This window comes from Parabacteroides sp. CAG:2 (genome assembly GCF_000436315.1).
GTDB lineage: Bacteria > Bacteroidota > Bacteroidia > Bacteroidales > Tannerellaceae > Parabacteroides > Parabacteroides distasonis.
On sequence record NZ_FR885319.1, the window covers coordinates 1 to 40,400 of the forward strand.

Here is a 40,400-nt window from a genome sequence, read left to right on the forward strand (position 1 = left end):
ACCTGCTATAATTCACGCTATGTTACTAATGATAGGTAACTTATATGCTAATAGAGAGCCTGTAGCATTTGGTACAGTAGTTAAACCGCCTTATAGTTATGAATACCTTATAGGACTTTATAAACACTATGAAATAAAATGAGGGCAGGACTATTAAATTATCCAATTACCATACAAGAACCTATAACACTAAAAGATGTATATGGGGCTAATGGTATAGACTGGAAGGATGCTATAAGTACCAGAGCGCAGGTTACTTATAATTCTGGAAACAGACAGAACCAGAATAATGAAATAATCCACTGCTATAGCAGGATTACTAAATTATCCGATTACCATACAAGAGCCTGTAACAGTTAAAGATGTATATGGGGCTAATGGTATAGATTGGAGAGACATTATAAGTACCAGAGCGCAGGTTACATATAATACTGGAAACAGACAGAACCAGAATAATGAAATAATCCACTGCTATACAGTTACCTTTACCATAAGGTTATATCACAAGGTTAATGAACAAATGCGAATTATTTGGAATGGTAATAAGTATAGGATTCTTAGTATTAACCGAGAATTATATAAGCAATCAATAACCATAGTAACTGAATTGATAAATGAATAATATAGAAGTAGATGCCAGACAGGTTACTTCTATGTTTGCAGATTTGACAAGCAGACAGCAAAGGCAGGTCTATAGGAATGCTTTAAGAAAGGGTGCTGGTATTCTAGCAACGGAAACTAAAAGACAACTAAGACAGACTTTAGGTAGGGAAGCTTCTAGTAGAAACTGGTGGAATGGTAGAACCTTAGTAAGTGGGGTTAAATCTAATGCTGACCGAAACGGGACAGAAGCTAAAGTACATATTATGGGTGACTTTAGATTAAAGTTCTTTGAAATGGGTACTAGAGTTAGAAGAACCACTGGTAATAATAGTGCTTCTGTTAGAGGAAGGAATCCTATTAGAAGGCAGAGAGTAGCAGCTAATAGAGGTAATATCAATGCAGCACATTTCTTTAGAACAGCTAAAGCCAATAAGGAAAGGGAAATCTTTGATAATATGGATAACCTTATAAGCCAATCAATTCAGAGAATAGCAAATAGAAACAGACTATGAGTTTACAAGTAGGCAAAGCAATATATAACCTGCTTAGTAATGATGCTAATGTTACTGGCAGGGTACAAAATAAAATATATCCCTTAATTGCTGATACTGGTACTACATTTCCCTTCATTGTTTATAGAAGAACTGGTATAGAACCATCTGATAGTAAAGATAGGTTTATCTATAAAGAAGATACTTATGTAGAAGTAGTTATAGCTTCTGATAAGTATAATGAAAGCATAGAAATTGCTGACTTTGTTAAAGATGCCTTACAAGGTAAAAAGGGGAACTATTCTGGTATTAACATACAGGATATTAGAATGACAAACGCAGATGAGGATTATATAGAAGATACATTCATTCAGAACCTTACATTCAACATAAAGACAAATGGCAGGACAAGTAATTAATGGCGGTGATTTGATGCTGTTTATAGATGGCAAATCTATAGCATTTGCAACCAGCCATAAACTAAGTATAAATGTGGAAACAGTGGAAACCACTTCTAAGGATAGCGGTGGTAAATGGGTAGCTAAGGCTGCAAGAAAGATTAGCTGGAATTGTAGTACCGAGAACCTTTATTCTAATGATGGTGAAGGTATGACTTTTGACCAGTTATTCGATAAGCTGACAGCCAGAACACCTATCAAGGCTGTATTCTGCTTAGAGAAAGATTATTCAACAAAGAAGGATGAAGTACCAGAAGGGGGATGGTTGCCAGCTACTACTGGAATTTATTCGGGTAATGTTATTATTACAGCACTAGAGGCTAATGCGCCTAATGGAGATAACGCAACATTTACAGCATCTTTTGAAGGTGTGGGAGCACTTACTAAGACTGCCACAGCTTAATTATAAAGCCTTTATATCTCTAGGTTATGGAGGTGTAAAGGCTTTCTTTTTAAATACTTATTGATATGACTATTAAAGGACAAGACTACAAACTGAAATATACTCTTAGGGCCTTATTCATCTATGAACAAATTACTGGTAAGGCTTTTGAGTTAAAGACTATCACAGATGAATATCTATTCTTCTACTGTATCTTAATGGCTAATAATCCAGACAGTTCACTAACCTTTGAAGAACTGATAGAAGCCGTAGATGAAGATATGGGTATTATGGTAGAGTTCCAGAACTTCTTAAAGAAGGAACTGGAGAAGCAACAGCTATTCATTACTAATAATACAGATGCTAAAAAAAAGTCCTAACCACTAAGGAGATATATTCAGCCTTAGTAATAGAAGGTGGACTAGACCCAGAATATGTACTAGATAAGATGCGGATGTATGAGCTAGAACCACTGATTAGCAATCTTCACAAGAAGGACAGGAATAGCTGGGAACAGGCTAGAATGGTGGCTTATGTCATAGCGCAATGTAACAGTACCAAGAAGTTAAAGCCTACAGATATAATGCAGTTTAGTTGGGACGATGATACTACAGGGGAAACATCTATTAGCAATGAGGATATTAAGAGATTACGAGAGAAGGCTAAACAATATATAACACATAATTAAATATGGCTGATTTAGTAACCAGACTACTTCTTAATAGTAGTCAATTCGATAATAACATAAGGCAGTCCACACAACAAGTACAGCAGTTCCAACAGGCAGGCAGGAATATCACAGCTACCATAGGTAAGTTTGCTGGTGCTTTAGGGATAGCTATGACTGCTGGAGAGGCGTTTAACAAGTGGGTACACAGTTCACAGGCTTTAGGGGATGAATGGGATAATACCGTTAATGCCTGCAAGGGTACTATAGATGTATTCTTCCAGTCCCTTAGTAATGGTGATTGGAGTGCCTTCCAAGATGGTTTATTTTCCACTATCAAAGGTTTAAAGGAACTTAGTGCTTTAAGAGATAGTCTAGCCGATGCTAAATTGACTATGGACTTCAATACTAAGAGGTTTGAGGCACAGTTTACAGAACTGGAAGCAATTATTAGGGACAAGACCAAGAGCCTAGAGGAACGAAAGAAGGCTTTCGAGCAGTTACAGACATTAAAGGCTAATTATAAAATAGATATTGTAGATGTGTCCGCTGGTAATGACCAAACACTCATAAAGTCTTTAGAGGCACAATATAAGGGGTATGGTTGGACTACCAAAGATGTAGAAAAATATCTATCCATATATAACAATGACTTTTCAAGCAGACCAGAGAAAGAAGCATTAGATGAATATAAGAAAAGATTGTCTGAGCTAGAGAGTCAACAATATAGTTATACCGCTTATTCTTCTATGTATGGTGGTGGTACTATTAGGACGGAGAACAAAGAGATTACTAAGCAGATAGCATTATTTAAAGCAAGAAACGCCGAGCTAGAGAAGATGAGAATCCTTAATAATGATGATGATAAGGATAGGGTACAAATGCTTAAAGACTATGAATATAGTTACGACCTAAGAAAGAAGGCTGCAGATTTTGATAAGAGGGTATTAGAACTACAGGCTTCTTTACAAGAAGGCTCTGCTAATAAGGCTAATAATACCGCAGTAGTTCCTGTTATTCCTTCTGGTTCTATCATTGAAATGGAGAATAAGATAAAGGTATTAAAGGATAAACTGTCTAATGCTACATCTGATGGTATGAGGGTTGGTTTTATGGCAGCTATTAAAGAGGCAGAAACCGAACTTAGAATGATGCAATTAAGGACAGCTGGAACACCTTTATTAGTCGGTGGAGATATTAGTAAACCTACAGGAAGATCTGTGAAATCTGATCTGGATGCGGGGAATATCGTAGTTAAAGGAATTGATACAAATGCAATCCAAAATAACTTAGACTATGTGGATAGTATCAGTGCCATAGGCTCTGTTATGAGTTCTGTTACCAATTTGACTAGTGAGGGGGCGGCAGCTTGGTTAAGTTATAGTACTAATATCATATCCTCTGTCGCTGCTGCACTTCCAGCATTAACTACACTTACAACAGCATTAACCGCTAAGGCTGCGGCTGAGGCGGCAGGTAGTGCCGCTGTGACACCTGTAGTAGGTTGGATAAATGCTATTGCTGCTATATCTGCTATTATGTCCGCAATGGCTTCTATTCCTAAGTTTGCTGATGGTGGTATTATTGGAGGCAATTCCTTCATTGGTGATAATATGATAGCCAGAGTAAACAGCGGTGAAATGATTCTCAATAACAGGCAACAGAAGAACCTGTTTAACCTTTTAGATGGTAAAGGTGGGACTTCCGTTAATGCTGGTGGAGAGGTTAAATTAAGAATCGAAGGCAGGGATTTAGTAAGCGTTCTTAATTCTCAAACAAGTAAGACAAGTAAATACAAGTAATATGTACAACCTTATATATACAGTGCCATTTACTAATGTGGATGGAGAAGCCTTAACTATACAAATACTAGAAGATGGTGGAACTGGTACACCTGTAGAACTTACAGGTGGCACACCACCATTCATAGTAGATGTAAACGATGAAGATTTTTTATATACACCTACTAGATTTAGTGGAGCTACTTTAAAATTAGTTGGAAGTGATTACTTACAGAAACTATTCAGTACGCAATACCAGAGATTTAAAGTTAATTTGGTAAGGACTGGTTCTGTTATCTGGACTGGCTTCATAACACCAGAACTATATTCACAGGACTATGATAACAGCCTGTTTGAACTGGAAATAGAATGTATATCAGCCCTATCTACTTTAGAGTACATAGACTTCAAACAAGAAGGAGCTACTATTTCCTTACTTGGTATTATTAAAAAGTGTATTACAGAAAATAAAGGAGATTTTAGGGCTGTTTACATACCAAACGCCTATACTTCTTCTTTAGATGGTATAACTGTAAGTACAGCTAATTTCATTGATGAAGATGGTAAAGCTATGACTTTAAAAGAATGCTTAGAAGAGACCTGCAAGTTCCTTAACTGGACTATTACAGAATATGATGGGATAGTGTACTTTATTGATATGGACTATATAAAGGCTGGTAAAACCAGTTATACCAATATACTTACCAGTACAACTACTACCCTATCTTCTACTATAAATCTAAGGGATATACCATCTAAAGGGAACAACAACCAATTATCCATATTAGGTGGATATAATAGGGCTGTGGTGATAGACAGTGATTATGAGGCAGATAAAGACAGTCTCTATCCAGAATCTAATTTTAGATGGCAAGTTCCTATGTACAGTAAATCCAAGGAGTTCAATGGCAAAACATATATAAAGAACTTTGCGGAATCAGAAGCATTCGAACCTGTTTACTATGCTGGTAACAGCACATCTTTCACTAAGGTAGACGATGGGTTTAGCTTGGATAAGCAAAAACAAAGGGCAGGGACTTTCTTAACACAGGTAGCCAGCTATGATACAGGTAACAAACCAGTTAAACTGAACTATGAGGACTTGTTTGAGATAAAGCAATATGATGATTATGGGACTGTTAAATATTTATGGCAGACAGGTGATCTGGAGTTCCCTGTTATAAGGACTAAAACGGCATCACCTACCATAGTATTTGATACAGATACCAAGTTGTGTATAGATTTCAAGTTGATGATACAAGTTACAGATGATTGGGGATTACCTATAGAGGGTGAAAGTATGAAAGGTGGTAGTGACTGGAACAATGATTTTATCTATATACCTGCCAAGCTCAGAATAGGTGATTATTACTATAATGGGACAAGCTGGACTGCCAACAGTGATAACTATTTTAAGTTATATACAGACTGTGACAAGAATAAGATAACCGCTAAATGGCTGAATGCCAGAAATACCAATGACTTCACAACAGGCTATGATGAGCTTACTGGTACATTGATAAATATAGATAAGGTAATGGTTGGGGATCTGGAGCTTACATTATATAGTCCCAAGTTCCCTAATGTTGAAATGGCTATATTGTTCCCGCCTAGCTATATGTTCGTCAAGGATATATCTTTACAGAGCCAACGTAAGGAGGGTAACACATCTGGAGAGAAGAAAGATACCAAGTATGAGAATGTGCTGAATGAATCCTATATCAATGCCCTAGACGATATTACATTCAAGATAACATCCAAGAATAATAGTGAGTTATCATTCAGTAAGGCTATAGTAGGAACGGCCATACTGGATACTCTCACTAATACTATTGATAATACGTCTAATAAGCCAGAAGAATATCTAATAAAAAGGATAATCAACCAATACAAGCAACCGAAGGTCAAACTTCTACAGGTGATTAAGCCAGAAGTACAGCCTTATTCAATTATTACGGATAGCTATCTGTCTGGTAAGAGGTTTGTATTTGCTGGAGGAAGGATCAATTATGAAGATAATAGCATAGAATGTAACCTTATAGAACTTAATTAACTATGGATATAACAAGTAGCAGAATAGCAGCCACGCCTAGAAGTAAGTACCATAAATACGGATATGGAGGTAGTAATATTTCTGTTAGTGGTGGTTCTAATGTAGACCTAAGTAATTATGTAAAGCTGACTGGAGAGGAAAGCCAGACTATAGAAGGTAATGTAGGAGCTACGGGGGATATAGTCGCTTACAGTACCAATGAAATTAAAGAGAAATATCCTATAGCATCCCCAACGGCTTTAGGAACTATAAAAGTTGGTGAGAATCTGACTATAACAGATGATGGCACGTTAAATGCCGAGGCTGGTGGGGCTAGTGGCTGGAATGATATAAAGGATAAGCCTAGCACCTTCACCCCTTCCAAGCATACACATACCAAAGCTGAAATATCGGACTTCTCACATACACATACCAAGTCACAGATCACGGACTTTAGCCATACCCACAAGATGCAGGACATATCAGATTTCAACGGTGTTACATTAGATACAGACCAGACTATAACAGGACAAAAGACCTTTAGTAAGACTATTCTAGGGCAGGCTGATATAATAGCCTATTCCACGGGCATAAGTAAGGAGCTGTTCCCTATAGCCAGTAAGACCGCTATTGGATGTGTAAAGATAGGAGATAATATTAATGTATCTGGGGACGGCACGATTAGCGTTAATATTGATGGTGGTGAGGCTGGTTCTGTGGATTGGGATAATATCAATAACAAACCTTCCTCATTCACACCTTCAACGCATACACACGATGATAGGTATTACACAGAGACAGAGATTAACACCAAGCTAAATTCCAAATCCAATACAGATCACACGCATAGTAATTACGCTTCCACCATTACAACCACTGGGACAGGTAACGCAGTGACCTCTATAAGTCAAAGCGGCAATACAATCACTGTGACCAAGGGTGCTACATATAATAACTATACACATCCAACTAATCACCCTGCCAGTATAATCACGCAGGACGTTACACATAGATTCATTACTGATACGGAAAGAACTAACTGGAATGATGCCAATAGCAAGAAGCACTCACATAGTAATAAAGGCTACCTAGATATTATTAACCAGAACCTAGCCACTACCAATGATGTTAATTTCAAATCGGTTAAGGCTACAGGGGATATAATAGCCTATAGTACTGGTACTACGAGTGAGAAATATCCTATAGCCAGCAAGACAGCACTAGGATGTGTAAAGGTTGGTAGTGGTCTATCCGTATCCTCTGATGGTACTATAAGTGCCACAAGTACTACAGGCGGTGGAAAGTGGGGAGAGATCACAGGTACGCTAAGTAACCAGTCTGATCTACAGACAGCCTTAAATGGCAAGGCTAACAGTTCACATACACATAACTATGCTAGCACAGTTAAGGTTGGGTCAACATCATATAACATAAGTGGGAATACTATCAGTTTACCAGCATATCCTACAGTACCTTCTGCCTTAAAGAATCCTAATGCACTTACTATTAGCTTGAATGGTACTTCACAGGGAGCTTATGATGGATCAGCTGCTAAATCATTTAATATCACAGCCGCAAGTATTGGGGCTGCTGCAAGTTCTCATTCACATAGTTATATACCTTTGAGCGGTGGAACTATGACTGGTGGACAAATAGCTAGGGCAGGATCTTCACAAAGCTGGGTGAACGGTCGTAAGGGCGCAATGATCGTACTTAATAGTGCTGGAGCAAGTCAATATATGCCTATATGGTCTTGCAAGTCACAGGCTGGTAGTTGGGATTGTGGTACATATACCGAGAACAGGTTACATTTCAGCTATATAACTGACACCAATTATAACGCTGGAACCAACACCCAAACTGCAAACATTTATTTCAATACCAATGGAACTATTACCGCTGGTTTAAATGGCAATGCCACTACCGCCACAACATTACAAACCATTAGAACTATCAACGGTACTAATTTTAATGGCTCTGCCAATATCACTACAGCCAATTGGGGTACAGCCAGAAATATAGGTATAGTATCGTCCGATGGTACTGGTGTGGGATCTGTGGTTAGTGTTAATGGCAGTGGTAATGTGAATTTGAAGTTACCTGCTACAATCAAGGCTTCAATAACAGGGAATGTAAGTGGTAACGCTGCAACAGCAACAAAGTTACAAACCGCTAGAACCATTTGGGGGCAATCATTTAATGGTAGTGCTAATATCAGTGGTAATATGACAGGGGTAGGCAGCATTACCGCCAGTGGATTGATAAAGACTACTAACAGCGTACAGGCAGATGGGGATGTTATAGCATATAAGACTAGTACAGGTGGGGCTAGTCCCTTCAAGTATTGGCTACCATCCGTTGATACCAATGGTAATTTAAGCTGGTCTAACAGCACTTCCACTACAACACCAACAACAAGGAATATCAGAGGTCCACAAGGTCCTACAGGTCCCAAAGGAGCTACTGGTGCGACAGGTCCACAAGGTCCAAAAGGTGATAAAGGAGCTACTGGTGCTCAAGGGCCAGCGTGGAACGGTGGTACTATTACCCAATCAGCGATGGTGAAGGCTACGTGGGGCTTCTGGGGTATTGACGCTGGTTCTGGCCTTAACTTCTACCTATCGCAACGGGGGGATAAGAATGTTTACTTCTGTTGGGGTGGAACCGATAAGAATAAGGCGAGCTTATCGCCTACTGGTAATATGTACGTAGCTGGTAATTATTCTAATGGTTCAGATATAAGGTTAAAGGAAAGAAGCATAAATGTCTCTAACGTATTGGATAAGATCAGCGACTTATCCACCTTTTATCATAAGAGACTGGATATTGGAGACGATGTGACACGTATAGGGGTTAGCGCACAGGATGTACAGAAGGTCTTTCCAGAAGTTGTAGGAACAGCCAATATGCCCGAATATGGGGATATATTAACCGTGGATTATGCCACATTAGCCACTACCGTAGCCATTAATGGCTGTAAGGAGCTACATCAACTCATCAAAGAGCAACAAGCGAAGATAGAGGCTTTAGAGGCCAGATTAAGTGACTTAGAAACTAAAACGAATTAACTATGATATTACCGAAGACCAACCTTAGCATAATGGATGTGAGGAACTGCACAGGAAATCCAAGTCTGGACTTAGGTACTTTATGCAGTAAGGGACAATATATTAATAAGTGGAGTAAATATAAGCCTGTTAGGTATAACTTTACTACCAGCCGACCTTCAAACTGGTGGAAAGCTTCAGATGGAAATTGTGGACTGGACGTAAGAGGATATACAACAATTACTCAATTGGTCACAGATCTAAGAAATGATGTCACCTTCTGGGGGTATCTACCACCCACAGGAGGATCAGCGCAGCCTTACAGATTAGGCGACTTCGCTGGGTATAACTCACAGGCTCAACAACCTGTTTACTGCAATGAGCTACCTAACATTGTATATAAGGATGCCTCAGCTACTATTGGAATGGCGTTGGATATGAATGGTGTTGATACATCCTCAAACCTTCAATTAACAGATATACAAGGGAAATACCCCCTATCCAGCTACTATCCTGCTGTAGTTGTAGTAAGGGCAGATCAGAATGTAGGCAATTTGATAACAGCCAGTCAAACATTTGCACAAGGACAAGGAGTGGGCGTTGAAGTTCCAACAAGCCAATTAAGTGCTGGATATGATTATGACTTTATATGTTGTTTCAGCTCGATAAAACAGGCCTCTTACGGCCCTAACTCAACTGCCGCAAACTTTGTACCCGCACCGACTGACAACGTGTTGCAAAGGGTAAGTATAAAGACTGGTGGACTATCCGTATTTGTTACTGGAACTTGGGCTAGTAACAAGTCTACTTATAGGATTGACGCTACAAATAGGGTTAGTACGGCTGGAGCTACTATGACAAATGTAACATTGCAGATCGTTTACCTAGACTTCAAGGAATCTGGAGATTCACAGGAATATGGAGAGACAACGATTAAATTGGCTGATATTGTAGTCCCCTATAATCAGACCAAGACCGTAACTAATGTAGTGGCTAACTCATTGCCAGAGTATAAAACGAGAGGCGGTAAACTTATCCTTACTTATACATATAATAATGTAGTAAATACTATAGTAGGACAATTTGAGGATGAAGCATAATGACTAAAACTAGAGTTAAGACAGAATTAGCAGCCGCAATAGTACTAGTATTAGTAGGATGCTTCTTATTAATTGCTGGTATATTTATTCCACCTATAGGAACTATTCACCCTTCTGTACTGGTAGCATTTGGAGAGATAGCTGTATTTGCTGGTAGCCTATTTGGAATAGATTTACATTATAGACTGGAATTTCATAAGATAAAGGCAGAAGTAGGAGCAGATAAGATAGAAGATAAATAATTAGGAGCCTGTTTGCCTTTATTGGTGGACAGGCTTTTTAATTATCTTTACGGAATGAAATATATAGATTACTATTATAAGGAAATTCAGCTCTATGCCATTATAGATGATGGTAGATACTATTCAGTGAATCCAGATAACTTTACTGCTGTTTGGTGGGCAGGGAAGTATGTGCCAAAAGTGGACTTTGATACATTTAATGAGCAGGTGGAATTTAATGGGGACAAGGAAGAACTGTATATGTTGTGCTGCTATATAATATATGTAATAGAACAGCATTACTTTGTAAAGCTAAGACCTACATTAGAAGAATTAAATGCAGATGGTTTGGAAGGTATCACATTAAAGTATAAGAAGGGTTCAGACATTACTTTAAACAGCGGTAGCATTATTAAAGATGTTGCTAATGCTATTGGTGCTAGTAGGAATGGAGAATACAAGGTAGATAGTATATGTAAGTTAGATGAAGTTGCTAATAGCACCTACATACAAAGTATGTTTGCTGTAGAACTGGCTAACTTTCTACATTACTACTTCCCTGTAAAGAGAAAGAAGGATAGTCTGGTTAGTACAGATGAACAAGATATGATTATAAAGATTCTGCACCTGTTTAAACTAACACCTTATTTAGTTGTACGAAGTAGATACAGGCAGTTATTAATGCTAGCTGATAGATTCAAGGAGAATCTTAGCTGGATAAACTTGCAAGATCAGTTATTACCTATAACATTTATAAAGTGGAAGCAGTGGAACACGAACAACTGGCTAGAGGTTGAATATGATAAACTTAAAGAAGGAGAAACTGTTAGCTTTCCACCTTTAGGAAGTAACAATTAATTCTAGCGTTATGTAAATTAGTTCTGATACTTTTGCCGCCAGTTAAATAACTGGTGTGCTAGATACCTATATAAGCCCACAGGGCAGTGGCATCATTTTATGAGTAACATAGTTACTATTAAAGGTCAAGAAATAGACCTTACAGATCGCAAGGTTCAATGTGAAACCTTCGGTAAACAGTTTAAGGCAGAAGCTACTGCCTATGAGTACATTAAGATGTGTGATGAACGTATCAAAAGCTACGAGGGTTACATTGCTAATCTAAAGGAGCTTAGGGAGGTAAAACAGCGTGAGAAGGCAGAGGAACACAAGGATGAATTAAGAGTCTTGTTAGCTTCTATGGATGACGAAGAGCGAACTAAATTTATTAACAGTTTAAACAGATGAGTATGGACACACAGACTAAAGAATTAGTCCAGCTTTGGAATTTACTGGATTTAGGTTTAGAATTGAATGGTAGATATGCTGATACAGGCATTATTAATGAAGGTGATGAAGGTGTAGTTATTGATGTTACTGCAATAGCTGAAACTGCTGAACAGTGGAATGAACCAATAGAACCAAGGCAGGCAGATTGGTTTGAAGCTGCTGGTATTGTAGGTGTAGCCAGTCTAGTGAATGCCTATATGGAAGATCCGACCAGTTATCAAAGGGGGTCTGTTAATTCATTAGTAAAGCTGGTAGGCGATAAGCTGTTACAGACTTATGTAGGAAAACAAGTTGAAATAGAATTTTAAACTAATAGCCAGTTGCCAATAATGGTAGCTGGCTTTAAAAACCAAATAAGAATGAGAGTGTTAGAAGGAAAAGAATTAGAAGATTATTTAAAGCAGATGCAAGAATGGGAAGCTAAGAAAGCTAAAGCTATAGAAGATGCTTTCCAAAGAGAGATAGTAACAGGTGATGATATTGTAAATATATTAAGGACTTATACAAGTGATAGAGATAGATGGGAACTATTTGCTAACCTTGCTGAGAATGACAAACTATCTGATGAAGCCTTTAATAAAGGTCTGGTTATAGCTTGGACAGTAGGAAGAGGTACAGGAGATTTTAGGGCTATACAATACTTTATGAGGTGTAAGAAGGAATTAGTAATGAATGAAGAAGAACTAGCCTATTATAATAGATTGCCCGATAAGGTTACTTTGTATAGAGGTTGTAGTATGGATGAGTATGAAGATGAAGATGGAGATAGTTGTTTTGGTATTTCTTGGACTACCAGTAGAGAGATAGCAGAGTTCTTTGCATTTAGAAATGAGCAGGAAGATACTGCTGTATATTCTATAGAGGTTGATAAGGAAGATATTAAAGCTGTGTTCTTATCTAGGAATGAATTTGAAGCTATATGTTTTGGTGGTGATGAAGTTACTTTGGTTACAGATGAGCCTACAGAACTATATACTAAGTATATGGAACGGAGGAAGCAGGAACTATTTTAACTAAAATGATAAATATTTCTATATCATTTCTTGCATAATGATATATTATTATATATCTTTGTGATGTCAAATAAAAGCAGTGTTCTATGAAACCATTAAAAGTTAATGAGGTCTTAGACCTCTTAAAAAAGGATGGTTGGTATAAGGTAGGGCAAGAAGGCAGCCACAGACAGTATAAGCATCCTACTAAAAAGGGCAGGGTTACTGTTAACGGTAAACTTAGTGATACTTTAGACCAGTTCAGACTGAACAGCATTTTTAAACAAGCAGGGTGGAAGTAATTCCATCCTGTTTTAAAAACATTATAAGTTATGGAGAAGATTATAGTACAAATTGGATGGTGCGATAATTATTGTGCCGCAAGTGATGAAATATTGGGATGTGTAGCTTGTTCTGATACCATAGAAGGCATTAAAAAGGAATATAGATCAGCGTTAGACTTTCATATAAAAGGAATGCTGGAAGATGGTGATGAATTGCCAGAGAAGTTAAAGAATGAATATGAATTAGTATTTGAACTAGATACTTCCGCAATGCTTCATAGTCTGGATGGAATAGTTACCAGAAAAGCTATTGCTAAAGTTACAGGTATCAATGAAGCACTACTAACACATTACGCTAACGGCTTTAGGAAGCCTAGACCTGTACAAAGACAGAGGATAATAGACGGCATTCATCAAATAGGTAGAGAATTGACGTTAATAGGATAGCTTTTATTTGACAAAGGGGAACTATGATCTTTAATGATGTAGCTCCCTTTTTTATACATCAAACTTTAGCGGCTCTAATGCTAGAAAGGGATATGGGGTGATATTTTAAGGCGATGGCTCGTTAAACCCCACGCCTCCCTTCTTTACACGGCTGGAATATTTTAAAGTCCCAAATCCTTACGTCCAATTATCTATCTATGGTCACACTCTACTTTATTTTTGTTGGAATTAAAATGGAGTTTAGAATAAAAATTCTCTATCTTTGCGATGTTCTATTAGATCATTAAAGAACGAGATCAAGAACCAACTACATAAACAACTGATAATCAGATAGTCTTAATTTCTCTAAATAAATATGTATCAGCCGGGGAACGGCATACTTCTCAATATCCCGACAAGGCAGAGAGAGGTAATTCCCCAAGGATTCCGGAACCTGCTCTATCTCTATTTGATAGAAAGAAGCGTATAAAATTTGATGGGAGAGCGTATGCTTTACATTCGATAACCCTTGGGTGATACTCAATTTTCCAGCATCTCCCAATAGGTTACGGAAGGCTTGCGTCTCACACAAACCGGAAAAATCCATCGCATGATCCGTCTCGATCAATGGAAATTCATACAAACCAGTCCAGATATCCTTCCCCGTCCGTCTGTTCATCCAAGTTTGTTCTTTATATATAATGTATAGATAGTGGAAATAACGATCCCTTGTCTTCGTCTTATTTTGTTTCACCGGATAAGCTTGCACATTGCCGGAAGCGAACGCCATGCATTTATCTTTTAGCGGGCACACCCCGCAGTCCGGGTTTTGAGGAACACATTGCAAAGCACCCAATTCCATGATCGCCTGATTATGCGTCCCTGCGTTCTTAGGGTCCAAGATCATTCCGGCCAGTTCCGCGAATTGCTTTTTACCCTTCGTGGTGTCGATCGGCGTATCTACGGCAAACAAACGGGAAAGTACCCGGTACACATTTCCATCCACGACCGGACACGGTTGGTTCCAAGCAAAGGAGACGATCGCCGCCGCCGTATACTCCCCGATACCTTTCAAGGATAATACCTCTTTATAATTCTCCGGGAAAACCCCGTTAAACCGCTCCATGATAGATTTAGCCGCCGCATGTAAGTTACGAGCCCGGCTATAATACCCCAAGCCCTGCCAATATTTCAGCACCTCATCCTCTTCCGCCGCCGCTAGAGATGCCACATCCGGGAAACGTTCGGTGAAACGCAAAAAATACTCCAATCCCTGTACAACCCGGGTTTGTTGCAATATAATCTCCGATATCCAGATGATATAAGGGTCTCTCGTTTCCCTCCAAGGAAGCTCTCTTTTATAGGTTTCATACCACTCAACCAATATCCGGCTGATTTCTAACTCACTTTCATACTGTAACATAACTGCTCCCTTTCTCACTTTTCAACATCATAACTATTTGATTACCGCAAACATACATATATATTACGAATCGAGAAGAATCTTTTTATTTAAAAATTGAAGCTCAATTCTTTTTCCACTTAAATAAAAAGCTATATATTTGCATTCCAAAAAATTAATAGGTCAAAATCAATTAATTAATTTATAGACATGACTAAAGCAGATATTGTTAGCGAGATTTCAAAAAGCACTGGTATCGACAAACAGACAGTGCTAGCAAGCGTTGAGTCCTTCATGGATATCGTAAAAAGTTCTTTAGCCCAAGGCGAAAACGTTTACTTGAGAGGTTTCGGAAGTTTCGTTATTAAGAAGAGAGCTCAAAAGACAGCTCGTAATATTTCAAAAAATACTACGATCATCATCCCGGAACACAACATTCCGTCATTCAAGCCGGCTAAGACTTTTATTGGTGAAGTTAAGTAATTAATTATTATACGTTTAATTTAAAATTTTAAAGCGATGCCTAGCGGAAAGAAAAGAAAAAGACATAAAATGTCTACGCACAAGCGCAAAAAGAGACTGAAGAAGAATAGACATAAGAAGAAATAAGTCTATCTAACGAACTCTAAAGAACAAACTTAATAAGTGACCTTTTAAGTTTGTTCTTTGCGTATTTTATAAGGTCTGATCTTAAAAAACACATCTTAAGTGATTAGTGAATTAGTAGTTGATGTACAGCCCAAAGAGGTATCTATCGCCGTCTTGGAGGACAAGAGCCTTGTGGAGCTCCAAAAGGAGGCCCGCAACGTCTCGTTCGCCGTTGGTGATATCTATCTAGGTAAGGTTAAGAAACTGATGCCGGGCTTAAACGCTGCGTTCATTGATGTCGGTTACAAAAAGGATGCGTTTCTTCACTATTTGGACTTAGGTCCTAACTTCAACACCCAACAGAAATATTTAAAGCAATTGCTGAGCGATCCCAAAAAGGCGCCGGTACTGTCGAAAACTCAGATTCTACCGGAGATCGAAAAGAACGGGAGTATTAGCGACGTGCTGAAAGTAGGACAAGAGGTGTTGGTTCAAATTGCTAAAGAGCCTATCTCAACGAAAGGTCCCCGATTGACTTCCGAGCTTTCTTTTGCCGGAAGATATATCGTGCTGATACCGTTCGCCGATAAAGTATCTGTCTCCACCAAAATTAAATCAAGCGAGGAACGGGCTCGTTTGCGCCAGTTAATCCAAAGTATCAAACCGAAGAATTTCAGTGTTATCGTACGGACATCCTCGGAGGGCAAACGTGTCGCAGAGCTTGATCATGAACTAAAGACATTGGTGAAACGATGGGAAGATAATATCGTGAAGGTGCCTAAACTCAAAGCTCCGGCTATCGTTTATGAAGAAACGGCACGTACCGTAGCTTTACTTCGGGATATATTCAACCCCTCTTTCCAAAATATTTATGTAAATGACAAGGAGGTCTACAATAATGTCCGCGACTATGTAAGCTTGATCGCACCGGGACGGGAAGAAATCGTACAGTTATATACGGGAGAGCTTCCTATCTTTGACAACTTTGCGGTCACCAAGCAAATCAAGTCGCTATTCGGACGAACTGTCACTTACAAGAGTGGAGCTTACTTGATTATCGAGCACACGGAAGCTATGCACGTTATCGACGTGAACAGCGGGAACCGTTCCAAAGGCAGCGATGCTCAAGAGAAGACAGCTATCGACGTAAATATAGCCGCCGCCGATGAGATCGCCCGTCAGCTCCGCTTACGAGACATGGGAGGTATCATCGTTATAGACTTTATCGATATGGCAGAGGCTGCCAACCGGCAAAAGCTATTTGAACACATGACAAAGGCAATGGCAAATGACCGGGCTAAACACAACATCCTTCCTCTTAGTAAGTTTGGCTTGATGCAGATTACCCGTCAGCGGGTACGTCCGGCAATGGACGTGGATACGTCAGAAGACTGCCCATCCTGTTTCGGAACAGGAACGGTTAAGCCTTCCATCCTGTTTACCGACAGCCTGGAAGAAAAAATAGATTGCTTAGTAAACAAACATCACGTGAAGAAATTCACCCTGCATGTACATCCGTATGTCGCAGCGTATGTGAACAAGGGGTTGTTCCCCTTGAGCATGAAGTGGAAAATGAAGTACACACATGGTTTAAAAGTTATTCCCAATCAAAGTCTCGCCTTTCTTGAATACAAATTCTTTGATGCCGACAAGAATGAGCTTGACATGAAAGAAGAAAAGGAAATAATCAACAAATAACAAGAGAAGCCCCGGGCCTATTAAAGCGGTTCCGGGGCTTTCTGTATTCTGCCAAACCGTCAAAATGTCACGATTCATGACACGTATTATTTATTTTCAAACCCAAACTTCTTTGGCACGGCATTTGTTGAATACTATGTGAATCCTTTAAACAAGGAGGATGACGGACGATGAATAATAACAATTAAAATATTTACAATCATGGGAAAGATTATTGGAATCGACTTAGGAACAACCAACTCTTGTGTTGCCGTATTGGAAGGTAACGAACCGGTTGTTATCGCGAACAGCGAAGGTAAAAGAACAACACCTTCAATCGTAGCTTTCGTAGAAGGCGGCGAGCGTAAGGTAGGTGATCCCGCAAAACGTCAGGCTATCACCAATCCTGAAAAGACTATATTCTCTATCAAACGTTTCATGGGTGAAACTTATGACCAAGTACAAAAGGAAATCAATCGCGTTCCTTATAAAGTAGTGCGTGGTGATAACAACACTCCTCGTGTAGATATCGAAGGACGTTTGTATACTCCGCAGGAAATCTCAGCGATGATCCTGCAGAAAATGAAAAAGACAGCTGAGGATTATTTGGGACAGGAAGTAACGGAAGCCGTTATCACAGTACCTGCTTACTTTAGTGACGCTCAACGTCAGGCTACGAAAGAGGCTGGTGAGATCGCAGGTTTAACCGTACGCCGTATCGTAAACGAACCGACTGCCGCTTCTTTAGCTTATGGTTTGGATAAGACGAACAAAGACATGAAGATCGCCGTATTCGACTTAGGTGGTGGTACATTCGATATCTCCATCCTTGAGTTAGGTGACGGCGTATTCGAGGTAAAATCAACAAACGGTGATACTCACCTAGGTGGTGATGACTTCGACCACGTAATCATCGACTGGTTGGCTGAAGAATTCGAACGAGAGGAAGGCGTAGACTTACGTAAAGACCCGATGGCTTTACAACGTTTAAAAGAAGCTGCCGAGAAAGCGAAGATCGAGTTGTCAAGTACGACTAGCACGGAGATCAACTTGCCGTATATCATGCCGGTAAACGGTATTCCAAAGCACTTGGTTAAGACTTTGACTCGTGCTAAATTCGAACAATTGGCTGACGGTCTGATCCAAGCATGTATCGAACCGTGCCGTCAATCCTTGAAAGACGCAGGTTTATCAACTTCTGATATCGACGAAGTGATCTTGGTAGGTGGTTCTACTCGTATCCCGGCTGTACAGGCTATCGTTGAGAAATTCTTCGGTAAAGCTCCGTCTAAGGGCGTTAACCCGGATGAAGTAGTAGCCGTAGGCGCAGCGATCCAAGGTGGTGTATTGACAGGTGAGGTTAAAGACGTATTGCTGTTGGATGTTACTCCGCTGTCTTTAGGTATTGAGACAATGGGTGGTGTAATGACTAAATTGATCGAGTCTAACACGACCATCCCGACCAAGAAGTCCGAGACATTTACGACTGCCGTAGACAATCAGCCTTCTGTTGAGATCCACATCTTGCAAGGTGAGCGTTCTTTGGCTAAAGACAACAAGTCTATCGGCCGTTTCCACCTAGATGGAATACCTGCCGCACAACGTGGTGTCCCTCAGATCGAGGTTACATTCGATATCGACGCCAATGGTATCTTGAACGTATCCGCCAAGGATAAAGGAACCGGTAAAGTACAAAGTATCCGTATCGAGGCTTCCAGCGGTTTGAGCGATGATGAGGTTAAGCGTATGAAAGAAGAGGCTGCCGCAAACGCAGAGGCCGATAAGAAAGAGAAAGAGCGTATCGATAAATTGAATCAAGCGGATAGCATGATCTTCCAGACCGAGAAACAATTGAAAGATCTTGGCGACAAGCTTCCGGCAGACAAGAAAGCTCCGATCGAAGGTGCCTTGAACAAATTGAAAGAAGCTCATAAGGCTCAGGATATCGCAGGTATCGATGCTGCTATGGCAGAATTGAACAGCGTATTCCAAGCAGCTAGCCAAGAAATGTACAACGCTCAAGGCGGCCCGCAAGCAGATCCTAACTTCGGTGGTCAACAAGCTGGCGGTAACGCAGGTAGCAGCAACAACAGCAAAGACGGTAACGTTACGGACGTTGACTTTGAGGAAGTAAAATAAAAAGAAGCGGTTTTAATCGCTCCTTTACTCCACATAAGATAGAAAAACGGCTATCGGGTCCTTCGGGATCTGATAGCCGTTTTTTATTTTAGCCCTATATATTCAATAAAAAAAGCCATTGATATCCAATAATTATTAATAAGTTTGCACTCGCATAAAAACACTCATTTTAAATTACGATTAAGGGCAACGTACTAATTTTCGACTTATGCTAGCGATATCTATACAGAAATATTACATATTTGTTCTACTTTTTCTGCTAGCCATTCTACAGTCCTCTTGTCAACAGTCGGGAAATAAATATCGTATATTAGTAGTGCATTCCTATGAAAGCGATTATGTAGCTTATAAAGACTGCGATCGGTTGATCCGGGAATCCCTCGAGAAAAAGGGGATTAATCCGTCGATCCAAACATTCTATTTGAACTGCGAGCAATATGCGGCACCCGCCGAAGAAAAACGGATGTACCTGTATCTAGATTCGATCTCTACTTGGAAACCCGATCTGATATTGGTCTACGAGGATCAAGCGACTTACACGTTAATGCAATGCCATCATCCGCTAATCTCTACAGTCCCCATTGTATTTGGCGGCGTAAATTTCCCCAATAAGGCACTATTAGCGCAATATTCGAATGTTTCCGGATTCTGGGACGAGCCCGACTACGTCACGAACATCCGCTTGATAGAACATCTGTTGGGCAAGTCTACGATTTATATGTTGCACGATAGTACGTATATAGATAGGCACATTAAGGCTACGTTACATGAGCAATGTGCTCAAGCAGACATTCGGGTCGATAATAATCGCATCATGTATATACCGGTAGAGATCGCTACTTTGGACAGGGTCAATCAAAGCTTAAAACGACCGGATAGTACGACCGTCAACGTCGTGCCCGTACAAGGAGACAAGCTATCAGCTGTTTCTTGGTACATGAGTAAACACGTCCCTTACATCTACTATCTACAGGCCAAACGGGATTACCGGGTATTGAACACCAGCCGTTTTTCCAGTAAACCCTCTTTTACGGCGATCAACGAGGATCTAGGATATTCGAATAAACTTGTAGGTGGCTATATCACCTCCTTGGAAACCCAAATAGAAGAATCTACCGATAGAGCCGCGGAAATATTAAAAGGCTCCACTAGCGAATCATTCCCACAGATAACAAAGAGCAAGAAGAATTATGTATTTGATTTCAATGAAGTCAAATATTGGAATATCGATAAAAGGCTTCTTCCGAAGGATGCTATACTTTTGAACTTTCCTTTTAAGGACCAATATCCAAGATTATTCTGGAGCTTGATAATCCTAGTCAGCACGATGTGCTGCTTTGTCTTCGGTAGCTTCATCATCATGTATACCCAAGAATCCAAGGCAAAACGACAAGCGCAAAAAGCCCTATTACATGAAAAGGAATCATTAGCGGAAGCCTTGGAGAAAGCCAATGAGTCCGACCGGATGAAATCCGTATTCTTGGCTAATATGAGTCATGAGATACGTACCCCGCTAAATGCGATCATCGGCTTTTCAAGCCTAATCGCCGAACTGGATCTGACAGCGGAAGAGAAGGAGCAATACGCTAATATCATCACGACCAATAACGAGTTATTACTAAAGTTAGTCAATGACATATTGGATTTGGCAAGGATTGAATCCGGAGGTATCGTCTTTCATAAAGAATCCTGCAATTTAACGGATTTAGTGAAAACCCTTTATAAACAACATCTTTCCGATGTCCCCGAAGGTATCGAATTCAAGGAGAAATGCCCCGATACGCCGATCTGCTTATATTCGGATAAGGAGCGACTTTACCAAGCGCTCGAGAACATACTGAAAAATGCTATAAAATTTACTTCCGCAGGCTTTATAGAGATCGGTTACGAGTATTCCACCAATGCACAAGACGTCCGACTTTATGTGCAGGATACAGGCATCGGGATCTCTCCCGAGGACCAAGAAGCGATATTCGAGCGTTTCAAGAAGCTGGATGATTTCGTGCAAGGGACAGGTCTTGGATTATCGATCTGCCAAGCTATCGTAAAACAATTAAACGGGCGTATCTTGCTCAAGTCCGAAAAGAATAAGGGGTGCCGCATCTCCTTGGTTTTCGAATTATAAACCAACCTCAGAAGCCAAGAAAAATAGACATTTGTCTCTTTGATATCCAATTACTTTTTATACATTTGTACCTATTATATTGAAGCTATACACATGGCGAACACTTCTTATCGTTATCTTTTTTTATTGTTGCTTCCATTATTTCTATTGGTCGCAAATTCTTGCGAACGCTCAACCACGGAAAAGCGTATCTTGATAGTCCAATCTTATGAGCCGGACTTTCAAGCCTATAAAGATATAGAAGAGGCTTTTAAAAAAGGATTCCAGAAGGAAGGCATTCCTGCTAGTATCTTCACGTTCTATCTTAATTGCGAAGCTTATCAATCGCTAGAAGAGAAACAAAGAATATATACGGAACTCAATACGTTATCTTTATGGAAGCCTGATATCATAATCGTAAACGATGATCAAGCGACCTATTCCTTATTGGCTTGCGAACATCCTTTATTAGATAGCGTACCTATCGTTTTTACCGGAGTCAACTACCCAAACATACCCTTAATTCAAAAGTATCCTAACGTATCCGGATTTTGGGATAAGCCGGACTATCGGAAAAACGTCGAACTTATCGAGCGAATCATGGGAAAATGCGTAATTGTACGTGTCTCTGATAGTACAGCTCTTGACAAAAAGATCCTGAAAGATATGGATGAGCAAATAAAAGGGCTATGCTCCAAGGCTAGACCCGATTACCTTAAATATCCCCAGTATTCATCCCCATCCGATAAAAAGAGATCCTCTTCTTTAGTGCGGTTCCCAAAAGTACCGTTCGATTCCCTCTATATACAAACCATTCAACCCCGCACCAGTTCCAACTTGATCTGGGGGTTAGGTACAAGTACTTACAACAAGGCCTACCTTGCTACCAAAAGAGATTATACCTCGATAGCCTTAGGTAGGTTCTGCTCATTTCCCTGCTTCTCGGCGATCAACGAATCCGTAGGATATGACGGAGACTTCATCGGAGGATATATGACCCCGGTAGAGAGCCAAACCCAAGAAGCCTTACGACGAGCTGCCAGCATACTCAAGGGCACACCGGCCAATAGCTTCCCACAAATAACGGAAAGCGCCAAAAACTATCTGTTCGATTACCCGACTTTAAATAAATGGGGTATCGATTGGAAAGAACTGCCTCAAAACAGCATCTTCTTGAATATGCCCTTTGTGGTTCGTTATCAAACATATATTATTCTATGCGGGATTCTTCTAACCCTATTTATCCTATGGACACTTTTCTATCAAAGAGTACAATACCGTCGCGAAGCCTCTCACAAGAAACAGGCTCAAGAAAGTTTACGGAAAGAGAAAGAATTCCTCTCGTTGGCTTTAGAGAGCGGTGATATTTTCGCATTCCGATACAGCAACGGCGTATTCGAGTTCGACCATGATTTCTATAAGTCGTTGGATATGCCGATAAAGCCGATCACCTCCACGCAATTCCAAGAGTCTATCCACCCTGAAGACCGGGAAGATTTCATCCAACATAAGCACCTGCTTGATACAGGATTCCCTTCCCGTAAGATCACCCGCCGCCGATATAATTTCAACGGCAAAGGGCATATATGGTGGGAATTCAGATATGCGCAAGCGAAGAATGGACAAGACTCCACCCGCAATAATGTCGGAGTAAACGGGCTCTGCTTAAATATCCAACAAAGTAAGGAAGTAGAGGAAGATCTTATCAAAGCCCGTATAAGGGCCGAGGAAGCGGACCAAATGAAATCAGCGTTCCTCGCCAATATGAGCCATGAGATACGTACCCCGCTTAACGCCATCGTTGGATTTTCGGAACTGCTAACAAGCGATATGGAAATAAGCCCGAACGAGAGGGATGAGTTCATGCAAGTTATCAGTAAGAACAGCGACCTCTTATTGAAATTGATCAATGACATTCTCGATCTATCCCGCATCGAGTCCGGTAAGATGTCGTTTACCCTCACGAATTGTGACTTAAACGAATTACTATCCCATATCTACCGCACCCATCAATTGTTGATGCCCCAAGGCGTAGCGCTTAAAATACAACTGCCGGTCCTCCCGGCCATTATCCAAGCGGACCTACATCGATTAACCCAAGTGATTACCAACCTCATAAACAACGCCGCAAAATTCACGACGCAAGGATACATCTTGATTAAATACGATTATACGCAAGATAAACGTTGGATCCAGATCTCCGTGACCGATACGGGCAAAGGCATTCCCGCAGATAAGCAAGCCCAAGTATTCGAACGGTTCAACAAACTGGACGAGTTTGCGCAAGGGACAGGCCTCGGACTGGCGATCTGCCAAATTATCATCGAGCACTTCGGAGGATATATCACCCTAGAATCCAAAGAAGGGGAAGGTAGCACATTCATCGTGACTCTTCCCTACACTCCCGGATTATCGGTATAAGATTATTTTTTCTTGAAACGCAAGAACGGCAATACAATAAATAAAGGTATGCAACAGATCATTACCCAGATAAAGAAATGTTGGTAACCGATCTGCTCCTGTATCCATCCCGATGCCATTCCCGGTAGCATCATACCTAACGCCATGAAACCGGTACTGATCGCATAATGCGAAGTCTTATATTCCCCCTCGGCGAAAAGCATCAGATACATCGTATAAGCCGTAAAGCCAAACCCGTAGCCGAATTGCTCGACAGCGACACAAGCGTTTACGACAACAATACTCTCCGGCATCGTATAGGCCATATACAAATAGACCAGATTCGGCAAGGAGATAGCCAATGCCATAGGCCATAACCAAGTCTTCAAGCCACTCCGGGATATAGCCAGGCCTCCTAAAACCCCTCCGAGCAATAAGGAGATCACTCCCACCGTACCATAAGCGAACCCGACCTCACCGGTACTGAGCGCCAGCCCGCCAACTTCCCGCCCATCCAGCAGGAAAGGAGAAGCCAACTTTACCAATTGGGATTCCCCCAAACGATACGTCAGCATAAAAAGCAAAGCCGGGACAATCCCTTTCTTGTTGAAAAAACTCACGAAAGTATTGCCAAACTCCACCAAGATGGTATGAGGGGTGATATTCGTACGTTGCGCGTCACTCGCCGGACGGGGTAAGATATACTTATGCCACAAGGCCAAGGCGATAAAGGTACCGGCCAATACGAAAAACACCAGGCTCCAAGCAAAGGAAATCCGCCCGGTACTCTCCTCCAAAAGTCCCGCCAGCATAACCAGCAGACCTTGTCCGGTTAGCATCGCCACCCTGTAGAACGTATTTCGGATACCGATGAAGAACGCCTGTTGCTCCTCCGTCAAGCCCAGCATATAGAACCCATCTGCGGCGATATCGTGCGTAGCGGAACTAAACGCCATCAACCAAAAGAAAGCCAAGGTAAACCGCAGAAAGAAATCCCCGGGAAGGACGAACGCCACACCTGCCATTCCCCCGCCAATCAATAGCTGCATGCTATAAATCCACCAACGCTTCGTTTTAATCAAGTCTACGAACGGGCTCCAGATGGGCTTGATCACCCAAGGAAAATAAAGCCAACTGGTAAATAAGGCGATATCCGTATTTGAGACGCCCAGACGTTTATACATGATCACAGAAAGCGTCATGACTACCACATAGGGCAAGCCTTCGGCAAAATAAAGAGACGGGATCCAAGCCCAAGGATTACGTTTTTCCATAATAAGAAGGAATTAAACGATTAGAAGTCAATACCAAATCCATCCGCATCCTTCCACGCCGGGAACTTAGCCCGGAACTCATCCAGCTCGCTCTTCTTCAAAGTACATGTCCGGGTGATTTCCTCTCGTTTTCCGGCATCAGCCAATTTCTTTCCTTTTGCGTTATAAATCATGGAATCCCCTCTGAAAAGAAAACCTTTCCCATCTACCCCCACACGGTTCACGCCACAGACATAAGCCATGTTCTCAATGGCACGGGCATGCAGCAATGCCTTCCACGCCTTCTTCCGGGCCTCGGGCCAATTGGCTACATAAATCAAAAGATCATATTCGTTATTCACGTTGCGACTCCAAACCGGGAAACGTAGGTCATAACAAACCTGCAAACAAATATTCCAGCCTTTATAGGGCACGATCAGCCGTTTGTCGCCCGCCGAGAAATGCTTGTCCTCCCCTGCCATACGGAACAAATGACGTTTATCGTAATAATACTCCTTCCCTTCCGGAGTGATGAAAAAAGCCCGGTTGTAGAACTTTCCGTTATCTTTCGCGATAAAACTCCCGGCCACGGCCAGTTTATATTTCTTAGCCCATTCCTTTATAGTCGGTACGGTCTGGCCCTCCATCGTATCGGCTTGTTTCTCCACGTCCATGGAAAATCCCGTGGTAAACGTCTCCGGCAATACGGCTAAATCGGTTCTTCCACTAACACGGCGCAACAGTTCGCCGTAATAACCCAAGTTCTCTTCACGGTCTTCCCAAATGATATGGGATTGTATCATGCTGATACGTAAGTCTTCAGTCATAGAATAAAGATATTAAGGTAATAAAAAGACATATTGTGACAAGGAAACAGTTTCATGGTGAAGAAACAGTAGTTTCTTCATAGCAAAACTTTTGTTTCTCCTAGGGAAAACTTTTGTTTTCCTATAGTAAAACTCTTATTTCTTCACCATAAAACTCCTATACCTGTACGAAATTCTCAGGATGGCAAGCGGTAACTCCCCGATACATCTCACGTATCGTATGGATATCTTTATCCACATCACCTGTCGGATAAAAAACACCTTTCGTACCCACCTCTTTCTTTCCATAATCAAAATAAGCCACCACGATCGGCACGTTCGCTTTCAAAGCGATAAAATAGAATCCTTTTTTCCATTCCTTGGCCCGCTTCCGGGTACCTTCCGGTGTGACGGCCAATTGAAACCGCTCACTGGTCTTGAAACGTTCCACCATCTGATCGGTCACCGACGTACGTTTACCACGATCCACCGGAACACCTCCCAGCCAGTTAAACAGCAAATTAAAAGGGAAAAAGAACCACTCTTTCTTAATAAGGAAACCGGCGTTACACCCGATCGAGGTATAAAAAAGTTTCCCTACGATAAAATCCAAGTTACTGGTATGCGGAGCCACACATACGATACATTTCGGCAAATCCACGCCATCCACCGGGCCCAGCTTCCACCCCGCCATACGGAGTATCGCCTTACTAATTGCCTTCTTCATGCCTATTTGTCCTTGCTCAACTCTCCTATCTCGTCGGCGATAGCGTTAACCTCGTTTTGCAAGTCCTCTCTTAATTTGCGATAATAATTCCGTACGAGAGCCTTGTTATCCTTGCCGTCGGGGTGTCCGGCACGAACGATATAACTATCTTGCATATCTAGGATACGAGCCATCAAAGCATCCGCTTTCTCTTGATTTACTCCGGGTATATACAATTTGCAAACCAGCGCTTCCGTGAACAATTCACCAGCCACGTAGCTGATCTCTTTCTTTAAAAATCTTCTTTTAGCCATAATTATTTCATATTTAATTATCCACAAATATAGAACATATGTTATTAAATACCGAGGAAAGGCCAAGAAAAAACATAAAATGAATTATCTTTGCAGCGGTGAAATCATTGATTATAAACAAATCAAATATGAACGAAATGATAAAGACGCCAGAGTTTCTCTTTGAAAGCAGCTGGGAAGTCTGTAATAAAGTGGGAGGTATTTATACCGTACTATCGACTAAAGCTCATACGCTTCAACAAATTTTTAACGACAAAGTAATATTCATCGGTCCGGATGTGTGGGCAAACACAACCGCTCCCGATTTTACGGAAGACGCATCTTTGTTTGAGGATTGGAGAAAGCACGCCGAGGCAGTAGATCACTTGAAAGTTAAGGTTGGTCGCTGGAACGTACCGGGTACCCCCCCTGTTATACTGGTAGATTTCAAGTCCTACTTCAGTGAACGAGACGCCTTTTTCTATTCTATGTGGGAAAATTTCCGAGTTGACTCCATCCACGCCTACGGCGATTACGATGAGTCTTGTATCTTCGCGTATGCGGTCGGTAAGGTAATAGAGAGTTTCTATCACTTCTACAAACTGGAAAACAAGAAAGTCGCCGCCCTATTCAATGAATGGATGTTGGCGATGGGAGCGCTTTACATTCAAAAGCAAATCCCTGCCATAGCGACACTTTTCACGACGCATGCCACATCGATCGGACGCTCTATCGCCGGTAACAACAAAGCGTTATACGCTTATATGGACGGTTACAACGGCGATCAGATGGCTAAGGAGCTAAACATGGAGGCCAAGCATTCCGTAGAGAAGCAGGCCGCCCATTACGTGGATTGCTTCACGACCGTAAGCGATATCACGGCCCGTGAATGTAAACAGTTATTGGATAAGGCACCGGATATCGTTACCCCGAACGGCTTTGAGCCCAACTTCGTACCCGAGGGTAAGGAATACGCTAAAAAGCGGAAGGAGGCACGTCGTACATTAATTAATGTAGCGGAGAAATTATTGGGCTGCTCCATCGACCCGAACGCTTTGCTGGTTTCCACCAGTGGCCGCTATGAATACAGAAATAAAGGTATCGATGTCTTCATCGAGGCGATGAACCGTGTACGTACGTCCGGACGCCTGCAGCGTGAGGTCGTCGCCTTTATCATGGTACCGGCTTGGGTACGTGCTGCCCGTGCGGATTTAAAAGAGGCGATCGAGCAGGACATAAAGACGACCTCTCCGCTTCAAATCCCTTTCATTACGCACTGGTTGCATAATATGCCAGAAGATAAGGTCTTGAATTATATCAACCACGCCGGCTTCACGAATGCAGCATCCGAAAAACTAAAAATCATATTCGTTCCTTGTTATTTGGACGGTAAAGGAGGTATTTTCAATAAGACCTATTATGATATGCTGATAGGGATGGACGCTACCGTATATCCTTCCTACTACGAGCCGTGGGGATATACCCCGCTGGAAAGTATCGCTTTCGGTATACCGACGATCACGACCAATCTGGCTGGTTTCGGTATGTGGGCGAAGAAAACGGTATCCGGAGATAACCTTAGCGAAGGCGTAGAGGTTATTAATCGTACGGATTTCAATTATTTTGAGGTAGCGGACGCTATCATGAACTCCATCCTGGCTCTCAGCCAAAAGGATGCTACGGACATCGAGGAAATCAAACAGCGTTGTTTCGATCTCGCTCGAAAAGCTGAATGGAGCAAGTTTATCGACTATTATCTGACCGCATTCGATATCGCCATAAAGCATGCCGAGGAAAGAAACAGCTAAATATTGCTCATAATTAATAAGATAATGCTATCTTTGCACTCGTTTTTAGACAAACACTTTAAACTTCACGATAATGAAAATTAAGGCGAATAACGCAAACAGTCCTATTTGGAAGGACGTCTACTCACATTCCAAGCTTCCACAACAGTTGGAACCACTTAATGAGATCGCTACGAATCTTTGGTGGGTATGGAATCATGAAGGCGCTAAACTATTTGGCAAGATCGACAAACAACTTTGGAAATCCACAGAAGGTAACCCTGTACAGCTATTGCAAAGCCTTTCACACAAACGTATGGAAGAGATCTTAGCAGATAAGGAGTTAATGGCTGAAATCCAAAAGGTATACGCTGATTTCAAAGCTTATATCAATGTAAAACCCGACAAGACACAACCGTCTGTAGCCTACTTCAGCATGGAGTACGGTTTGACCAATGTATTAAAGATTTACTCAGGTGGTCTGGGAGTATTAGCCGGTGACTACTTGAAAGAGGCCAGCGATAGTAATATCGATTTATGTGCCGTAGGTTTCTTGTATCGTTACGGATATTTCACACAGACTTTGTCTATGGACGGTCAGCAGATCGCCAATTACGAGCCGCAAAATTTCAACGCCCTGCCGTTGACTCAGGTATTGCAGTCGAACGGAGAGCCGATGGTATTGGAAGTTCCTTATCCGGGCAGAACCGTTTACGTTCATATCTGGAAAGTTAGCGTAGGTCGTATACCTTTGTACTTAATGGATACGGATATTCCTCAGAACAGCGAATGGGATCGTTCCATCACGCACCAATTATATGGTGGCGACTGGGAGAACCGTATGAAACAAGAGTATTTGTTGGGTATCGGTGGTATCATGATGCTGAACAAGTTAGGTATCAAGAAACAAATTTATCACTGCAACGAGGGACACGCCGCTTTGATCAACGCTCAGCGTTTGGTAGACTATATCCAGAACGACGGCCTTTCATTCAACCAAGCGTTGGAGGTAGTTCGTGCTTCCGCCCTCTATACGGTACACACTCCGGTTCCGGCAGGTCACGATTACTTTGACGAGGGTTTGTTCGGACGTTACATGGGTGAGTTCCCCGGCAAGTTAGGTATTAGCTGGCAAGATTTCATCGACATGGGACGTGAGAACCCAGGTTCTAACGAGAAATTCTCCATGAGCGTATTCGCCTTGAACACTTGCCAAGAGGCTAACGGCGTAAGCTGGTTGCACGGTAAGGTTTCTCAGCGCATGTTCGCCCCGGTTTGGAAAGGTTACTTCCCGGATGAACTGCACGTTGGTTATGTAACGAACGGTGTACATATGCCGACTTGGGCCGCTACCGAGGTGAAGAAATTCTATGCGGATAAATTAGGCACGAAGCTTTTCGAGGATCAATCAAATCGCAAATGTTGGGAAGGAATCCAGAATGTATCCGACGAGGAAATCTGGAATCTCCGTATGACCTTGAAGAATAAATTGATTGATTACATCCGTGTTCAATATAAAGATAGCTGGTTGAAGAACCAAGGTGATCCTTCCAAGGTGGTTTCTATCCTAGAGAAGATCAACCCGAATGCCTTGCTGATCGGTTTCGGTCGTCGTTTCGCTACTTACAAGCGTGCGCACTTGTTGTTCACGGACTTAGACCGTTTGGCTAAGATCGTTAACAATGAGAAATTCCCGATTCAGTTCGTATTCACCGGTAAGGCTCACCCAGCTGATGGTGGTGGTCAAGGTTTGATCAAACACATCGTAGAGATCTCTCGCCGTCCGGAGTTCTTAGGAAAGATCATCTTCTTGGAGAACTACGATATGCGTTTGGCCCGTCGTTTGATTTCTGGTGTAGACGTATGGTTGAACACGCCGACTCGTCCGTTAGAGGCTTCCGGTACTTCCGGTGAGAAAGCCGAGATGAACGGTGTATTGAACTTCTCCGTTCTTGACGGTTGGTGGTATGAGGGTTACGTAGAAGGCGCAGGTTGGGCATTGACCGACAAGCGTACTTATGAGAACCAGCAATACCAAGACCAATTGGATGCGGCTACGATCTACCATTGCTTGGAAACTGAGATCATCCCGACTTACTACGCTAAGAACAGCAAGGGTTACTCTCCGGACTGGATCCAATATATCAAGAACTCTATCGCCAAGATCGCTCCGGATTATACGATGAAACGTATGTTGGACGATTATGAGGATCGTTTCTATCACAAATTGGCTACTCGTTCCGCTCATATTTCCGCTAACAACTACGAGATCGCTAAGCAATTAGCTGCTTGGAAAGAGGAAGTTGCGCAACATTGGGATAGCTTCCAAGTGGAATCTTTCACTTGCGACCAAGATTTGACGGTGAATGGCCCGGTTGTAGGAAAAGAATACAACTTCAATTTGGTAATCGACCGTCATGAACTACAAGGTATGTTAGGTGCTGAAATGGTTGTCATGAAGGAAGATCCGGAGAAACACACGCTGTCACCAATCAATACCGCTCAGTTCGAGTTGATGAAGGAAGAAGGCTCCAAGTTATTCTTCAAGTTAACGACCACTCCTTCCGAGGCTGGTAACCATAAGATAGGCTTCCGTGTATATCCTGTAAACAAGGAGTTGCCTCACCGTATGGACTTCGCTTATGTACGCTGGATTCAGTTATAATCGGCAACAAGTAAAACAAATAATCAAGAAAGAGGATGCGTCATGCACCCTCTTTTTTTATGCCATACCCAGCTATGCTTTACAGCGACTAAAACCTATGGTTACGAGCCGTAATGCATAGGGTTTCATATAGTCCGTTGAATACCCATGAATTAAAAAAAGGAAGCCACACGACAGGCAGCTTCCTTTTTCAATAGGATACGAATATTTTCAAGCTTAGAAAGCGTAGTCCAAACTTAATCCGAACACCTTGTTGGTGCGGCTATACACATTCTGCCCAGGAAGTCCCGTGCCGCAGTAGTTGTCCATCTTCTTGGTATAATCGTGGTAAGTTGTCCACATATATCCCACGTTCAAAGCCATTTTTTCGCTCAACATCACTTTAGCACCAAAGCCCAGCGAATAAGAATCGCAGGAGAAACTAACATCACTTTGGAAATTATCAGACAAACCATAATCTGTAATTTGAGCGCCACCGCTAATGGTCAATCTCTTGACAACATCCCACTCTATACCAAACAGATACTCATTCGTACCTCTTTCCAGTTCCTTCTGCTTTCCACCGGCCATTCCCGCCTTCTTGTCATCGAAGAAGTGATACTCAACAGAAGCCTTCAACATGGGCAAAAACCGATAAGAAGCTGCCACCGAAAGCATGGAAGGAATATCGTTCGGCGTATTTACACCATGCTTATAAGGGCCAACCAAATCTTCCGCACTGTCGGGATAATCCAACTTCTTGGTATTGTTTTCGATGTTCAAGTTCGTCTTAAACTCATATTTAGCTCCGAAATTGAATTTACCATATTTGACATCAACACCCAAAACCGGTGTCAACCCCCAACCTGTCTGATCGCAATCCAAAGCCAGGTTCATTAAATCCGCTCCACCAAAATTCTGTTTTAATTTTGCATCCAGATACCCGTCATAGTTTCCTGAGAAATAGTTCATCCGGCCTCCGGCAAAAGCAGAAAGCCAATCCGTGATCTTGTATGATAGGCCAAGTTGTAGGGAATAAATATACTGTTTTCCGTCCATCGCACTGTTAATAGTATACATATCCGGCGTGACGATGGGACTTTGACCGCCAGTCTTTATATATTTCGCTACACTTTCCTTGAAGATACCGGCCATAGCAGCCGATTCGAACATTGGCAGGCCATCGTCAAACGAAGCCTTACCACCTCCACCCGTAATGGCAAAGAAACCGGAGATCGTCCAATCACCTTTTTTGTAAGCCGCAAAAACACTCGGAATCACAGGAGCGGCTGCCTTTCCTTTGTAATACTTTTTATAGGGAACGTCGCTCACTGTCGGCACCTTATTCACTGGGTCGAAACCATTGTATGTACTGAAAGAGACATCGATATCCCGGGTCTGGAAAGCACTTTGGATACTCACACCAACGCGGAAACCGTCTGTCGGCAAAAAAGAAAGACCCGCCGGGTTTGACAAAGCGCCGTCTATATCAATTGCAGCACCTCGCGAAAGTGACCTTAAAAAGGCTGCATGCTGATTCGTATTCGTCAAATATCCTCCAGCGAAAGAAACCAAAGGCATCATCATCAATGCCGCACCTAATACTACTTTTTTCTTCATGTTTTACTTTTCTTGATTACAAAACGGTCGCAAAGATAAATACTTTTTTCAAACACTGCACACTTTTAATAAAAATGTGCCGCACAAAACAGCAAATACTGTGCAAACACATAAGACTAATTAACAATAGAAGAGCCGCAAAGGTAGTAACGTGAAATCAGGTATTAGTTATAATCAAAAAGAATCATCCTAATCAGAAAAGGATATATACAGCAAGTACTAAAGAAGATATACTTACTTTACCCAAAAAGATATACTACAAGTGCCAAGTAAGTATAACTTCTATTTTTCCGAAATAAATCGTATATTTGTCTCTATAACTTAATTCTTTAAACCGTATAGATAAAATGAAAAGACTAGCATTACTCGCAGCTCTCTTACTGCCGCTATCCATGGTTTTCGCCCAACAGAACGTAGGATTCAAGACCGATAAGGTAGAACCTCTCGTGATCAACCCAGACAATAGCGTTACTTTCTATGTAGAAGCCCCAAAGGCGAAGTCCGTCTCCGTAAAAGGAGACTGGGAAGCCAACGAGGGCAATGGCCAGATGACGAAAGGGAAAAACGGTACATGGAGCTATACGACTCCCCCACTGCCATCCGAAATGTACACCTATCGTTTAAACATAGATGGTATTTACAACATCGCCCCAAACAACCCATTCTCTTGCCGTGACGTAGGCACCTTGTTCAGCCTGTTCTATATCAACGGGGGAAATGGGGATTATTATCAAGTACGTGACGTGCCCCATGGCGATGTAACGACCACGTGGTATCACTCGGATATCCTCGGGAGCGAACGTAGGCTTAGCGTTTATACACCTCCTTTTTACGATAAGAACATCCAGTCTTATCCCGTTCTGTACCTGTTACATGGCAGTGGCGGCGACGAGAACGCTTGGCTGGAGCTTGGCCGTACCGCCCGTATCATGGATAACTTGATTGCCGAAGGCAAGATACAGCCAATGCTTGTCGTTATGCCAAACGGCAATCCCAGTAAACAGGCCGCTCCCGGCGAAACGCCCGATAACCTGAATTACAAGCCGGCCATGAGCAACAGCTTCCCCGGTTATAAGGATGGCTCGTACGAGAAGAGTTTCACCGAGATCATTCATTTCATCGATAACCGTTACCGTACGATCCCGGATAAGCGACACCGAGCCATAGCCGGACTTTCGATGGGTGGTTTCCATACATTATATATATCATTGAATTATCCGGACTATTTTAACTATATAGGACTTTTCTCCGCTGGGCTCAGCGCAAATGGTGTAGACCCCAATAGCCCGATGTACACGAACCTCGACGAGAAGTTAGGAAACCTCAAGAGATCCGGTTATCAATTGTTCTGGATCGGTATAGGAAAGGACGATTTCCTGTACGACGCAAACCAGCAATTCCGCCAGCGAATGGATAGCCTAGGTATGAAATACCAGTACGTAGAATCCACCCGAGGGCATATCTGGGCCAATTGGCGGGCTTATCTCCTCCAATTCGCTCCTATGCTTTTCAAATAAAAGACATGAGCAGATGAATCTTAATATACCGCAATACGACTTCTATAAACACAAATACGGCGATGAGCTACTTATCGACGTCGTTCCCTTGAACACGATCAAGAAGTATCTCAAGGAACAACCCGTACATATATTGACGTATTACGATATAACATTGATCACTAGTGGGGAGGGAGAATTTCTTATCGATCATCAAGCGAACCGGGTAAAGCCTCAAGATATCATCTTTACCCGGCCCGGCGAAATACGTAAATGGGACGATAAAACGATACAAGACGGCTTCGCTCTTATCTTTGAGGAAGAGTTCCTGCTCTCTTTTTTCAATGATCCGGCATTTCTCCGGAACCTCTCTTATTTCCATACGGAAAGACGGTCTTCCAAGCTCAGTCTCGACAAGAAAGCCTATGGCCGCATCTCCGAGTTGATCTCGGAGATCGATAAAGAGATCAAGGACTATCAGTCGAAAGACAAACACTTGCTCCGGGCCTTGTTGTACGAGACATTAATGTTGCTCAACAGGCTATACGCTAGCTCGAACGCTTTACCTCCAGACACAAACGCCCGATCTAAAAGCATCTATGTAGACCGATTTATCGAGTTAGTAAACCATTCCTTCAAGCAAGATCATTCCATCCGGAGCTATGCCGATCGGCTTTGCATCACCCCGAACTATCTGAATGAGATCGTGAAAAACGCTACGGGTATCAGCGCAAAACAATATATCTTAAATAAAATACTGATCGAGAGTAAACGGCTATTGACTTATACAGACTTGCCTATATCCGCCATAACGGAAGCTCTAGGTTACGAGGATCCATCCTATTTCATCCGTCTATTTCGTTCCCAAACAAACATGACCCCGCTAAACTATCGCAGGAATACAAAACCGTAAAAAGTACTATTTCCTCCTTTATACGTATTATACGAACTCCATTCGGTATGTCTAATTTTGCCTCTATCAATAAATAAAGCATCATGAGACAATACAAATCATGGATAGCGGCTCTCATATTAGGAAGCACGTTATCCACTAACGCACAACAAAAGAATATGGAGAACAAAACATTAAACGAGAACATCCCGGAGATGATCATCTCCCTTGAAAAAGAGGCCCTAGCCTCGACCGACCCGATGGCATTCGTAGAGCTTTCAGACACCGACGTGATTTACTTCGATCCTTCCCTAGAGACGAAAATAGAGGGATTGGAACAACTGCGCACTTATTATAAAGGTATGCAACTTCCTCCGGCGGATCATTTCGACATGATCCGCCCGATCGTACAAGTCACGCAAAACATAGCGGTTCTCACGTTCAACCTTGATTGCTACTTATCCGACAAGGTAATAAAATGGAACTGCACCGAGGTTTACAGACGCAACCCCGACAACCAATGGAAGATCATACAAACCCACTGGTCTTACGTGAAACCGATAGATTAAGGTTAAAACATTTGCCGCTTTCTGAACCAAAACGGTTCGCAAAATGTATTATATAGACTATTCACTAAACACAAATTATATGATACGGAATTTACTGAAAGCGGCAAATGCGCTTACATTTAGCACGATGTTCCTGTTACTCCTCGCCGGATGCAACAAGAACACGATTATTTTTGAGGATGGAACAACCCCAAACGGCTCTTCGGGAAACGAGGACCCGGGAAACAGTACGTTGGTGACTTTCAACGCCTCCGTGGAGGGCCGGAACCTATTACGTTCCATGTCTCCCATGAATAAAGGGATACAAAGCAGGGTTTATGTCTTCGACAGCAACGCCGGAACCAAGGGAAGCCCCGAGGCGTCAGGTCTTTACATAACCTCATCTCCCGGGGTGTTAACAGGAAGTGACGGATATAAAATGTTTCTCTCCAATGGCACTTATAATTTCTACGCCGTATCCGACAATTTCTCCACGATTCCCCCGACATTCACGAGTGGCGTATCCGAACCCCTCTTCAACGGTATCGATTATCTTTGGTGGAGCGCCATACAACAGGATGTAAATAGCTCCCAAATCAATATACCGATTGTTTATGGGCATGTGGCTACCCAAGTCGTAGTAGAATTAACCGGCGGTGAAGGCATCACGATCAACCAACTGGTCTCCGCCATGATCACTCCTCCTGTGGTTGGGGCTACCATGGATCTGGGCACAGGTGTCATCACTCCTGCTACCGCCTTCGGAAAAGCGGATAAGATGGGCATAAACGGATTAACCGCCCAATATATCATGTTGCCGATAAGACATACGGCTCCTATGACTCTCACGCTGGAAATATCCGCCGACAATGAAAACAGTACCCGCACCTATACCACCCAGATCCCTCTTCCGGATGGCGAGTTGAAAGCGGGAAACTCTTATTTATTTAAAGCGGTAATCAACGGTAATTCGGTCACTTTGGCCAGTGTCAACGTAAAAGACTGGACAGATGTGGACGAGACAGGAAAGCCCCTTTATCCGACCCAGAATTAAAGTCCGGTTCCTATTTTCCGTATCAATGAATATTGGTACGGAAAATATGCCTATATTTACCCCGTCACCTCTAAAAACAATACGAATATGATTGAGATTCCCGAATCCGCCACCATTGGCAAACAGGCTAGCGAAACGCTAAAGGGTAAACGGATAGCGCATGTTATCGAGTCGAACAGTCCTCACCGTTTCACGTTCTATAATGGCGATCCGGCGGGATACTCCAATAGGCTGGTAGGACGAACGGTCCTAGGCGCCCAAGGCTATGGCGCATTCGTGGACATCCTTATGGACGCGGATACCCACCTCTTAATCGGAGACGGAACCAATATGCGTTATTATACCTCCGCGGAAAAGGCCCCGAAGAAATATCAGCTTATGATCGTATTCGAGGACGATTCGTTCCTAGCTTTCACGGTTTCGATGTATGGTTCCATCTACGCTTTCAAAGGCGAGTTTGACAATCCCTATTACCAAGGTAGCATCCATAAGCTATGTCCGTTGGACGAGAGATTCGATAAAGCCTATTTTATCAGTCTCATCCGGAATTTCAAGAAAGATATATCCGCGAAGGCGTTACTCGCCACCGAGCAACGTATTCCGGGCCTAGGCAACGGAGTCTGCCAAGATATCTTGTTCAATGCCCGGATCTCCCCGAAACGAAAAATATCGACTTTATCAGAAGAGGATATAGACCGCCTCTTCAACACCGTGAAATCCACACTGGAAGAGATGACTTGCCGAGGAGGCCGGGATACGGAGAAGGATCTATACGGCGCCTTAGGCAATTACCGCACGATCCTATCGAAGAACACCTACCATGACCCTTGCCCCATCTGCGGCGAACGGATACAGAAAGAGGCTTACCTCGGAGGCAGCATTTACTATTGCCCGCATTGCCAGCGAGAAAGATAAGTAATACGCTCAAATTGACAATATGACAATATGTAATCTGAAGCCCCGGAGAATCGTTTTTTCCGGGCAAAGGTACATACTGTTACCAAATACGAGAAAAAATATCAGCAATCAATTGTATTATAGCACTTTGCTTAAATATACACTTTCATTCTAGCGAGATTAATTCATCCTATCTCATATTTATGCAGGAGAAAGGCGCTTTTCATACGGATGCGTCGCCCATTTCTATAGGTTGCGTACCCAATTCCTACCGTATGTATCGCCTAACACATACGGTAGCGTTGCCTAACACTGGCTTTCGCGTTACCTAATCCCATTACTTTCGTCTCCCAACAGAGATATTCATCAAAAAAAACAGGGTAAAATGGATAATTTGACCATAAAGCACTCCCTATTTCTTCTATTCGCAAAAAGGTCCTGTCATCATAATCCCAGATTTTCAATCAAAACGTCAAGGTTATCGCATTTTCGCTTACAATATCATTCTCCACTAATATCGCATAAGCCTAAAATATTGCCTAACCGGAAGTCCCCTTTTTTCTATATTCTTGTGGCGTTACTCCTTTCAATTTTTTAAAAATCCGATTAAAGTGTGGAACATCATTGAATCCTACTGCAAAACAGATTTCCGACACCTGCTTTTGCGAGTGTTTCAGAAGTTCGCAAGCAGTATTTAAGCGGTACTCTGTAACAAATCGCGAGAATGTCATTCCCTTGCATCGCTTGAAATAGGAACAAAACGCAGAACGGTTCATACCAACCTCGGCAGAAATATCATCTAATGAAATAGGATGAATATAATGCCCCATCACATACGTACAAATTTGCTGTATACGCCTCACATCCCGCTCTACATTCATAGGCTTGCCTGCAAAAGTATGGTCGGATGAAGTGAATAGAACCGGTAGCAAGCGGAACATTTCACACAATCGCCCCAATTCGTCCATATCGTTCATACGCAATAATATTTTGCGTATGATACGAGAGCTTTCCAAACCAAGCTTTAATGCGTTAACAGGAAAAGTTAGCCCTGCTAAACGATTGCGTAATTCGGGAAATACCTCCATGCATCTCACGACGAAAGAGTGACTGAAAGCAACCATCAAGTAATGAACGCACCCGTCACTGTCTGCCGATAAAGGGGTATATTCCCAATAATGATGCATGGATGGCGGTATCAATGCCACATCACCAGCCGAAAAAGACTGTAACGTATCGCCTGCCATTCGGGTTCCGTATCCATGTAACACATAATATAACTCCCATGCATCGTGCTGATGCAATTTGGCTTCTACATGAGTTTCTATTCGTTGATCTATAAAAAAGAATGAATGGTTCTCTACTTCGGGCAATTCGTAAGGAGTGATCATCTCTTCCATAAGGTAGTCGTATATAAAATGGTTCGATACAAATATACGACAATTACATAAAACAATACAACAAATATGCGACAATAAAGCAATATAACTTTGCCGCTGAAAACAACAAGTATAACTATTAAATGTATTGTTATGGATTTCTATCAAGTATTAGAGAAAAGAAGAACCATCCGGGACTTTTCCAATAAGGAGGTAACGGACGAAGTGCTGGAAAAAGTATTATCGGCAGCCTTTAAATCTCCGACCAACGACCATCTGCGACAGTTCGAGTTCATTGTCGTGAGAGGGCAGGAAAACATTGCCCGACTTATATCACCTGTAGCGGAAAACACCAAAACCATTCAACAAACCCAACTTAAAGCCGCCGAGAACGTAATGGACAAAGACGGATATGCTATGTTTGTCGATGCGCTTCCCAAGCAACAACGTATGCTAATCCAAAGCAACTGCCTTATCCTACCGTTTTTCAGGCAAAAGGACTATCCCTTATGCAAGCCCGCAGACCAAAGTTCCTTGAACTATTTCGCTTCGGCTTGGGCAGCCGTAGAAAACATATTGTTAGTCGCAACAGCGGAAGGGCTGGCATGCGCTTTCCGTATTCCCATTGGCAATGAACCGGAGTACGTGAAACACCTCGTCAATGCTCCCGCTGAATATGAGTTCACTTGTTTTCTCGCCATCGGTTATGCGGCCGAGGATGCACATATATGTAAGCAGAAAGATATTCGAGTGAAAGAGAGAATTCACAAAAATATATGGTAAGCCCAAATACGAAAGGCCATATCTTGATAAGTGATGAAAAAAGAAAAAGCCCTGTAATCTTTAAATTACAGAGCTTTACTTTATTTTACTTTCTTTGAAAGCGGTCCGGACGGAAGATGAACCTTAATTCTATTCCTCACGTACTCAATATCTTAGCAAGC

36 protein-coding genes are annotated in these 40,400 nt (G+C 42.0%); 29 read left to right on the forward strand and 7 right to left on the reverse strand.

Annotated features, from left to right (window positions below; translation table 11 throughout):
• The first annotated feature begins 307 nt into the window (after positions 1–307).
• The 16 genes from QVP94_RS13665 to QVP94_RS13740 all read left to right on the forward strand — a co-directional run bounded on the left by QVP94_RS13665 (position 308) and on the right by QVP94_RS13740 (position 13,792).
• Positions 308–622: a phage head closure protein gene (locus tag QVP94_RS13665; protein ID WP_502685448.1), complete on the forward strand. Its 315-nt coding sequence runs from the start codon at positions 308–310 to the stop codon at positions 620–622.
• Complete coding sequence (locus QVP94_RS13670) at positions 615–1,115, forward strand: hypothetical protein (protein WP_022192818.1); 501 nt, start codon at positions 615–617, stop codon at positions 1,113–1,115. The genes QVP94_RS13665 and QVP94_RS13670 overlap by 8 nt, the downstream gene beginning before the upstream one ends.
• Positions 1,112–1,513, forward strand: coding sequence for a tail completion protein gp17 (gene gp17, locus QVP94_RS13675; RefSeq protein WP_022192819.1), 402 nt, complete (start codon positions 1,112–1,114; stop codon positions 1,511–1,513). The genes QVP94_RS13670 and gp17 overlap by 4 nt, the downstream gene beginning before the upstream one ends.
• On the forward strand, positions 1,494–1,955 hold the full coding sequence (locus QVP94_RS13680) for a phage tail tube protein (RefSeq protein WP_008780123.1): 462 nt from the start codon (positions 1,494–1,496) through the stop codon (positions 1,953–1,955). The genes gp17 and QVP94_RS13680 overlap by 20 nt, the downstream gene beginning before the upstream one ends.
• Before the next feature lie 65 nt (positions 1,956–2,020).
• Positions 2,021–2,314, forward strand: coding sequence for a hypothetical protein (locus tag QVP94_RS13685; protein WP_008780122.1), 294 nt, complete (start codon positions 2,021–2,023; stop codon positions 2,312–2,314).
• 310 nt (positions 2,315–2,624) lie between these two features.
• Entirely contained in the window at positions 2,625–4,403 is a 1,779-nt protein-coding gene (locus QVP94_RS13690) for a hypothetical protein (RefSeq protein ID WP_022192821.1), read from the forward strand.
• Position 4,404: 1 nt separating this feature from the next.
• Positions 4,405–6,435 (forward strand): hypothetical protein, encoded by a 2,031-nt coding sequence (locus tag QVP94_RS13695; protein ID WP_022192822.1) that lies wholly within the window; start codon positions 4,405–4,407, stop codon positions 6,433–6,435.
• A 2-nt stretch (positions 6,436–6,437) separates the two neighbouring features.
• Positions 6,438–9,482: a tail fiber domain-containing protein gene (locus QVP94_RS13700; RefSeq protein ID WP_022192823.1), complete on the forward strand. Its 3,045-nt coding sequence runs from the start codon at positions 6,438–6,440 to the stop codon at positions 9,480–9,482.
• A 2-nt stretch (positions 9,483–9,484) separates the two neighbouring features.
• Positions 9,485–10,561, forward strand: coding sequence for a hypothetical protein (locus QVP94_RS13705; protein ID WP_022192824.1), 1,077 nt, complete (start codon positions 9,485–9,487; stop codon positions 10,559–10,561).
• On the forward strand, positions 10,561–10,803 hold the full coding sequence (locus tag QVP94_RS13710; RefSeq protein WP_022192825.1) for a hypothetical protein: 243 nt from the start codon (positions 10,561–10,563) through the stop codon (positions 10,801–10,803). The genes QVP94_RS13705 and QVP94_RS13710 overlap by 1 nt, the downstream gene beginning before the upstream one ends.
• A gap of 54 nt (positions 10,804–10,857) precedes the next feature.
• Positions 10,858–11,640: a hypothetical protein gene (locus QVP94_RS13715; protein ID WP_130882343.1), complete on the forward strand. Its 783-nt coding sequence runs from the start codon at positions 10,858–10,860 to the stop codon at positions 11,638–11,640.
• Positions 11,641–11,739: 99 nt separating this feature from the next.
• The gene (locus QVP94_RS13720) at positions 11,740–12,027 is read left to right on the forward strand and encodes a hypothetical protein (protein WP_022192827.1); all 288 of its coding nucleotides are present in this window, start codon (positions 11,740–11,742) and stop codon (positions 12,025–12,027) included.
• Between the two features lie 2 nt (positions 12,028–12,029).
• Positions 12,030–12,377 carry a hypothetical protein gene (locus tag QVP94_RS13725; protein ID WP_130882344.1) on the forward strand — a complete coding sequence of 116 codons (348 nt, stop codon included), beginning with the start codon at positions 12,030–12,032 and terminating at the stop codon, positions 12,375–12,377.
• A 51-nt stretch (positions 12,378–12,428) separates the two neighbouring features.
• A complete protein-coding gene (locus QVP94_RS13730) occupies positions 12,429–13,082 on the forward strand; it encodes a hypothetical protein (protein WP_022192829.1) in 654 nt (217 codons plus the stop codon).
• An 86-nt stretch (positions 13,083–13,168) separates the two neighbouring features.
• Complete coding sequence (locus QVP94_RS13735; protein ID WP_008780113.1) at positions 13,169–13,363, forward strand: type II toxin-antitoxin system HicA family toxin; 195 nt, start codon at positions 13,169–13,171, stop codon at positions 13,361–13,363.
• Between the two features lie 30 nt (positions 13,364–13,393).
• Positions 13,394–13,792 carry a type II toxin-antitoxin system HicB family antitoxin gene (locus tag QVP94_RS13740; protein WP_008780112.1) on the forward strand — a complete coding sequence of 133 codons (399 nt, stop codon included), beginning with the start codon at positions 13,394–13,396 and terminating at the stop codon, positions 13,790–13,792.
• A gap of 307 nt (positions 13,793–14,099) precedes the next feature.
• On the opposite strand, the gene mutY is transcribed toward QVP94_RS13740, so the two are convergent.
• The gene (gene mutY / locus QVP94_RS13745) at positions 14,100–15,194 is read right to left on the reverse strand and encodes an A/G-specific adenine glycosylase (protein ID WP_022192830.1); all 1,095 of its coding nucleotides are present in this window, start codon (positions 15,192–15,194) and stop codon (positions 14,100–14,102) included.
• Between the two features lie 189 nt (positions 15,195–15,383).
• Between mutY and QVP94_RS13750 the strand changes: the two genes are divergently transcribed.
• From QVP94_RS13750 to QVP94_RS13770, 5 genes are all read left to right on the forward strand, one after another.
• Complete coding sequence (locus QVP94_RS13750) at positions 15,384–15,656, forward strand: HU family DNA-binding protein (protein WP_005854607.1); 273 nt, start codon at positions 15,384–15,386, stop codon at positions 15,654–15,656.
• A gap of 225 nt (positions 15,657–15,881) precedes the next feature.
• Positions 15,882–17,459 (forward strand): Rne/Rng family ribonuclease, encoded by a 1,578-nt coding sequence (locus QVP94_RS13755; RefSeq protein ID WP_005864710.1) that lies wholly within the window; start codon positions 15,882–15,884, stop codon positions 17,457–17,459.
• A gap of 201 nt (positions 17,460–17,660) precedes the next feature.
• Entirely contained in the window at positions 17,661–19,577 is a 1,917-nt protein-coding gene (gene dnaK, locus QVP94_RS13760) for a molecular chaperone DnaK (RefSeq protein WP_005854601.1), read from the forward strand.
• A 208-nt stretch (positions 19,578–19,785) separates the two neighbouring features.
• The gene (locus QVP94_RS13765; RefSeq protein WP_022192831.1) at positions 19,786–21,702 is read left to right on the forward strand and encodes a sensor histidine kinase; all 1,917 of its coding nucleotides are present in this window, start codon (positions 19,786–19,788) and stop codon (positions 21,700–21,702) included.
• Between the two features lie 93 nt (positions 21,703–21,795).
• Entirely contained in the window at positions 21,796–24,102 is a 2,307-nt protein-coding gene (locus QVP94_RS13770; protein WP_022192832.1) for a sensor histidine kinase, read from the forward strand.
• Between the two features lie 2 nt (positions 24,103–24,104).
• On the opposite strand, the gene QVP94_RS13775 is transcribed toward QVP94_RS13770, so the two are convergent.
• The 4 genes from QVP94_RS13775 to QVP94_RS13790 all read right to left on the reverse strand — a co-directional run bounded on the left by QVP94_RS13775 (position 24,105) and on the right by QVP94_RS13790 (position 27,160).
• Complete coding sequence (locus QVP94_RS13775; protein WP_022192833.1) at positions 24,105–25,355, reverse strand: MFS transporter; 1,251 nt, start codon at positions 25,353–25,355, stop codon at positions 24,105–24,107.
• Positions 25,356–25,375: 20 nt separating this feature from the next.
• Positions 25,376–26,161 (reverse strand): amidohydrolase, encoded by a 786-nt coding sequence (locus QVP94_RS13780; protein ID WP_022192834.1) that lies wholly within the window; start codon positions 26,159–26,161, stop codon positions 25,376–25,378.
• 157 nt (positions 26,162–26,318) lie between these two features.
• Positions 26,319–26,867 carry a 1-acyl-sn-glycerol-3-phosphate acyltransferase gene (locus tag QVP94_RS13785; RefSeq protein WP_288213285.1) on the reverse strand — a complete coding sequence of 183 codons (549 nt, stop codon included), beginning with the start codon at positions 26,865–26,867 and terminating at the stop codon, positions 26,319–26,321.
• A 2-nt stretch (positions 26,868–26,869) separates the two neighbouring features.
• Positions 26,870–27,160, reverse strand: coding sequence for a C2H2-type zinc finger protein (locus tag QVP94_RS13790; protein WP_022192836.1), 291 nt, complete (start codon positions 27,158–27,160; stop codon positions 26,870–26,872).
• Positions 27,161–27,288: 128 nt separating this feature from the next.
• On the opposite strand from QVP94_RS13790, the gene QVP94_RS13795 reads away from it, so the two are divergent.
• Both QVP94_RS13795 and glgP read left to right on the forward strand, forming a co-directional pair.
• Positions 27,289–28,947 carry a glycosyltransferase gene (locus QVP94_RS13795; protein ID WP_011966654.1) on the forward strand — a complete coding sequence of 553 codons (1,659 nt, stop codon included), beginning with the start codon at positions 27,289–27,291 and terminating at the stop codon, positions 28,945–28,947.
• A 73-nt stretch (positions 28,948–29,020) separates the two neighbouring features.
• Positions 29,021–31,591: an alpha-glucan family phosphorylase gene (glgP, locus tag QVP94_RS13800; RefSeq protein WP_022192837.1), complete on the forward strand. Its 2,571-nt coding sequence runs from the start codon at positions 29,021–29,023 to the stop codon at positions 31,589–31,591.
• Positions 31,592–31,807: 216 nt separating this feature from the next.
• Here glgP and QVP94_RS13805 read toward each other — a convergent pair whose 3' ends face one another.
• Complete coding sequence (locus tag QVP94_RS13805) at positions 31,808–33,190, reverse strand: OmpP1/FadL family transporter (protein ID WP_022192838.1); 1,383 nt, start codon at positions 33,188–33,190, stop codon at positions 31,808–31,810.
• 347 nt (positions 33,191–33,537) lie between these two features.
• On the opposite strand from QVP94_RS13805, the gene QVP94_RS13810 reads away from it, so the two are divergent.
• From QVP94_RS13810 to QVP94_RS13830, 5 genes are all read left to right on the forward strand, one after another.
• Complete coding sequence (locus QVP94_RS13810; RefSeq protein WP_011966657.1) at positions 33,538–34,707, forward strand: esterase; 1,170 nt, start codon at positions 33,538–33,540, stop codon at positions 34,705–34,707.
• 13 nt (positions 34,708–34,720) lie between these two features.
• A complete protein-coding gene (locus tag QVP94_RS13815) occupies positions 34,721–35,599 on the forward strand; it encodes an AraC family transcriptional regulator (protein ID WP_008780103.1) in 879 nt (292 codons plus the stop codon).
• Positions 35,600–35,682: 83 nt separating this feature from the next.
• Positions 35,683–36,147, forward strand: a complete 465-nt coding sequence (locus QVP94_RS13820) for a YybH family protein (protein ID WP_022192839.1) — start codon at positions 35,683–35,685, stop codon at positions 36,145–36,147.
• 43 nt (positions 36,148–36,190) lie between these two features.
• Entirely contained in the window at positions 36,191–37,180 is a 990-nt protein-coding gene (locus QVP94_RS13825; protein WP_009018142.1) for a fimbrillin family protein, read from the forward strand.
• Positions 37,181–37,267: 87 nt separating this feature from the next.
• Positions 37,268–38,095 (forward strand): DNA-formamidopyrimidine glycosylase family protein, encoded by an 828-nt coding sequence (locus QVP94_RS13830; protein ID WP_022192840.1) that lies wholly within the window; start codon positions 37,268–37,270, stop codon positions 38,093–38,095.
• Between the two features lie 521 nt (positions 38,096–38,616).
• Here QVP94_RS13830 and QVP94_RS13835 read toward each other — a convergent pair.
• The gene (locus QVP94_RS13835; RefSeq protein ID WP_022192841.1) at positions 38,617–39,477 is read right to left on the reverse strand and encodes an AraC family transcriptional regulator; all 861 of its coding nucleotides are present in this window, start codon (positions 39,475–39,477) and stop codon (positions 38,617–38,619) included.
• 132 nt (positions 39,478–39,609) lie between these two features.
• Between QVP94_RS13835 and QVP94_RS13840 the strand changes: the two genes are divergently transcribed.
• A complete protein-coding gene (locus tag QVP94_RS13840) occupies positions 39,610–40,239 on the forward strand; it encodes a nitroreductase family protein (protein WP_022192842.1) in 630 nt (209 codons plus the stop codon).
• Positions 40,240–40,400 lie beyond the last annotated feature (161 nt).

Excerpts from the sequence above, each read along its gene's own strand:
- QVP94_RS13695 (WP_022192822.1), top strand. The coding sequence starts at position 4,405 with ATGTACAACCTTATATATACAGTGCCATTTACTAATGTGGATGGAGAA.
- glgP (WP_022192837.1), top strand. The coding sequence starts at position 29,021 with ATGAAAATTAAGGCGAATAACGCAAACAGTCCTATTTGGAAGGACGTC.
- QVP94_RS13725 (WP_130882344.1), top strand. The coding sequence starts at position 12,030 with ATGGACACACAGACTAAAGAATTAGTCCAGCTTTGGAATTTACTGGAT.
- QVP94_RS13750 (WP_005854607.1), top strand. The coding sequence starts at position 15,384 with ATGACTAAAGCAGATATTGTTAGCGAGATTTCAAAAAGCACTGGTATC.
- QVP94_RS13830 (WP_022192840.1), top strand. The coding sequence starts at position 37,268 with ATGATTGAGATTCCCGAATCCGCCACCATTGGCAAACAGGCTAGCGAA.
- mutY (WP_022192830.1), bottom strand. The coding sequence starts at position 15,194 with ATGTTACAGTATGAAAGTGAGTTAGAAATCAGCCGGATATTGGTTGAG.
- QVP94_RS13825 (WP_009018142.1), top strand. The coding sequence starts at position 36,191 with ATGTATTATATAGACTATTCACTAAACACAAATTATATGATACGGAAT.
- QVP94_RS13795 (WP_011966654.1), top strand. The coding sequence starts at position 27,289 with ATGAACGAAATGATAAAGACGCCAGAGTTTCTCTTTGAAAGCAGCTGG.
- QVP94_RS13685 (WP_008780122.1), top strand. The coding sequence starts at position 2,021 with ATGACTATTAAAGGACAAGACTACAAACTGAAATATACTCTTAGGGCC.
- QVP94_RS13770 (WP_022192832.1), top strand. The coding sequence starts at position 21,796 with ATGGCGAACACTTCTTATCGTTATCTTTTTTTATTGTTGCTTCCATTA.
- QVP94_RS13705 (WP_022192824.1), top strand. The coding sequence starts at position 9,485 with ATGATATTACCGAAGACCAACCTTAGCATAATGGATGTGAGGAACTGC.
- QVP94_RS13735 (WP_008780113.1), top strand. The coding sequence starts at position 13,169 with ATGAAACCATTAAAAGTTAATGAGGTCTTAGACCTCTTAAAAAAGGAT.
- QVP94_RS13815 (WP_008780103.1), top strand. The coding sequence starts at position 34,721 with ATGAATCTTAATATACCGCAATACGACTTCTATAAACACAAATACGGC.
- dnaK (WP_005854601.1), top strand. The coding sequence starts at position 17,661 with ATGGGAAAGATTATTGGAATCGACTTAGGAACAACCAACTCTTGTGTT.
- QVP94_RS13730 (WP_022192829.1), top strand. The coding sequence starts at position 12,429 with ATGAGAGTGTTAGAAGGAAAAGAATTAGAAGATTATTTAAAGCAGATG.
- QVP94_RS13810 (WP_011966657.1), top strand. The coding sequence starts at position 33,538 with ATGAAAAGACTAGCATTACTCGCAGCTCTCTTACTGCCGCTATCCATG.
- QVP94_RS13720 (WP_022192827.1), top strand. The coding sequence starts at position 11,740 with ATGAGTAACATAGTTACTATTAAAGGTCAAGAAATAGACCTTACAGAT.
- QVP94_RS13740 (WP_008780112.1), top strand. The coding sequence starts at position 13,394 with ATGGAGAAGATTATAGTACAAATTGGATGGTGCGATAATTATTGTGCC.
- QVP94_RS13700 (WP_022192823.1), top strand. The coding sequence starts at position 6,438 with ATGGATATAACAAGTAGCAGAATAGCAGCCACGCCTAGAAGTAAGTAC.
- QVP94_RS13765 (WP_022192831.1), top strand. The coding sequence starts at position 19,786 with ATGCTAGCGATATCTATACAGAAATATTACATATTTGTTCTACTTTTT.
- QVP94_RS13840 (WP_022192842.1), top strand. The coding sequence starts at position 39,610 with ATGGATTTCTATCAAGTATTAGAGAAAAGAAGAACCATCCGGGACTTT.
- QVP94_RS13680 (WP_008780123.1), top strand. The coding sequence starts at position 1,494 with ATGGCAGGACAAGTAATTAATGGCGGTGATTTGATGCTGTTTATAGAT.
- QVP94_RS13775 (WP_022192833.1), bottom strand. The coding sequence starts at position 25,355 with ATGGAAAAACGTAATCCTTGGGCTTGGATCCCGTCTCTTTATTTTGCC.
- QVP94_RS13780 (WP_022192834.1), bottom strand. The coding sequence starts at position 26,161 with ATGACTGAAGACTTACGTATCAGCATGATACAATCCCATATCATTTGG.
- QVP94_RS13790 (WP_022192836.1), bottom strand. The coding sequence starts at position 27,160 with ATGGCTAAAAGAAGATTTTTAAAGAAAGAGATCAGCTACGTGGCTGGT.
- QVP94_RS13715 (WP_130882343.1), top strand. The coding sequence starts at position 10,858 with ATGAAATATATAGATTACTATTATAAGGAAATTCAGCTCTATGCCATT.
- QVP94_RS13710 (WP_022192825.1), top strand. The coding sequence starts at position 10,561 with ATGACTAAAACTAGAGTTAAGACAGAATTAGCAGCCGCAATAGTACTA.
- QVP94_RS13690 (WP_022192821.1), top strand. The coding sequence starts at position 2,625 with ATGGCTGATTTAGTAACCAGACTACTTCTTAATAGTAGTCAATTCGAT.
- QVP94_RS13835 (WP_022192841.1), bottom strand. The coding sequence starts at position 39,477 with ATGGAAGAGATGATCACTCCTTACGAATTGCCCGAAGTAGAGAACCAT.
- gp17 (WP_022192819.1), top strand. The coding sequence starts at position 1,112 with ATGAGTTTACAAGTAGGCAAAGCAATATATAACCTGCTTAGTAATGAT.
- QVP94_RS13670 (WP_022192818.1), top strand. The coding sequence starts at position 615 with ATGAATAATATAGAAGTAGATGCCAGACAGGTTACTTCTATGTTTGCA.
- QVP94_RS13820 (WP_022192839.1), top strand. The coding sequence starts at position 35,683 with ATGAGACAATACAAATCATGGATAGCGGCTCTCATATTAGGAAGCACG.
- QVP94_RS13785 (WP_288213285.1), bottom strand. The coding sequence starts at position 26,867 with ATGAAGAAGGCAATTAGTAAGGCGATACTCCGTATGGCGGGGTGGAAG.
- QVP94_RS13805 (WP_022192838.1), bottom strand. The coding sequence starts at position 33,190 with ATGAAGAAAAAAGTAGTATTAGGTGCGGCATTGATGATGATGCCTTTG.